This is a genomic window from Nostoc sp. CALU 546, from assembly GCF_048836525.1.
Genome location: NZ_JAWJTF010000043.1, coordinates 1 through 57,671, shown reverse-complemented (window position 1 = coordinate 57,671; position 57,671 = coordinate 1). Strand labels below are relative to the sequence as shown.

Sequence of the window (57,671 nt, the reverse complement as noted above, 5' to 3'; positions counted from 1 at the left end):
ATTAGTTGATGGTCACGACCTGCGCGAATACAAGGTGCAATCTATCCGTCAACAAATTAGTGTGGTATTACAAGAGAGCGTTTTATTTGCTGCAAGTATCAAAGATAATATTGCCTACGGTTTTTTAGGGGCTTCAGACCAAGCAATTGAACAAGCTGCGCGTCTGGCAAATGCCCACGATTTTATCATGGCGCTACCCGAAGGCTACGAGACTATTTTGGGTGAAAGAGGGGCGACACTTTCGGGAGGACAACGGCAAAGAATTTCCATTGCTCGTGCTGCTATTCGTCAAGCTGCGATTGTAATTTTGGATGAGCCGACCACTGGCTTAGACAACGAAAACGAACACGCTGTCAATGAAGCAATGGATCGTTTGACACAAAAATGCACCACTTTTGTAGTTTCTCATAATCTTAGAGCCGTTGAACAAGCCGATTTAATTCTCTACATCGAAGACGGACAGATTTTAGAGCAAGGTACACACAAAGAATTGTTGCGCTTAGGTGAACATTACAGCGCAATGTATGCATTGAAATCTGCGGTAAATTCTCAGGAGGATGATGTATATGCAGTTGAAAAATGATTGGGGACTGAGAGACAAGGAAAATCCCCAATCCAAAATCCAAAATCTAAAATCCAAAATTGACTCAACCCGCGTAATTTTAGTACGTCACGCTCAGAGTACTTACAATGCCCAAAAGCGTTATCAAGGAAGTTGCGATGATTCAGTGTTGACTGAAAAGGGACGCAGCGATGCTTACCAAACTGGTGTTGCTCTGAGAGGAACGGAATTAGATGCAATTTATACAAGTCCTCTCCGGCGAGTCCAGGAAACTACAGTTGAAATTCTCGAAGGGATGGAAGTAGAAGAGAAAAAGAGAATCTTCACATCTTCCCATCTCAAAGAAATCGATATCCCCAAATGGCAAGGGCTGACATACAAATACGTACAAGAACACTTTGCGGCAGATTATCGCTGCTGGAACGAGCGACCCCATGAGTTTCAGATGGCAGAAGCGCAGCCAGAAAGGGAGTTAAGAAGAGGTGGCGTAGCAGTTGCAACATCTGTGGGGCAATGCTTCCCGGTACTAGATTTGTACGATCGCGCCCAGCAATTCTGGCAGGAAATTTTACCGCGCCATGTTGGTAAGACTATTTTAATTGTCAGTCACAGTGGCACAATTCGGTCATTAATTAGTACTGCGATCGCGATGAAATCTGAGCAATACCATGTCCTCCAGCAATCAAACTGCGGTATTAGCATCCTGAATTTTCCTACACCTGGTGAACAGCAAGGGAAACTGGAGGCAATGAATATTACCACCCATTTAAGTGAAGTCATCCCCAAGCTGAAAAACGGTAAACAAGGTCTGCGTCTACTTCTAGTACCAGTTACAGGCACAGCGCCACATTTAATTCATCAACTAGCTGAACGCCTTCAGACAGTACCAATAGATTTTAGTCTTAGCAGTGATTTGGATAGTTCTCAACAAAACGCCGAACAACTGCTTAAATATCATCCAAAAACCGTGCAACTTCAAGTACTGCGCCAAGATTTTCCCGCCATCTGGCAGCAAAACCTGTTATCTAAACGCGCCGTAGTGCCATCAAATGAAATAGATTTAAGCCGTCCCACAACCGGATTAGTAGTTGCTTGTCCCTCCATCATCGAAAATATGCTGACTCACCTCTTGGACACTTCACTACAGTGTTTGCAACTAATCCCCGACACTCTGAGCGTTGTTTACTATCCTCTAAAAAGCCCTTTCCCTGTATTGCAAGCTATGAATATTACTTAATTTGTCATTGATCATTGGTCATTTGTCATTGGTCATTAGTTAAAAAGCTTAACGTTCAGGTTAAAAGGCTCAACTTCGAGGTTCTGAACTCAAAATTTTGAAAATTTTAAAAGAACAAGTCAAGATTTTGTTTGAAAGAAGTGGAAGCGATCGCTAATAACCAGCCAAATTGGCATATAGGACTCATATTTGATTTCTGAAAAAACTCAGTACAACTAAGAAGCCTTCTTGACTGTTGCCTGCTGCCTATTGCCTATTGCCTATTGCCTGTCTACGCAAATTCGTTCATAAATCAAAGCGGATTCCTATACCATTTACAAAATGATTTTCAGTTGCAAGTTCGACAAACTATTTGGTACTCCAAATATTTGCCAACATTTTCAGATGCACTGGCTTTAGTGCGGCGATTTTTGTGGGCTAGCACTTTTTCAATGTCCCATGAATCCTTTGAGATGGTAAAATTACCCCGCCCTTTGTTTGAACGTTTGCGGGACATTGCCGTTTATGCCGCGTAATTAGATAAAGCCGAGCTTAGTTAATTAAGTAATAATACTATAGCAGCTATGATATTTTTAGCATAGTTTTGTAATGGCTTGCGTAGTTTTTGATTACTAAGTTCTCAAATTAACTTTTCTATTTTCACTCAATAAAAAGAGGTTTCAATTACCGATTGAATTGAGGTATAGAAGCGTATGTTTAAGCATTCGCTTCCTGTTTAGTACTGTTTTCATTTATTCATAATCTTTGAGTTGCTAAATTTTACTTACTAACAAAAATCATCGTGTAAATCCAAGAAAAAACAACTTCTAAATACCAAAACAATTTTATTGAGGAATTACAAATGCCAAATCAAAATATTGTCTTTATCGATCAAGCAGTTATCAACTATGAAAGCTTGATTGCTGGCATCCAACCAGATACTAGTGTAGTAATCCTTGACTCAAATCAAGATGGAGTAGAACAAATCACTCAAGCTTTGCATGGTGGGAACTACCAATCAGTTCAAATTATTTCCCACGGCAGTAGCGGAAGTTTGCAATTAGGGGCAACTTTACTCAATGTCAACAATTTGAACTCCTACACCAATCAATTGCAGCAGTGGAGAAATTATTTAACTGATGATGCCGACATTCTGCTTTATGGTTGCAATGTGGCATCTTTTGATCAAACTTTTGTGCAACATTTGAGCGAAATCACAGGCGCAGATGTGGCTGCCTCTAATGACATCACAGGGAATTCCGAATTGGGGGGTGACTGGGATTTAGAAGTCAAGGTTGGCGAAATTGAGTCAGATTTAGCCTTGACACCAGAGACAATGAAGGCTTACCGCTCAATTTTACCCTTATCGTTTGCAACTGCCAGCAACTTTGGCGTTGGAACCAATCCCTCTTCTGTGACAGTGGGTGACTTCGACGAAGATGGTAACCTTGACTTAGCTGTGGCTAACTTTGACTCCAACAACGTTTCAGTGCTGTTAGGCAATGGCAGTGGTGGTTTTGAGGCTGCTGCCAACTTTGGCGTCGGAAACAGTCCTAATTCCGTGACAGTGGGAGATTTCAACAAAGATGGTAACCTTGATTTAGCCACAGCTAACTCTAGCTCCAACAGCGTTTCACTGCTTTTAGGCAATGGCAGTGGTAGTTTTGGGGTTGCCAGCAACTTTAACGTGGAAAGCTCTCCCCGTTATTTGGCAGTAGAAGACTTCAACAAAGACGGCAACTCTGACTTAGTGGTAGCTAACTTTGGCTCTAACAAAGTTTCAGTGTTATTGGGTAATGGTAGTGGTGGTTTTGATATTGCTATCACATTTAACGCATCAACCAGTCCCATTTCCTTGACAGTTGGAGACTTTAACAAAGATGGTAACCTTGACTTAGCCACAGCTAATTATGGCTCCAACAACATTTCAGTTGTGTTGGGTAATGGCAATGGTAGCTTTGGGGCTGCCACCAATTTTGACGTGGGAAGCACTCCCAATTCTGTGGTAGTGGGAGACTTCAACAAAGATGGTAACCTTGACTTAGCCACAGCTAATTATGGCTCCAACAACGTTTCAGTTCTGTTGGGTAATGGCAGTGGTACCTTTGGGACTGCCAGCAATTTTAGCGTGGGAGACAATCCCATTTCCTTGATAGTGGGTGACTTCGACAAAGACAGCAAATCTGATTTAGCTGTGACTAACTATTTATCCAACAACATTTCAGTGCTGTTGGGCAATGGGGCTGGTAGCTTTGGAACTGCCAGCAATTTTGGCGTGGGAAGCACTCCCAATTCCGTAGCAGCAGGGGACTTTGACAAAGACAACGACTTGGACTTAGTAGTGGCTAACTCAAGCTCCAATAACGTTTCAGTGCTAGACAATACTACTGTACCCCCAAAAGTTGACTTTGGTGCTGCTATCTACAACACTACAGAAGGTAGTACTGCTACTGAGGTAACTATTGCCGTTACTTTAGACGCTATTCCCAACATTGATGTCACAGTTCCCATTGTTATCAACAACAGTAGCACCGCTACTAGTGGCAACGATTACACATTTTCACCCGCTAGTCTTACTTTTAGTGCTGGGGCAGCAGGTTCAAATTTAACCCAACTAGTAACTTTCACCATTCAACCAGATGATTTACCTGAAAATGCCGAAACGGTTGTGCTCAATTTCGGCACACTGACGGGGGCTATTCCAGGAACAATCACTGAAACTACTCTGAATATTGCTGCTAACGATTCCATTGAATACGCAATTTCCACCACCACCCCACCTTTAACTGAAGGTAATAGCGGTACTCAATCTGCTACCTTTACCATCACCCGCAGTGGTGGTATTGGCGTGGCGAGTACGGTAGATTATGCCTTGAGTGGTACAGCAATTTTAGAGAGTGACTATAACAATATTCAAGTTACAAATGGAGGAACTGCTTCATCGGGGACTTTAAACTTTGGAGTTGGGGAAACAACAAAGACAATTACACTCGATGTTTTGGGTGACTATACAGTTGAACTTGATGAAAACATTATTGTTACTCTAAGTAATCCTAATCTCACATCTGCGCCTGCAAGTTCCACAATTACCACCAGTTCAGTTCAAGTAGACATCATTAATGATGATTTCTCTAAACCAACACTCATCAACGAAATTCTGTTTGACCCTCCAAGTACAGATAACCCGAAAGAATATATCGAACTGCGTGGCACTTTCGCTGCGACTCTAGCAGCTGGAACTTATTTAGTTGGCATTGAGGGTGATTCTGGTACTAATCCTGGTAATGTTCAAGATATTTTTGATTTGTCTGGTAAGCAGTTTGGTACTACTGGGTTGCTAGTTCTTCTGCAAAAAGGCAGTACTTATGTAGCCAAGCCTGGTGCAAATGTAATAACTAATACCGGCAGTGGAGGCGGATGGGGCAACGGAACCTCAAGTTCAATCGGTCACACTGGTGGAACAACCGACATCGAAAGTGGGTCTGTTAGCTTTTTTCTGATTCAAACTAATACTGCACCTACCTTAAGCAATGATATTGACTTGGATAACGATGGTATTGCTGATGGTGATACTTACTCAAATTGGACTGTGTTGGATTCCGTTTCCGTTTTAGATGGGGGAACCACAGACAAAGCATACGGCTCGATTGTATTTAAAAAAGGTTCTGGTGGTTCAGTTCCAACGAATGCCACAGTTGTTAACACCTCATTTACAGCAGGATATGTAGGGCGTTCAGGTGATACCACAGGTTCAACAGCCTCGGATTGGGTAGCAAGTGTAGTTACTGGCACAGCGCCGAATTTGACATTAGGTACTGTTACTAACACATCACCTGGAAGCTTTGCCAGTCAAGCGTTAAATCACATTGGGGATACTAATTTTGCTCCTACGGCTAATGTAGATTACGCCATTTCACCTGCTAGTCAAACTGTGACTGAAGGTAATAGTGGTAGCAAAACGGTGACTTTCACTGTTACTCGTAGTGGTGATACTGGTGTTGCTACTAGCGTAAATTATGTTTTGGATGGCACGGCAACTTTTAACAGTGATTACAAAAGTATTAAGGTTGCAGGTGTCACAGGTAGTTCATCTGGGATTATAAAATTCGCCGCCGGGGAAACAACAAAGGCTATCACATTAAACGTTGCAGGCGATAAGGTCACTGAGGCTGACGAAACCATTAATCTTAACCTGAGTTATCCTAACCAAACAGTTGCGATCGCACCAGCTACAATCACCATAATTAATGATGACACCCAACCCACTATCTCCATCGCAGATAAAAGCGGCAAGGAAGATAGTGGCAATCTTGTTTTTACCGTTAAACTCTCCAGTGCCAGCAGTGACGTAATTACAGTTGATTACAACACTAGTAATGATACTGCGATCGCTGGCGTTGATTACACCCCACTCACAGGAACCATCACTTTCAACCCTGGAATTACCACTCAAACAATCACGATACCGATTCTCGATGATTTCATTGACGAATCAACTGAGCAGTTTTTTGTCAATCTCACCAACCCCACCAATGCCAGTATTGGCGATAATCAAGCTCTTGGTAAGATTACTAACGACGATACGGCAGGTTTTAGCATCTCTCCTGCCATCGGACTAGTAACTACCGAAGCTGGTGGTACTGCTAACTTCAATATCCAACTCACTAGCCAACCCACTGCTGATGTCGCCTTCAATTTGAGTAGTTCCAAGGTGAATGAAGGTACTGTTTCAGTTTCTAGCGTGACATTTACCGCAGCTAACTGGAATACGCCCCAAATCATCACCGTTACAGGTATTGATGATGGTGTTGCAGATGACAATATTGCTTACCAAATCATTACTAGCGCAGCAGTTAGTGGTGATGCCAATTATAACAATCTCAACCTTATCGATATTGATGTCGTCAACATTAAAAATGGCAATCAAATTAATAGCATTATCACTGGTACATCCAAAGCTGATAACCCGTTGCAGGGAACTAGCTCAGACGATCTGATTTTTGGCTTTGCTGGTAATGATGTAATTGTTGGTGGAGAAGGAAACGATCAACTTTACGGCGGTTTGGGTGCTGATAATCTTACAGGAAGTGCAGGTAATGATATTTTTGTCCTTGCCAAAGGCGAAGGTAGAGATACTATCAAAGACTTCAACATTAGTGAAGATTTGATTGCCTTATCAGGTGGTTTGCTCTACTCAGGTTTGTCTATTACTCAAAGCGGCAACGATACCTTAATTAAGGTTACTGCCAATAACGAAAGTCTTGCTTTGTTAACTGGAATTACGGCATCAACTTTAAACACTAGCAATTTCATTACTTACTAGTACAGCCAGACACCAATACAGCAACTTTAGCCGATTGAGCTAAATCAATCGGCTTTATCAATTTTTTATATTAAGAAAATTACATAATTAGCTTTTAAAAATTTTAACTGTAGGAATTTGACTGCTAAAAAGTTTATCCTACAAGACGTTGACTAATTTAGATATGGAAATTAAAAGTATTTTAGTTTATCACTAAACTCTAAAATTTAATTTTCAAGATATTTGAGCGATCGCAGTAATAATACAGTAGAAAATATAGTATTTTTAGCGTATTTTTGTACTTACTTATCATATTGTTTTTTGATCTCAAAACAAACGTTATAACTACCGATTCAATTTAGCTATGGAAGCGGATATTCAGCGCTGTATGACTGATATCTGCTCCCTACTCCGTATTTTCAAGGCGGGTCTAATAATCAGAGTGCAACTGTCAGAAAATAAAACTTCTAAAACGCAAATTAATTTTACTGAGGAATTACAAATGTCAAATCAAAATATTATTTTTATTGATCAAGCAGTTATCGACTACGAAAGCTTGATTGCTGGCATCAAACCAGGCACTAGTATAGTAATCCTTGACTCCGCTAGGGATGGAGTAGAACAAATCACTCAAGCTTTGCAGGGTGGCAAATACCAATCAGTTCAAATTATCTCCCACGGCAGTAGCGGAAGTTTGCAATTAGGGGCAACCTTACTCAATGTCAACAATTTGAACTCCTATACAAATCAGTTGCAACAGTGGAAAAATTATTTAACTGAGGATGCCGACATTCTGCTTTACGGTTGCAACGTGGCATCTTTTGATCAAACTTTTGTGCAGCTTTTGAGCCAAATCACAGGCGCAGATGTGGCTGCCTCTGATGACATTACAGGTAATGCCGAATTGGGAGGCGACTGGGATTTAGAAGTGAACATTGGAGAAATTGAGTCAGATTTAGCCTTGGCATCAAAGGTTGTGATGGCTTACGACTCAATTTTAGCCTCCAACACAGCGCCAACACTGAACAACACCGGTAATCCCAGACTGGCTGCCATTGCTCAAGACGTAACTGACATCAATAACTCAGGCACTTTAATTTCCGCCATCCTTGCTACAGGCGCAGGTGACAACCCCATTACCGATCCTGACACAGGTGCAGTAGAAGGAATTGCCGTCATTGGTGTAGATAATACCAACGGTACTTGGCAATACTCGACAAATGACGGTGGCAACTGGATTAATTTCGTTGTATCCGATAGTTCTGCTACATTGCTCAGAGATACAGGAAAAATTCGTTTTGTCCCCAACTCTGGCTACAAGGGCACAGCAGAATTCGCTTTTCGCGCTTGGGATACTTCAGACGGCAACATAAGTGGTGCTACTAACGTAGTCCCCGGCGTTGGTGGAGGTACAACAGCTTACAGTAGTGATACGGAAATTGCTAGTATTTCAATTATACCTAACACCTTTAATGTGGGATTAAGACCCTACTCTATTGTTGTTGGCGACTTTGACAAAGACGGTAATACCGATTTGGTAACGGCAAACAAGTCCTCTCAAAGCGTTTCGGTACTTTTGGGAAATGGTAATGGCACTTTTAAGTCTGCTAGCAATTTTAGTGTGGTCGGGTTCAATGGCTTAAGTCCTTCTTCTGTTGCTGTAGCCGACTTCAACAAAGATGGGAAATTGGATTTGGTAACGGCAAACAATCTGTCAAATAACATTTCGGTGCTGCTTGGCAAGGGTGATGGCAGCTTTCAGAATGCTGTGAATTTTGCTTTGGAGTCAGCCTCAGCACCCATATCTATTGCAGTGGGCGACTTCAACAAAGATGGAAAATCTGACATAGTAACGGTAAACAACGCTTCCCAAAATATTTCAGTGCTGTTGGGAAATGGTACTGGTGGTTTTGGAACTGCCAAAAACTTTAAAGTTCCCAGTCGTCCTAGTTTCGTCACAGTAAGCGACTTCAACGGGGATGGAAAATCTGACCTAGCGGTGACGAGTTCTTACTTCAATAACGTCTCAATATTGTTGGGAAACGGTGACGGCACTTTTAACTCAGCCACTCAATTTGATGTGGGAACAAATCCTAATTCTGTAGTTGTAGGCGATTTCAATAAAGACAACAAATTGGATTTGGCGGTGGCAAATTCGGACTCTAACAATGTCTCAATACTCTTGGGTAATGGTGCTGGCGGCTTTGGAATTGCTACTAACTTTGATGTGGGGTTAAATCCTGCATCTGTTACAGTGATTGACTTCGATAATGACGGTAACTCTGACCTAGCAGTGGCAAATGCAGGCTCAGACACGGTTTCAGTGCTGCTGGGAGATGGCAATGGTGGGTTTGGAATTGCCACGAACTTTGTCGTGGGGACAAAACCCTATTCTCTCACTGTAGGCGATTTCAACAAGGATGGTAAATCTGACTTGGCAGTGGCAAACAGCGAATCTAAAAACGTTTCGCTGGTATCTGCTGAGGATGAAACTTATGAACCTGTCCCCCCCCAACCGATACTTATCAACGAAATTCTGTTTGATCCTCCAAGTACAGATACCTCGAAAGAATATATCGAACTGCGTGGTACTCCGGGTGCGATTCTAGCACCTGGAACTTATTTCGTTGCTGTTGAGGGTGATTCTGGCTCCTCTAACCCCGGCAATGTTCAAGATATTTTTGATTTGTCTGGTAAGCAGTTTGGTAGCAATGGGTTGCTAGTTCTTCTGCAAAAAGGCAATAGTTATACAGTTAACTCTGGTGCAAATGTAGTAACTAATGCTGGAACTGGAGCCGGATGGGGAAGCGGGGCCTCAAGTTCACTCGGTCATATTGGTCAGGCGAATGCAAATGACATCGAAAATACGTCTGTTAATTTCTTTTTGATTCAAACTACTACTGCACCTAACCTTAGCAATGATATTGACTCGAATGACGATGGTATTGCTGATGGTGCTACTTACTCAAATTGGACTGTGCTGGATTCAGTTTCGGTTTTAGATGGGGGAACTACAGACAAAGCATATGGCTCGATTGTATTTAGAAAAGGTTCTGTCGGTTCAGTTCCAACGAATGCCACAGTTGTTGACACGTCATTTACAGCAGGATATGTAGGGCGTTCAGGTGACACTACAGGTTCAACAGCTTCGGATTGGGTAGCAAGTCTAATCACTGGCACAGCACCAAATTTTTCATTAGGTAATGCTGCTAACACTTCACCTGGAAACTTTGCTAGTCAACCATTAAATCACATTGGAGGCACTAATTTTGTTCCTCCGACAAATCTCAATTACACCATTTCAACTACTACTCCAACTGTGACTGAAGGTAATAGTGGTAGCCAAACTGTTACTTTCACAGTGACTCGCAGTGGCGATACTGCTGTTGCCAGTACCATAAATTATGCCTTGGATGGCACGGCAACTTTTGGCAGTGATTACAACACCATTAAGGTTGCGGGTGTGACAAGCGGTGTATCTGGAACTGTAATTTTTGCTGCTGGGGAAACAACAAAGGCTATTACATTTAATGTTTTGGGTGATAAGGTCACTGAAGTTGATGAAACCATTAATCTGACACTGAGTCATCCGAATCAGTTAACTCCTGTTACCAATCCAGCTTCAGTTACCATAGTTAACGATGACAATCCACCCACTATCTCCATCGCAAATAAAAGTGGTAGCGAAAGCATTGGTAACTTCTCTTTTACTGTCCAACTCTCCAACGCAAGTACTGACATAATCACAGTCGATTACAACACTAGTAATGATACTGCGATCGCTGGCATTGATTACACTCCACTCACCGGAACCCTCACTTTCAACCCTGGAGTTACTACTCAAACAATCACGATACCGATTCTCGACGATTTCGTTGACGAACCAACTAGCAGTGAGCGCTTTTTTATCAATCTCACAAACCCCACCAACGCCACCATTAGTGATAGCCAAGCTACTGGTACTATTTCTGACAACGATACAGCGGGTGTTACTATCTCTCCTATAAATGGGCTAGTAACTACCGAAGCTGGTGGCACAGCTAACTTCAGTATTCAACTCGATAGCCAACCCACTGCTGATGTCACCTTAAGTTTTAGTAGTTCCAATGTGAATGAAGGTACTGTTTCAGTCTCTAGCGTTACCTTTACCGCAGCTAACTGGAATACGCCCCAAATAATCACGGTTACAGGTGTTGATGATGGTGTTGCAGATGACAACACTATTTACCAAATTATTACTGCCAAAGCAGTTAGTAGTGATACCAAATATAACAACATTATCAATCCTGATGATATTGATGTTGTTAACATTAAAAGTGGCAACCAAATTAATAGCATTATCACTGGTACATCTAAGGCTGATAACCCCTTGCAGGGAACTAGCTCAGACGATCTTATTTTTGGTTTTGCTAGTAATGATGTGATTGTTGGCGGGCTAGGAAACGATAAACTTTACGGCGGTTTGGGTACTGATAATCTTACAGGAGGTGCAGGTAGTGATATCTTTGTGCTTGCTAAAAATGAAGGTAGAGATATAATCAAAGACTTCAATATCAGTGAAGATTTGATTTTTTTATCAGGTGGTTTAACCTATTCAGGTTTATCTATTACTCAGAGCGGCAATGATACCTTAATTAAGGTTATTTCTGGTAACCTAAGTATTGGTTTGTTAACTGGAATTATGGCATCAAATGTAAACGCTAGTCATTTCATTACTGAGTAAAATATAGGAATATACTTTGATTTTTGAACTGATTTGCGTAGGCAGTTAATAGGCAACAGGAAATTAAACGGCATTTTGGGCATACTAAGGAAGAACTTAGGCAATCTTCTGAGCTACTTATCCCAAATCAGGGATAAGTAGCTCAGAAGAAAGTCAGTACCTTGCAGGATTAAGCAAGATGGTATTTTTCGACATTGTTCCGCAACAATCTTCTCAGGCTTTTCTGTGGAGTCTTTTTAACAGCATTACAGATCCGATATTTGTCAAAGACAGGCAACACAGTTGGATGTTTGTTAATGATGCCTTGTGCCAGTTCATGGGATATGAACGTGCAGAACTAATTGGTAAGTCCGATTATGATTTCTTCTGTAAAACAGAAGCCGATGCTTTTTGGGAGAGAGATGAACAAATATTCACCACAGGCTTGAGTGATGAACATGAGCAATTAATCACAGATTACCAAGGTGAAACTCGGATAATTTCTACGAAAAAGAGCTTATTTTCTGATGAAGTTGGTAATTCATTTTTAGTGGGTTCAATTCGGTTTATTGGTTCCAAAAATAAAATTGAAACTGCTTTACTATGTCAGACAGTGAATAAGTTGGAACAGGAAATTCATGAACGCCAAGAAACAGAGAAACGCTTTCGCAGGCATAGCAATGCTCTACAGCAACTTGTGCAAAGTGAAAAACTACAACATGATGATTTTCAAATTGCCATCCAATATGTAACGGAAGTGGCTAGTTTAGGTCTTGATGTCGAACGTGTAAGTGTTTGGTTATACACAGAAAAAGGTCTAGGGATTCAATGTATTGACTTATATGAACGTGAGAATAATTGCCACAGTCATGGTTTTGAATTATCTTTCTGCGACTTCCCCAGGTATTTTCAAGCTTTAAAGGAAGAACAAGTAATTGCAGTTTCTGATGTTCATAATGATCCTCGTACTTGGGAGTTTTCTGCAAGTTATACGACCCCACTGGGAATTACCTCGATGCTTGATGCCAGGATTTGGTCTAAAGGGCAGGTGATTGGTGTAGTTTGTTGTGAACATTTGGCAACTCAGCGTCAGTGGACACTAGAAGAAGAAAGTTTTATTGGCTCAATTACTGACTTCGTGCGACTGGTCATTGAATCAGACAATCGCAAAAGTGCCGAAGAAGCACTGCGACAATCAGAAATGCAGCTCAGACAACAAACTCAACAACTAGAGTTAGCACTCTTTGAATTACAACGCACTCAAACCCAAATGCTCCAAAGTGAAAAAATGTCTTCTTTGGGACAACTAGTAGCAGGTGTAGCTCACGAAATCAATAATCCAGTTAACTTCATATATGGCAATATTGCACCTGCTCATGATTACATTCAAAACTTACTAAATTTGATTAATTTATATCAAGAATACTATCCTTCTCCTGTTCCTGTTATTCAATCACAAATTGCGGCTATCGACCTAGATTTTTTGATGGCAGATTTACTGAAGCTTCTATCTTCAATAAAAATAGGAGCAGAGCGTATTCGAGAAATTGTCCTTTCTCTACGAAATTTTTCTCGCCTAGATGAAGCTGAATATAAAGCAGTTGATATTCATGAAGGAATTGATAGTACATTATTAATTTTAGAAAATCGCCTCAAAACAAAACCTAATTGTCTAGGGATTAAAATTGTTAAGGAGTATGGAAATTTACCTCTAATTGAGTGTTATGCAGGTCAACTTAATCAAGTGTTTATGAATATTTTAACTAATGCTATTGATGCCTTAGAAGAACGAGATGAGCAACGCACTAAACAGCAGATCCGACAACTTCCTAGCGTGATTCAGATTCGCACAGAAATAATTAATCACAATCAGATTGCAATTAAAATTTCCGACAATGGTCTGGGTATGCCAGAAAACATAAAACAACGTATTTTTGATCCCTTCTTTACTACAAAACCAATTGGTAAAGGTACAGGAATGGGAATGTCAATTAGTTATCAAATTGTGACTAAAAATCATTATGGAACCCTTGAATGTATTTCATCTCCATATCAGGGTACAACATTTGTCATTATCATACCTTTAAAACAGCAGCAGTTGGCTAATTAATCAAGACCTTCATCGCTATTAATAATGATAAAAATTCGTAATTATTCAGGGAAATGGTAGAAATAACGCCATCTCTAATCTCCTGAACTTAAAGAACGCAATGCGCCTAACCAGGCGAAACGGGCTGAAAATGGAACAATTTGGCGAGTGTTAGCGATCGCTCGACGTTCCATCTCATTCAAACTCTGTAAGCGTGGATGTCTCAAAGGCATTCCACTCAAAATTGCCCAAGGTGCGGTGACTGGCTCATCATCAAGTTCCAAATACTCCATGAGAGCAAAGCCAAGCTCTACCTGAAGCAACAATTCAGCTTGAAGAGGAAAATCCTAAAAGGGCTGAAAAAGCTTTCTTTTCCTACTCCCCACTTGCTTTTTCAAGTTAGTGATCAAAAAGTATTGCTGTCACTTTGGCTGAAAGCTAGATAACATTAGATTCGGGCGTGTTTACTGTTCGGGAGTGCCAAAATGTCTAAACATCTGGGTCAAAAAATCGCACCCACACCTATATCAAATGATATCAATGTGGTGGATTTGATTGATCAATACTTCACCGCTTACAACTCAGCGCGGTTGCGGGAAATCTGCCAACTACTGAGTCGTGATGTGCTAACGGAAGGCGTCACGGTGGGAGTTAGCCTTTCCGGTGCGATGACACCAGCAGGATTCGGGGTTTCAGCGCTTGCACCCTTAATTCGCAACGGCTTTATTGACTGGATGATTAGTACTGGTGCAAATCTTTACCACGATATGCACTACGGATTGGGTTTTGAACTCTTTGCTGGTAATCCGTTTTTGGATGATGTGAAACTGCGTCAAGAAGGCACGATCCGCATTTATGACATTATCTTTGGTTACGATGTGCTGCTAGAAACTGATGCGTTCATTCGCAAAATTCTGCAAGGAGAAGCGTTTCAGAAGCGGATGGGAACGGCTGAGTTTCACCATTTACTAGGTAAATATGTCCGAGAAGTAGAAAAGCAATTGGGTGTGCAGAATTCTTGCTTGTTAGCTACAGCTTATGAATATGGCGTACCGATTTATACGTCTTCTCCAGGAGATAGTTCCATTGGGATGAACGTAGCGGCTTTAGCATTAGAAGGTTCGCAATTGGTGATAGATCCATCAATTGATGTGAATGAGACAGCAGCGATCGCATATAATGCCCGTGAATCAGGAGGTAAAAGTGCGGCTGTAATTCTCGGTGGCGGTAGCCCTAAGAATTTTTTGCTACAAACTCAACCGCAACTTCACGAGGTCTTAGGATTAGAAGAACGAGGACACGATTACTTTATACAATTTACCGATGCGCGTCCAGATACAGGCGGTTTATCTGGAGCAACCCCATCGGAAGCTGTCAGTTGGGGTAAGATTGACCCAGATGAGTTACCTAACACAATAGTTTGTTATACCGATAGCACGATCGCTCTACCACTGGTAACAGCGTATGTGTTAAATAAATGCCAGCCTCGTCCCCTGAAGCGTGTGTACGACAGGCGAGAAGCCATTTTAGCGAAACTGCAAAAAGACTATCTAGCAGCCAAAACTCAACCATCGGATAAAGTTCCAGCAGCGGTTGCTGAAAGTGCTTCACAGCAAACAGCGACTTATCCCTGTGGCCGGCTGATTCCAAATTCTCATTAGGGGAATAGGGAATAGGGAATAGGGAATAGGGAGTAGGGAGTAGGGAGTAGGGAATTTTAAGATGCACCATTTCCCACTCCCCTTTCATCCCTTTTTTCCAATCAACAAATAAGTTGTCATCTTCTCTTTGCCTTGCTAACTTTTGCTTTAAAATAAGCCTGTCGGTAACATTTTCAACAAAGACTATTGGAATCAACTAAATATTGCCGTAGACAGGAATTGCTGCACCTCGAATATCTTTAGCTGCTTCTGAACCTAAAAAACAAATTATTTGCGCCAAAGATTCAGGTTTAACCCATTTGTCAGCATTTTCTGCACCCATTGCTTTACGGTTGTTGGGGGTATCAATGACGCTGGGAAGGACAACATTAGCGGTGATATTAGTACCTTTAGTTTCATCTGCGATCGCTTGTGTCAAAGCTACCACACCAGCTTTAGCAGCAGAATATGCTGCAAATTGCCCAGCAGGTTCCACAGCTGCTTTAGAACCTACTGTGACAATACGTCCATAGCCATGTTCCAACATTTTTTTCAGGCTATATTTGCAAGTCAAGAAAGTAGTATTTAAGTTGATATCTAATTCGTGTTTCCAACTGGAAAAACTATATTCATGAGTTTTCCCCATCGAAAAGCCACCCACTAAATGAATTAACACATCCACCCGTCCTATGTGGTTGATGAGATTTTCTACCGAAGCTTCTTCCTCCAGATTAGAGGGGACAAAGGAAAGTCTGGCAAAATCAGTAGGTGAAAGAATGCTCTTGAGGCGTTCAACATCTTTGATATTCCGATAAGGAATTGTCACCTCTGCACCTTGGGCGAGAATCACTGGTATCACACCTAAACCTAGTCCACCAGTACCACCTGTGAGTAAAACTTGCTTGCCTTTCATCAGTTTCGCATACTTGAAAGTTCATTTTTCAAGATAGCGCGTTGTCGTTCGCGCAGCGTCTCGTTGGCGCAGCTATCGCCAGCATTTGGTAAATTTAAAACCAGCGTCAGCTTGTCTAGATAATGACAATGCCCTTTAGCGCTTTTTGTGCATTCCCTCCCCGTCCTCAAAGGGCAGGTTTTCTTGGAGAATTCTAATGAAGAAGTATAAAGAAATCTTACGTGTTGTCCTTGCCATATCCATCATTGTGGTTGGAGTGACACATTTTGTGATTCCAGAACCATACGTCAAAATTATGCCACCGCAACTTCCTTATCCTTTAGGATTAGTTTATCTCAGTGGCTTTTATGAAATTTTGGGTGGTATTGGGTTATTAGTCCCGCCTGTAAGTCAAGCTGCTGCTTGGGGACTGATTGCTCTTTTTATTGCGGTTTTCCCAGCCAATATCAACATGGCGGTTAATCATATTCAGCTAGAACATATACCAAACTCACCTTGGGTACACGTAGTTAGACTTCCCTTCCAAGCTGTTTTAATTGCTTGGGCTTGGTGGTACACAAAACCTTCGTTTGGGGAAAAACAAGCTTCTATTATTCCCAAGTCACTTATTCCTAAAGAACTAGAATCGAAATAAGTGCTTTTTTATATCTGAATCATGCGCGTTGCAACTTTGTTTGGAATAACACTCTCGTTAGCAATAGGCATTGGAGCAGTTTCGGTTCCGGTGACTCAAGCTGTGCAACTCAGAGATGGCATAGTCTATTTTGTCCAACCGCCGAAACTTGTTGATGCGACAACTACTTACAAAGATGTGAACGTTTGGGGCGCAACTTACTATTTCACCATCAATGTGCCGGAGAATGCTGGAGAATCCCTCCAAAAAGTAACGATCGCACAAAAAGAGGGAGCAGAAAACATCCGCTATGACCTTAATGATACCCGCGCATTTGTCGGAACACCCAATCGCAAAGAAACCCAACTGAAACTAGGCCCAGTCACAAACGAGCGCAAGACACGCACGGTTATTGTAAACTTTGACCCGCCTGTGATTCCGGGACAGACAATTACAATCGCCCTCCGCCCTGTGAGTAATCCCAGCTTTTCTGGTGTCTACTTATTGGGTGTCACAGCATTTCCTGTAGGTGAAAAATCTCATGGTCAATTTCTTGGCTTTGGACGGTTTCAGTTCTACAACAATAGGGGAAGCTGGTGGTTTCGATAGAGGGGATAGGAATGGGGAATGGGGTATGGGAAATATTTTCTACAAGTACGGCGTTGGGAATGGGTGTGGAAATATTTGTGAGATGTGTGGAGAAGTTTTTGAATTAATTGAGTAGGTGTAAATTAGCTGTTTTTTTAACCTGTTTAATTTACACCCAACTTTCCCAATAAATTTCTCTTACTTGTCGCATTCGCTCAAAGTCGCTATCAGATGAAACAAGAGTCAATGAATGACGTAAAACTGTAGCAGCTATCCAGAGGTCATTTTCACTAATGCCTATGGTATTTAGTTTGGTTGTTTTACGTTTATTTTTTTCTTTTGGGCCGAATTGTTTGATAATTTCTGATTTAAAGTCACCGTAGATTTCTGTTGTTTCCTTGTCGATCCCGTATAGGTTAATTCGTTTGAGAAATGCATTAATTTTTATTAAATTAGCAGCTTTTTGATGTGAGTTTTGTGCCATAAAGTGCAACTCACCAGCAACAATAACACTGGTTGCTAATTGTACCTGACCAAGCGATCGCAAGTGATTTACAACGCTAGGCACACCTTCCATCAAGAAGGAACAGTGATTAGTATCCAAGAGATACATAATTAAAATTCTAGAGGTATCCGACTGTCATGAACTAGTTGCAGGCATTCTCTAATATCTGAACCTTCCCAACTGCCCACAAATTCTAATAAATCTTCAGCAGTAGAACCTGTTAAGGTATGCTCTGTTGTAAGCATCTGAGCAGATTGGCTATCTGAAGATATGCTGTTTGTTTGATATTTGGCTTGCAAAAATTGCACAAAGTCTAAAATTTCCTGTAATAAGGGTTCAGGTAATTTTTCTAGTTCTTGATTAATTTGTTCCTTAGTAGTCATTATTGGCCCTGTGTTTACAAGGTTCAAAAACTGGGTATTGATTTATATATTATCTAATGTCGATTGCGGTTTTTGTGTTTGGCAAGTATACGCCCTAGTGCATCGCCTATTTAAATGGATTAAGTAAATTGGAATCCAATGTTTTAATTACAACATTCTTGCCATCCTGATTCTCCGCAAGATAAGTAATAGCGAAGTTTTCCTGTCTTAAATCTTGTTTAATTTCATACCGATCGCGGTGTAACTTTTGTCCAGATGCCCAAGTCATTCGTTGATTATCTCAGAAAGTTATATTAATTTTTGCATATAGCCATTCTCCTGTGGATGTAATACAGGTTCTCTCAACAAATGTTCTGTAGCTTGTACAGCTGTTATGCTTGCTTCAAAAAATATAATATGACGCGATCGCAAAAGTTGTGTTATAAAAACGGGCAAAGTCTTACAAAATACGAAAATCTTTACTATGAAGCTTTTTCGGTAAATGCGTAATTTCTACACCAATGGAATCAAATGCTACTGTAAGCAATCAAGCTTTAGCGTTTAATCATCAGTAATCTTTAAAAAATTGAAAAAAATTATGTTAAGTATACCTATTAACTTAAATTTACCTCGTATACCCCATTTAATAACTTCTTTACCTGGGCCTCGCGCTCAAGCAATTGTACAACGCGATCGCGCCGTAACTTCCCCTTCTTATACCCGCGATTACCCGTTAGTTGTATCTCGCGGTCAGGGCTGTATGGTAGAAGATGTGGATGGCAATGTATTTCTGGATATGACCGCAGGTATTGCCGTTACCGCCACCGGACACGCCCACCCGGAAGTCGTCAAAGCGATTCAAGAACAGTCGGCGCGTTTGCTGCACATGTCAGGGACAGATTTTTATTATGAGCCGATGGTGGAACTAGCGGAACAATTGGCAATTCGCGCTCCCTTTCCCCAGCCACACAGTGATACTGGGTTTCCCGCAAAGATATTTTTTACCAATTCCGGGGCAGAATCCAACGAAGGAGCGATTAAACTAGCTCGATATTACACCAAGCGATCGCTAATCGTGGCATTCTTAGGTGCATTTCACGGACGCACTTATGGAGCAATGTCTCTCACTGGTTCCAAAGCAGTGCAGCGAGCTAACTTTGGGCCTTTAGTTCCTGGGGTTACTCATATTCCCTACGGAACTCACGCTAGCTTAGATTATCTGGAACAACAGCTATTTGGCACGATTTTACCACCGCAAGAAGTCGCGGCGATCGTAGTTGAGCCGATTCAAGGAGAGGGTGGATATATCGTCCCCGAAGATGGTTTTTTGCAGCGAATTCGGGAGATATGCGATCGCCACGGTATTCTGATGGTAGTGGATGAAGTGCAAGCAGGAATGGGGCGGACTGGTCGCCTATTTGCGATCGAGCATTGGGGTGTGATGCCTGATATCATTACCACTGCTAAAGGTATCGCTAGTGGTATGCCATTAGGAGCGATACTAGCTAGACCAGAGTTAATGACTTGGCCTCCCGGTTCTCACGCCACCACATTTGGTGGTAATCCCGTAGCTTGTGCTGCTGGTATTGCCACACTGCGACTGCTAGAAAGTGGTTTGATGACCAACGCTACCCAGATGGGAGAATTATTACAAGCTAGTCTTACCGAGTTGCATCAAAAATGTCCCAGAGTATCGTTGCCACGAGGTAAAGGTTTGATGGTAGCGGTAGATTTATTGGATGAACAGGGTAATCTCAATCATAAATTGCGCGATCGCATTATCCAAGAAGCTTTTTTACGAGGTTTATTATTACTAGGTTGCGGTAAAGCAGCAATTCGCTTCTGTCCACCTCTAGTTATCGACAGCGACCAAATTAAAATCGCCCTTCAGATTATCAGCGAGATTTTAAGTTCTTATACCAATTTGAAAAAAGAATGCGACAAATAGACCATTTGTAGAGACGCGATTCATCGCGTCTTTACCCAAGGATGTGTTGCAATCATTAATTTAACTGGTATTAAAAGATGAAGAGAGTGGGAAATAGGGTGCAGAAGGAGATTTCCTAACTTTTGACCCTTCCTTGACAAATGACAAATGACAAATAACTAATCTATATGAAAACCGAAATAGCCCTTCATTTATGGAAATTACTTTGGCAAGAATACAGTGCGAGGGTAAATCATGCTCGTACCTACCAGCAAATGATTACTACTGCGGGTGGGACTGTCGCCAACGACCACATCGCCTTTCGGTCTTTGCGTTTATTAGTAGATACTCCACAAGGTAAACTTAACTTGGGAATTGACTACCTTGGGCAACTTGCAGAAGCCTTGGGTTACGTGGCGGCTGGAGAATATACTTTTGCTCAAACCCATCTGTACGCCCGTCATTATCGTCATCAGCAGCAAGAGGAATTTAACTTGCCCAAACTGTTTATCAGCGAGTTGATTGTCGATGAATTACCTACTAATATTGCCCAACTCATCTCTAAAACAGTATCTTCAATCCCAAACGAACTCACCTCACCCCTTAATCTTCTCAAAAAAGATGGGAACATTGAAACCATCGCCAAACGACTCCAGCAAGTTTTCATCCGCCCTTGGCAACCTCCCCAACGTTCTGTTATCGAAGAGGTGAATCAGGTTACTCAGTATGGGGCTTGGGTGTTGCTGCACGGATATGCTGTCAACCACTTTACAGGCTATGTCAACGGACAGAATACTCCAGAATATCCAGACATAGATACTACCGCCAGTGCTTTAGCTAATCTGGGTGTACCAATGAAAGCAGAAATAGAGGGAAATGTTGGTTGTGGTTTGAGGCAAACTGCAACTCAAGCAGTAAGGTCAATGGTGACAGTGTTAGATGATGATAGTGGTGCAGAAATTCAGATTCCTTGGACTTACGCCTATTATGAAATTGCCCAACGCTATTTAGTAGAAGTGGAATCTGGAAAGCAGGTACTTTTTGATGCTTTTTTAGGAAGTAATGCCCAGCAATTGTTTGAAATGACTCGTCTATAGTCAACTAAAATACTTTTGGTTGCTGCCATAAGATGAGTTTCAATTCAGAGCAGTAGCAAGTCTCATCACTGATTTGCTGTTCGTGGTCAGCTATCCAATCATAAATTTGTGTAGCTTTTGCTAATGCCACTTTTTCTGATCGATAAAGCTGAGGAGTAGGGCAGTAGGCTTGGCCATTGATGTGTATAGCTGCAATCTGCCAATAATCGCTCTCTGGTACAATTTCTAAAAACCCGTTACTGTAAGCCTGGATTATTCCTATGTTCATCTACAACCATTAAACTTTCTAACATTGGCCACAACGAAGCCGATACCAGCCAATTCTTCTGAGTCAAAGCTGGAATCACCAGGGAATGCAGTAGCAAGCCCTACTAATGATTTTGGGTTCGTAATCAATAGAAATCTGAATTATTGGTCACTTTTTAGCTTTATTCCTTTATTGGCAGCAATAATGGCAAAAGGAATAGGCACAAGGGACTGGTGGCGCGGGTGCATTCGGATTGCCCAAACTCAGAGTGTACCGGGATGGATGATAATGTGTAGAGCGAACCCGCAACTAGCAGCGCTCACCCGAAATGACCGAACACAAGGAGTAAATTTATGATGTCTCGTCTGCTAACAGCTTTCCGGCAGCGATTCTTGCGGAGTATCGCTTTTGCAATACTCTTAACTTTGATTAGTAGTTTAATACTTCCTGGGGCTACTTGGGCTTCTTCTAGCCTGGGAGTTGATAATGGTCATCTTAGTTCTTGTCCGGCTTCAGACAACTGTGTTGTCAGTCAAAACGCAGATTCCAAACACGCCATCGACCCGATTCCCTATCATGTAGACCGAAATGCAGCCAGAGAAATCTTACTAAAAGTTATCGGCGTTGTTCCCCGTACAGAAATTGTAGAACAAACAGATAATTACATCCACGCTCTTTCTAAAAGCCGCATCTTCAAATTTGTTGATGATGTAGAGTTTTATTTACCTCCCCATGAGTCAGTAATTCATCTGCGCTCGGCATCTCGCGTGGGAGAGTCGGATCTCGGTGTCAACCGCAGACGATGCGAGCAAATTCGTCTGGCTCTACGTGATTTAAATATTTGATTTTTGTAAGCCGCACACTCGTGACTTCCAGTCATGAGTTAGGCACTCCATATTCTGTCTGAAACACTTTATTTAATTTGCATAATATTGAAAAAATAGCGTAAATGATAGTAATTTATGATAATATAAGGAGTCTTGGGCGATTAGCACAGGGGTAGCGCACATCCTTCACACGGATGGGGTCACTGGTTCAAATCCAGTATCGCCCACTCATACACAGTAAAGCTTTCAGCCAAACTAATTAACATATCCTTCAGTAAAGTATGCCATTTTATGACATCTTCTGAAAGGAGATTTTAGAATAATGCCTAGTTCATCACTCAGGGCAAAAAAAGATTGACTTACAAGCAAATATTATGCTATTTTCAATCAGGCCATTCGGTCGGTAATATTTTATTTATAGCAATTTTCAATTAAATAAATTCCCCCCTCCAAAAATTGCTCTAATGTCCAAAGGCGAAGAAACAAAAAGCAGGATTCTCCACCAAGCAGCTGAATTGTTTAACCAACAGGGTTATGCAGGCTCATCGATGTCAGACATCATGCGTGTTACTGGATTGCAAAAAGGAGGAATTTACAATCACTTCCAAAGCAAAGATGATCTGGCACTACAGGCTTTTGATTTTGCGATCGCTCGCATCAAACAGCATACTAGATTTGCATTACGAAGCAAACGCCACGCAGTAGAACGCCTGCAAGCAATCATTAGCATATTTAGTAGCTTCGCAGAAAATCCACCTATCAAGGGAGGGTGTCCACTACTGAATACTGCTGTGGAGAGTGATGATGCTCATCCGGCGCTGCGAGAACGTGCTCAACAAGCAATGAACTCTTGGCTGCATCTGATTCGTCGAATTATTGAAACGGGAATTGAAAAGGGTGAAATTTGCCCAGAAGTGAGTGCTGATGAAATCGCTACTATCATAATTGCAACATTAGAGGGAGCCATAATGATGAGCAAGCTTTATGGAGATTCTATTCATATGCACAGGGTAATTAATCACCTAAATCAGTACTTGGAAACTCACCTTTAAATTTATGGTACAAATCAAGGTATATGGTTTAGCAGATAAATTAAATCTTGTTAAAAGTGAACTATCAAATATAATCCATACCTCTGTCATTGAAGTTTTACAGCTTACCCCTGAAAAAAGATTTCACCGTTTTTTCCCACTGGATAAATCAGATTTTTACTATCCATCTGATAGATCAGATAATTATCTGATTATCGAAATTAGCATGTTTGAGGGGCGCTCAGTGGAAACAAAAAAACAGTTAATTCACCTGCTGATTAAAAATATTAATGAAAACTTGAATATTCCTGTGTACGATATTGAAATCACAATTTTTGAAACGCCAAAATATAACTGGGGAATTAGAGGTTTAACTGGTGATGAGTTAATTTTAAACTACAAAGTAGAAGTTTGAAACTATGATGCTCAATGGTTTCTTAGACAATTAATATTTACCAATGCTTAAAAGATAAAATTATTTTAAGCTTTTACAGACCGAGTGGACTTAAAAATTCTGGGAGAAAGAATGCTAGTAAATAAAAACTTACACAGACCATTAGAAGTAGTATTAGCAATTCCTGTAAAAACATACGACATTGACTTTATGGGAATAGTCAGCAATATTGTGTATATCAGATGGCTAGAGGATTTACGTTTAAAGTTTTTAGATGAACATTGGCGACTCAATCAACAAATTGAGCAAGGATATACACCGATTCTAGCTGGAACTGAAATTGAATATAAACGCCCGATAAAGATTATTGATCAAGTGATTGGGCGTTTATGGCTGAGTAATTTAGGACGCTTGAAGTGGACTGTACAAGCTGAAATTTTATCTAACAATGAGTTAGCAGCAGTGGCTAGTCAGAAGGGTGGTTTTGTCAGTTTGCAAAATAATCGTCTTGTTCCTATTCCAGAGGAATTACAGAATAAATATTTACAGTATCAACAAGGGATTCAGAAACTTTAACAATTAGAAGCGTTACTACTAACACACCAACTGAGATTTTTTCATAAATCAAATTCTTGTGCGTCAGATAGCGCTACGGAAGTGGGGTTAGTTGCACTTTATTAACATGGTAAACAGAAAGGAAAAGAGTTGGGTGAGCGTCTTACGAAAGTTGCCGAAAGCTATCTTTAAGAACATGAGGAGTAAGGAAAATTTCTCTTCGTTACTCCTCATAAGCTACTCCTTACACTTGCCTCAAGTACAACAGTTTACTGATGCACTAAACCTCTAACTAAAGATGCACATTATTGTTAAATAAAGAGGTATTTATCTAAACAGTTCTTATGGAGATACAATAGTCACACAGTATAAAAATATCAAGCTTATTGCTGGATACTAGCGATCATCAAAGCAACGTAAATCCATTTGTTAGATACATCATCTTACTTGGCATCAGCCAATATATTTTTGATGTCTGCTAGCTGCACTACTCCTGAAAAACTTGGACTATTAATTACAAAGAAAGGTGTGCCAGAAACAGCCAATTTTTCAGCTAGCTGGATATCTTGATTAATTGCGGGTGTGGCAAGAGTCAAGTCACGTTTAAATTTACCAAAATCCAAATTCAGGTTTTTAGCAATATCTAAATATAACGCTTCACCCAGTTGTTTTTGATTAGTAAATAGAGCATCATAATATTCCCAAAACTTACCCTGCTGATGTGCAGCCCAAGCCGCTGTCGCAGCTGGCAATGCTTCAGTATGAATTGAAGTCAGCGGTAAATTCTTGTAAACTAATCTTAAGTTATCTGGATACTTTGCTAACAAATTTTTCAAGGTTTTATGCGCCTCTGCACAATAGGGACATTGAAAATCTGAAAATTCTATCAGCACAGTTTTTGATTGAGTTGAACCTTTAGTGGGAGACTCACCAATGACGATTTGAGGATTCGTTTTGAAATCCTGTACAAATGCTTGCCGTAATTGTTTGATTTTCTGTTGTTGTTGCTGCTGATAGGCTTGAACAGATTCAATCATCACCTCTGGGTGTTCTCGGATAATTTGTAATACTTGCTGTTCCAACTTTGGATCAATGGTGCTGGTAGCTTGTGCAGGAAATGACCAAGTGATAAGCAAACAGAATAAACCTATTGCTGCCCAAGTACGTAGATATTGAACTAATCTACCCATACAAAAACTCATAAATACTTCTTTAAGGGGATTCTATACATTACTTGTTAAAAAAATCCAGCAATCATCCCAGCAAGTAAAATAAAACCAATCCACACATTTTGCCGGAACATCTCACCATAAACACGGTTAGGTAAATCTTGCTTTGTTAATCGTAGAGACTGCCAAACCCATCCGATAGTAGCAACTGCAAGGCTAATCCAGAAGGCTAAGTGCAGATTTATGATTATGCCTAACCAAGCCAATAACAAGATTGTGCCAGCAAAGAAAATTCCAATAGCGACAGGGGCATAATTTCCAAAAAATAGAGCGCTAGAATTAACACCAATGCGGCGATCGTCTTCCTTGTCGCTCATGGCGTAAACTGTATCAAATCCCAATGTCCACAGTACAGTCGCGCCCCAAAGTAACCAAGTTGGTTGGGAGATGGTTTGTGTGACTGCACTCCAGCTAATCAACACACCAAAACCCCAAGCAATGGAAAGTACCAGTTGCGGTACGGGAAACACCCGCTTTGCGCCTGGATAAAGCAGAATTACTGGCACTGCTGCCACACATAACCAGAAACTCAGGGGATTAAGATAAAAAGCCAAGACTGCTGCACATGTTAGCGAGACGATCGCAACTACAATCCCAACTTTCACAGACAAGGCGCGAGAAGCGAGGGGGCGATCGCGTGTTCTCTCCACTTCTGGATCAATATCCCGATCCCACAAATCATTGACTACGCAACCAGCCGCACTCGTGGCCAGAGTACCCAATATAATCACACCAACCAGAGGCAAAGGCGGTTTCCCCGAAGCTGCCAAAAATACAGCCCAAAGGGCAGGAATCATTAAAATTAACCGTCCTTCTGGTTTATGCCATCGCAAAAGCCGGATAATTGTAAGCCAAACTGGTTCCTGGGGGCGTTCTGGTGTCGTTAGCATAGAATTGGATACTGGGGATTGGGTACTGGGTACTGGGTACTGGGCATTGGGCATTGGGCATTAGTTATTTCTCACCTTGCTCCTATTTCCCATTCTCCATGCCCCATTCCCCATGCCCTATTCTTTAATTCACACATCTTTACATCTATAGAATAACGTTATTTGTTATTTGTAAAAACATAACCTCAAGTGGCAACTTTAAATATCTTTAAATAGTCACTAGGTTAGAAGCAGTAGGGTGAATATACTTAGCTCAATTACCCTCAGCCAAAAATGAAGATTGCTGAGTATTGTTAGTTTACTCAAAACTCAGTACTCAGTTTGAGCTAGTGTGTTGCAATAAATATCAGTGCCAGCTACCCCGACATACCACCGTTTGCCATCATTTCTTATAAAGAGAGAAAACTAGATGCTGAATTTAGTTTCGGCTAGCTGGGAGAGTGCTACAACTCAACCACCTAAGCAAGACCGGATTATTGCTGCCATTGACCTGGGAACAAATTCTTTACACATGGTAGTAGTGAAGATTGACCCCACACTACCAGCTTTCAGCATTATTGCCAGAGAAAAAGAAACTGTGAGACTTGGCGATCGCGATCTGACGACAGGGGAACTCAAACCGGAGATCATTAAAAAGGCGATCGCTGCTTTAGGACGTTTCCAAGAAGTTGCCAAAACTATCAACGTTGAAACAATCATCGCTGTGGCAACTAGTGCTGTGCGGGAAGCCCCCAATGGTAAGGATTTTTTGCACAAAATAGAAACGGAGTTGGGTTTAAGCGTTGACTTGATTTCTGGTCAAGAAGAAGCGCGGCGAATCTATCTTGGCGTGTTGTCGGGGATGGAATTTCACAACCAGCCCCACATGATTGTTGATATTGGCGGTGGTTCCACAGAGTTAGTTTTGGGCGATAGTCACCAAGCACGCACTCTCACCAGTACCAAAGTCGGTGCAGTGCGACTCACTAGCGAGTTAATCACTACCGATCCCATCAGCAACACTGAGTTTCAATATTTACAAGCATACGCACGCGGGATGTTAGAACGTTCTGTGGATGAGTTACTAACAAACCTAGAGTTTGGGGAATCTCCGCGTTTGGTAGGTACATCTGGCACAATTGAAACCCTGGCGATGATTCATGCGCGAGAAAAGTCAGGTGTCATTCCTTCCACACTCAACGGCTATCAGTTTAGTCTTAAAGACTTGCGAGAGTTGGTAAATCGCTTGCGGAAACTCAGTAATTCAGAAAAGGCTACCATTCCTGGGATGCCCGATAAACGATCTGAAGTTATACTTGCTGGCGCAGTAATATTACAGGAAGCGATGACCCTTTTGGGTAGTGAATCGGTCACAGTTTGTGAACGTTCTCTGAGGGAAGGCGTAATCGTAGACTGGATGCTAACCCACGGTTTAATTGAAGATAAGCTGCGCTATCAAAGTTCAGTTCGGGAACGGAATGTTCTCAAACTCGCTAATAAATACCATGTCAACTTAGAATATAGCGATCGCGTTGCAAAATTTGCCGAGAGTTTATTTGACCAAACTCAAGGTATTCTGCACCACTGGGGATCTGATGAACGACAACTGTTGTGGGCGGCTGCAATATTACACAATTGCGGTCATTATGTCAGCCATTCGTCTCACCACAAGCACTCATACTATCTAATTCGCAATGGTGAATTGCTTGGTTATACAGAAACCGAGATTGAAATCATTGCCAATTTAGCGCGTTATCATCGCAAATCGCCGCCTAAGAAAAAACATGAAAATTACCAGAGTTTGCTGACTAAACACCAGCGACAAATGATTAGTCAATTGAGTGCAATTCTCAGATTGGCGGTGGCATTAGATAGACGACAAATTGGTGCGATCGCTCAAGCCCAATGTGAGTATTATTCACAGTTTCGGCAGGTAAATTTGCTAATTTTCCCTTCTCAAACTGATGATGACTGTGCTTTAGAACTCTGGAGCTTAGATTATAAAAAAGGAGTATTTGAGGAAGAATTTGGAGTGAAATTAGTAGCGAGTTTAGAAAAGTCTAGCGTTACTAGCTTGTCTTAGAAACTAGGGTGCGTTAACGGAGTGTAACGCACCTGTACATAGTTTGTATGGAGTTTATCGCTTGAGTGAGATACAAGAACCCCAACCGAATAGCACTAAGAAAAGGTAAAATCGTTGAGGCAGCAGGGGGTGCTCTTGAGCTTCAGATCATTGGTGTCAACTTAAGCTAGAAATAGCTTCGCTGCGGGCTTCATAACCCGCCAGAGAATGAATTCTCTGGCTCATAGCTAAAGTCTACTGAAGTAGACTGAATATTTTTGGGGATATCTAGTCATCTGAAGATGACTTTCGCTATGATTCTTGGAACTGAAGTTCCTTGCGGGACTGACCTCACTTCCATTCCTATCTCCTAAAAAGTTAGGCTCAATATAAAAGCTTGGGGTAAAAATTAGATATATTTATCTAGTTACTTTTTAATTAGCAAAAAAGCGTCTATTATATCATAAGATGATTTATCTTAATATGCTTTTGAAATTTAATTAAACCTTCTATCTAATTTTGACATCCTACTTAAGTACCAATTTATAAACTGCCCTAAGAAGCATTTAAAAATAAAAATTACTAATTAGAATAGAATTAACAATCTATTTATATAGGTTATGTTGCTATTGGATATCTAAGCCGGGAAAACTTAGATATCCTTATATAAAATTTCAATAAAGCAGACTCAATTGGTCAGTTCTCTGCACTAGAGAAAACTCAGGTTTCAATGTATATATCGTACTACATTATTGTGATAATGTATCAGCTTTGGGAGTTATGCTCAATATCAAAGCTTAAGGTAAGTAAGTCGCCGAGAAAAATACAATGTATATGAAGAAATAATAAAGAAAGTAAGGTATGTTATGCCCTAGGTTAACGCACCTTGGATTGTTGACGGTGCATTGCACTGTGTGACACACACCCTACATTTAAATTCATCAACGTAGCTAGAAATAGCAGCAACGACTGACTTAAATAAATATGATGAATTTATCTGTCAAAGTTTGCAAACTCGGTTAAAAACAGCCAAGATTGTAACTTTAAAAATTGAAGTACCCAAAACCGAGTATCTTTGGATGAAATTTGCGGTTATGTTCTACTACTTCCTCTAGGCTAGGTTGTAGCTTGCTTCCCCGCAGAGTTACCTACGGTGTACACACAAGTCCTAAAAATCTGGCTTATTTCTCGTTCCTAGTCTCCGACTGGGAATGCATTCATTGAGTCTCTGACTCAATGTCTGACTAGAGTCAGAGCCTCTAATAGCCCATTCCCATGCTCTGCATGGGAACGAGATAGGGAGATAAATGAGAGAACAAAGGGAAATCGAGCTTTTTTAGACCTGTGTATACACCGTAGCCGCAGAGTTACGGAGCGAAACTTAACAAATCGCTGAAAATTTTGGGTTTCCTTCCTCAACCCAACCTGCACTTGAGTATTAATTCCTTCTCTCTCAGACGCTACACGAACACAAAACTACATAATTCGGTAAAATTGGGTAAAGCAATTTTTGCGCTTGTTAAACAAAGGCATCAGCAAACCCATGCAACTGAAACTCAGTGCATCTCGACTTCCCTTCGCCCCCCTCTTGTTAATTGCCCCCTTTTTCCTATGGGGGACGGCAATGGTAGCCATGAAAGGAGTGATACCCCACACCACACCGCTATTCATGGCGGGAGTACGTTTGATACCAGCAGGGATGTTAATTCTGATTGCAGCAGCATTTATGGGTAAACCTCAGCCTAGGGGTTGGGCTGCATGGCTGTGGATTGCCTTATTTGCCCTTGTAGATGGGACGCTATTTCAAGGCTTTTTGGCAGAGGGATTAGTCAGAACCACTGCGGGGTTAGGGTCTGTGATGATTGACTCGCAACCCTTGGCTGTTGCCTTACTATCGTTGTGGCTATTCCAAGAACACATTGGTTTTTGGGGATGGCTAGGATTAGGCTTAGGAGTCACGGGCATTAGTTTAATTGGCTTACCTGATGAGTTGATTTTACATTTTCTCGACTCAGGGGTGAATGTCACAATTGGCAACTGGCAAGATTTGTTTGCTAGTGGCGAGTGGTTGATGCTGTTAGCTGCGCTATCAATGGCAGTGGGAACAGTGTTGATTCGGTTTGTGTGCCGATATGCTGACCCAGTAAGTGCTACAGGATGGCACATGATTTTGGGTGGATTGCCACTATGGGGAGTTTCATCAGTTGTCGAATCCCAGCAGTGGGAGAATCTCGGAGGATATGATTTATTGGCTTTGGGTTATGCTACCGTATTTGGCAGTGCGATCGCTTATGGGTTATTTTTCTACTTTGCTTCTAGTGGCAGTCTCACCAGTCTTAGTTCCCTGACATTCCTCACGCCCGTTTTTGCCCTACTATTTGGCAATCTCTTCCTCTCAGAAGTCCTCAGTCCGTTGCAGTGGATAGGAGTATTTCTCACTTTAATTAGCATCTATCTCATTAATCAACGTGATACTTTAGGAGCGCAGAACGACACGGTTACTGTCGGCGAAATAGCAAATATACAGCAACCAGTTTTAGAAGCATCTACTAAAAAATTAAATCCCATAACCCTAACAGTCAGAGAATCTGAATCAGAAATTTGACCCTAACTCGTTCAAAAGGAGTGGGGAGTGCTGAGTGGGAAATCTCACTTCTTGACTCGGAAATGGCTCAATGCCCCGCTACCACTAACTGAACTGTTTTGCCCAATGACAAATGACAAATGACAAATAAAAAATGACAATTAACATTTGGTCATCTAGAAGCTATTGTGGTATCGAAGACTTCAAAAGCACGTTTAGGCTGAAACTTGCAATATGAGGCTATGCCGTTCCTCAATTCTTATATTTACCTGTTTTTCTTGTGTGGGTTTTTATCCAATTCGCCCAAGCACAGCTACACCTAACCTAGCACCTAAAATTTTAGAACTTGCACAAGCTAGTTCGAGAGTTACTGCTAGTCCAAATGTTTTGAGATATGGTAGTCGAAAATCAGATGTGCAGATATTACAAACCCAATTAAAGCAGTTGGGATACTACAGTGGCGCTGTAGATGGACAGTACAACGCCGGTACGGAAACCGCTGTAGCTAAATTCCAGAAAGCAAAGGGTTTACAAGTAGATGGTCTTGCTGGTCTGACGACCAGAGAGAGACTGCAAGCAGATTTGGTAGCTAAAAATCAGATTGTCACTTCTCCAATAATCACCTCTCCAATTGTCGCCCCTTCTGCTCCAACCTCCCCAGTAACTACAACACCCAAAGAAACTGAGAGAGGTATTGTCTGGTGGTTAATATTTGCCATTGGAGTCCTGGGATGTATGGGGGCACTTTTTTACCTGCTAAGGTGGTTTCGTCAGGTTAAACAAGTTCAAAAGTCCGAAATATTAGATGATAAAAGTCTGACTGAAGTGAATATAGAACCGATTAAACTACACTTACCAGAGATAGCAAATAATCCACAAACAGCTACACCACCACTGTCTACAAAATTGCTACTACCAGAAAAAACTTCCCGGCTTGCTAAACTCAATATCGTTGATGAGTTAATTCAAGACTTACGCAGTTCTGACCCAACGAAGCGGCGCAAGGCTATTTGGGATTTGGGTCAGCAGGGAGATTCGCGGGCAATTCAGCCGATGGTTGACCTGATGATTGATGCTGATTCTCAAGAAAGCAGTTTAATTTTGGCAGCTTTGTCAGAAATTGGCATCCGCACACTCAAACCGATGAACCGTGGTTTAGCAATTTCACTGCAAGATGAAAGTCCACAAGTGCGGCAAAATGCGATTCGTGACCTGACGCGTGTTTATGACATGATGGGTCAAATGAGTCAGATGTTGCGCCATGCCCTGGAAGACCCAGATGCCGAAGTGCAAGCAACAGCACGATATGCTTTAACTCAGATGAATCGAATGCGTGGCTTATCAGAACAACAAAGTTTAACGGAAGATTCACACAACGATTCACAACAATAGAGCAAGAGCTATTGAATTTTAGATTTTAGATTTTAGATTTTAGATTTTTCTTTCAATCCAAAATCCAAAATCTCGGTTGTGCTGGAAGTGCAACAAGTTGAAATCTGCTGTCAGCCTAAAAATATTTCAACTGGATTTGGATATTGGTATCCGGGCCTGCCACTAAAAATGCTGCTTCGCTAAATTTGGGCGCTCTTGCCAGAATTTCTGGGTTGCTGGAAAATCCAAAGCCTTCGCTTGGTATACCAAGAAGATTGCTATTGAGAGTGCGGTCATTATTTTGATCGTGGAAGACAGCAACGGCGTACCTACCTGCTTTCAAGTTATCAAAGGTAAGGGGGAAGGGAGTGTCAGTAATTTTGGTACACTGCTTTTGTAAGACGCGATCGCGATCGCCAGGAAATCCTTCACTGCTAGCAAATATACTGGCACAGATTTGTCCTTCTTTATTCTTAAAGCCATCAATTTCCACGGTAAGTTTGCCGTTAAAATTTGCCTTGGCGTCAAATGACCATACCAGATTTCCCAGAACTGCCAATAGCAGCACAGTAACTCTCAATCCTCTCACCATAAAATTTCTACAATGTAAAATAAGTTTTCACGTTGATTCAGATCACGCAGACTCATCGTGAGATTACATTATTCGGTCAATAATCGCAAGCATCCTGCTATATTTTTTCTATAGATGGCTGCCTCCTGCCCTCTGCCTCCAACATCCTCGATAAAAAATTAGAAAAGTAGGGGGTATAAAACCCCCTACTTTTTCCCGCTTGGATAGAGAATTTTGCGGAATCAGTTCAATCTACTAATAGTGTGTTGGTAGCTCACATGGGAAACCAAAAAATATTTACCCTACAATCTCCCAATTGAGCCTTGTCCTTCAGAAAATCCAGTTGGATCACCTTCTTTGAGAAATCCACTGTAGGCTTCCATACCGTGTTCACCGATATCCAAACCTTCTAATTCCTCTTCTTTAGATACTCTGATACCTAAAGTAGCTTTCAGTGCCAGCCAAAAAATACTACTGAGTAAAACAGTGAAGCCACCTACTGAGACAACGCCTAGCAACTGAACACCTAACTGTCCCAAGCCACCACCTGCAAATAAACCTTTTTCTGGGCCAAGTGCATACCAGGAATAAACACCAGGGCCGACAGACCATAGACCTACTGCTAGGGTTCCCCAAATACCACAAACTAGGTGAACTGAGGTAGCTCCTACTGGGTCATCAATGCCAAGTTTGTCAAAGAATGTTACAGAGAAAACTACCAATACTCCAGCAATGAAGCCAATTAATAAAGAGCTAGGGATATTTACGTAAGCACAAGCCGCTGTAATACCAACTAAGCCAGCCAAAATACCATTGATAATCATTGACAGGTCTGGTTTACCTAAGTACAACCAAGCTGTAATAGTAGCGGCAATTCCACCGGCAGCAGCAGCCATGTTAGTGGTTAGAGCAATGTGACTGATCGCACCAGGATCGGCAGCCATTACAGAACCGGGGTTGAAGCCAAACCAGCCCAACCACAGGATCAAACAGCCCAAGGTAGCAATACTCATGTTGTGACCGGGCAGTGCTACAACTTGCTTGTCTTGATATTTACCAAGACGGGGCCCAAGAAATGCTGCTCCCATCAAAGCTGCCCAGCCACCTACGGAGTGAACCACTGTAGAACCGGCAAAATCCCAAAAGCCTCTGTCTGCTAGCCAACCACCACCCCAAATCCAATGTCCGGTAATGGGATAGGCAATACCTACAAGTAAGAGGCTGAAAATTAGGAAGTCAGCAAACTTAATCCGTTCGGCTACTGCACCAGAAACGATTGTTGCTGCTGTTCCAGCAAATACTAGCTGGAATAAAAACTTGGCTGCTAAAGGTACACCAGCCCAATTAATAGCACCGAAGACACCTTTATAAGCGTCTCCTGTGGCGGGACTGTTATCTGTTCCTCCTAAGAAAAACCCATTCAATCCAATGAAGTCGTTACCATCACCGAACATTAAGGCAAAACCGATGGCCCAAAAGGCAACGGTGGACAGAGCAAATACAATCAAGTTTTTGGAAAGAACGTTGACAGCATTTTTCTGACGACAGAAGCCCGTCTCTAACATACAAAAACCAGCGTTCATGAAGAACACTAAAAAGGCTGCGATCGCAACCCACAGGGTATCAAGAGCAACTTTAAGTTCTGCTGTCGTCGGCCCTGCGGCTGGAGTCTGAGCGACTGCGGCATAACCCCAACCCAACACAATCAAACAAGCTATAGGTAAACAAGCTTGCCAACTGGGAGAAAGCCGCTTCATTACTCGATCAAATAGCTTGACTTTAGAGTTGGGTTGTGAGTTGATAGCGTGATTTCTCGCAGACGAATACCTATTTTTTGTTTTCGATTTTTGTTTGTACATGAATTTGAGCATCATCCTCTAAACCATCCTTAAAAAAGGGAAAAGACAGGTTAAACAGAAAAAAACTAGCGTCCGAAGTTAGATCCAGTGGTTTTTGATATTTTTCCTTTAGACCACTTGTTTAAAAAACAGAAACTCAAATAACCTTAATAGGAGTTTAAGAAACTATTGGCACATCTGTAAATATTTTTTGTAGTTCTTCGTAAGAAATTTATGATGTAGTTTCTGAAATAGTCAAGTCTTCTTCACTTAATCTTTAATCTTTTGAAGAAGGGTTTTTGGCGAGTAAATTGCCCAAAATTGTCTTGATAATCTCAATGAAAAATACAGTAGGAAGTGACAACAAATTTGTGCAATATGAATTATGACTACTGTAAAATGGCTGTTTTTCAGCTAAAAGCGTGATTGTTCGCTCTCTTCGGTGTCGAAACCGCTGACTCCAGGAGTCTGAGTGCGATTTTTGTCTTCTTCTTCAATAAATTCCTTGATCGCATAAACATCAGGCCATACTGACGCGCCATGTTCATAGAAATCAATCCCAATGCGATCGCCTTCAGGATGGACACGTAGGCGTCCCAGTGCTTTTAGACCACCGAACATCAAAAAGCTAAAGCCAACAGTAAAAACTGCGATCGCTACTAGGCCCAAAAGTTGTATACCTAATAAATCAAAGCCACCACCTAAAAATAACCCTGCTTTTTTGTTGAGGGTGAGTTCTCCTTGACCTAAAAAGCCAACGGATAGAGTACCCATCATGCCATTAATCCCATGTACAGCAAATGCCCCCACCGGATCATCAATGTGAAGTGACTCAATCAAATCCACTCCCAAAGTAACCAAAATACCACCCGTTAAACCAATCAAAACCGCAGCCCAAGGTAAAACATAGGCGCAAGAAGCTGTAATTGCCACTAATCCTGCTAGGGAACCATTGAGAGAATAAACCAAATCCCAGTTACCTGTGCGGGTATATTGAAAAATTAGCGCTGATAATGCTCCGGCTCCAGCGGACAGTGTGGTGTTAACTGTGACCAAACCAATCAATCCTGGATTCCCAGTGCTGAGGGTTGAACCAGGGTTAAACCCATACCAGCCAAACCATAGAATCATTGTTCCGAGAGTTGCTAGACCTAAATTGTGTGCTGGTGGTAATCTTCCCCAACCAGGACGATCAGGACGGGAACCAAGCAAATAAGCACCTACTAGTGCTGTCCAGCCACCAACGGTGTGAACAACAGAACTACCAGCAAAGTCGTGATAGCTCAATTTGGCTAACCAACCGCCAGAGTTCCAAACCCAGTGAACAATGATTGGGTAGCTAATCGCTCCCATAATGCCGCTGTAAATTAAGTCGCCAATAAAGTCGGTTCTTCCAGCCATTGAACCAGTGGTGATTGTACTGGCGGTAGCAGCAAAGGCAAACTGGAAGAAGAACAAGGTATAAGTATTGATGGCGGCTGTAGAACCTGGCGCACCTAATATATAGCTACCATCAGCACCAGGTAGCTGACTGAGGAAAAAGTTATCTATGCCAACTAACCCGCCAGCACTTGTACCAAAGGCAATCCCAAAGCCGATTCCCCACCACACTAAAATAGTTACAGCGGCATCAATGAAGTTTTCTAGTAAAACATTAACTACACCTCTTTGCCGGATCAAACCTGCTTCTAACATAGCAAAGCCGGTTTGCATGAAAAATACTAAAAATCCAGTGATTAGTACCCAGATAGTATCAATAGAAATTTGCAGTTTCGTTGTAGTTTCAGATAAAGACTGAACACTGGGAGGATCTACCGCCTGTACAATTGTGGGGGCAAAAACTGCGAACACCATTGAAGCGATCGCTAGCGCCAGTAGGCGATGCCAGGGTCGAATATGCTTATTCATTGCTACTTTTTCCTGCTGGAAAAGCGGTAATTGATGTTGGTAATAGACTTAGCAAAATCAATTAACTTAATTAGGTTGACTAAGTAAGATTTTAGAAACCACTTTGGTCAATCATTATCTCATTATCTGTGTCAGTTATTTTTGTGGGAACCAACTTTTTCTAATATCAAAAACTCTGATCAAAAAAACATAAACATTCCTTCACAGAAATTATGAGACTACTTCTTGTTTCACTTTGGTAAATTTATGCCTAAACGGATAAATTTGATTGATTGTCTATTTACTTACACCAAAAAACTGTATCGTAGAGTACATTTTTTCAATTCTGTTATGGAGGATAGCTGCTGATAGAACAAAACAAGTGACTATATCCTTTATGGCTAAGTATTTTCCGATATCAGCATCGGAAAATTATATATACAATTAACTTTTTATACAAAAAGTTAATTACTTGTTACTTTAAAGATGCGTTGAAAACCAATAATTTTCCTAATTCATCTCTGCGAGAAAAGGTTTGTATTAAAAGCAACGCAGATTTCCAAAACCGATCCTGAGTCGAGGTATTGATAGAAGAGTGATCACAGGCGATCGCTATTTTAATTGATCGGGTGTACCAGTTGAGTAGAGACGCGCCGCCTCCTGGCTGATTCTTAGACATCGCCTAACCGAGTAGCAATCAGTAAGGGAAGCATCTATCGAAACTCCCATACAAGCTTGTAGCCTGAGTTAAACAGAATCGTATGGGTAACAAGCCTAACAAACCTAAATTCCTTAAACAAACCGGGTTTAGAGTACCTGTAATATGGGAGACTTGGCAATATTCCCTATAAATCAGATTCAAGATGAGCAACACAATTTCAGACATTGCAGTTAAGACCATCAATGGTGAAGATAAGCAATTAAACGACTACACCGGGAAGGTACTCTTAATTGTGAATGTGGCTTCCTACTGCGGTTATACTTCTCAATATGAGGGGTTAGAAAAGTTGAACCAGAAGTATGGGGAAACAGGATTACGTATTTTAGGATTCCCTTGTAACGATTTTGGAGCGCAAGAACCAGGAAGCAATGAAGAAATTGTGCAATTCTGCACAAGTAAATATGGCGTTAGCTTTGAACTATTCGATAAAGTTCATGCCAAAGGCTCACAGCAGCATCCACTTTATGAACGACTTACCAAAGCCGTTGAGCCAACGGGAACTGTTGCTTGGAACTTTGAAAAATTTTTAGTTAATAAACAAGGTGAAGTAGTCGCTCGATTTAATAGTAGCGTCCAGCCAAATTCACCAGAGATAATTGCCGCAATTGAGAAAGAATTAGCAAAATAGTCATTAGTCATTAGTCATTAGGTAAAAATTTTTGTACTATTAACTATTGACTGTTAGTTCTGGACTGTTAAATTGATTGACGTCCAGTTCTTTAATTGAGAATATTGTCTCAATGAGTAGTTTAATTTATTTGTGTCGAATTTGTCATGAACGTTGCAATCATTGGTTGTGGTTATGTTGGTTATAAAGTTGCTCAATACTGGCATCAAAATATGAATTTTGTTGTTAGTGTAACCACAACTTCCCCTGAGCGTGTCCCTACATTACAATCAGTATCCCAAAAAGTTGTAGTTACCTATGGGAATAACTTAGATAGTCTAAAATCAGTTTTGCACAATCAAGATGTTGTCCTTTTGAGTGTTGGTGCAAAAGGTGGAGAAGTTTATGAAGAAACTTATCTACAAACTGCCCAGACTTTAGTTTCATCCTTGCAGCAAATTCAAAGTGTAAAACAATTAATATACACAGGTAGTTATGCTGTGTATGGTGACAGAAATGGTGTATGGGTAGATGAAGAAACGCCACTCGCACCGGCTAATTTAAATGCACAAATCCTCCGGAAAACAGAGGACGTTTTGCTATCAGCATCTACCGAAAATCTCCGTGTTTGTATCTTCCGCTTAGGAGGAATTTATGGGACTGGTAGGGAACTAGTGAAAATATTTAGTAGATATTCTGATACAGTCCGTCCTGGCAATGGCGAAGATACCACGAATTGGATTCATCTAGATGATATTGTTGGTGCAATAGAATTTGCCCGTCAACGTCGGTTACAAGGGATTTATAATCTAGTAGATGATGCACATCTCACTAGCCGAGAATTGTTAGATAGCTTATTTGAAAAACATAATTTACCCAAAGTAAAATGGGATACTTCTGTCAAGAGTACCCGCCCATATAATGCTTGGGTATCGAATGAAAAGCTCAAAGAGGCTGGATACCAGTTCATTCATCCACAGATAATTTTTTAGGAAGTATTAACCACTAGGAATTATGCAACCATCTGCTGTAGCGAACACAACAAATTTGACAGCATCTCCTAGCCAGTTTTACAGTTGGCAGAATTATCGTTGCGCCTACGAAATTCATCAACCAATTAATACAACATCTGAAGGCGTTCCTTTACTGTTAATTCATCCGATTGGCGTCGGATTGTCGCGGCAATTTTGGCAGCGATTTTGTCGCGAATGGTATGATAGAGGTCAGCGTAATTCAATTTACAATCCTGATTTACTAGGATGTGGTGAAAGTGATATGCCTCATATAGCTTACACTCCTAGTGATTGGGCAGAACAGTTGCAGTACTTTTTACAAACAGTAGTGCAAAGACCTGTCATTGTAGTAGTACAAGGTGCTTTATTACCAGTTGCTATCCAATTAGTCCAAAAGGAATCAAATTTAATTGCCGGACTGGTACTTTCTGGGCCACCAGCGTGGGATTTGATGACAAATAAACCACCAAAATGGCAGGAAAAATTCCTTTGGAATGTCTTAGATTCACCTTTTGGGAGTGCTTTTTATCGCTATGCACGCACCCAAACATTTTTGCGTTCTTTTTCAACTCGTCAACTCTTTGCTTCTGAGAATGCTGTAGATGCAGAGTGGTTGAATACATTGATTGCAGGTGCAGAAAATCTTGCTAGTCGCCATGCAGTGTTTTCTTTTTTAGCAGGATTTTGGCGACAGGATTATACTAGTTTTATCGCCTCTATTGAGCAACCAACATTAGCGGTTATGGGAGAAACTGCATCGAGTATTAGCCAAGACAATAAAAAAGAAACGCCAGATGAACGCTTGGCCCACTACCTCGCTTGTTTGCCTCAAGGTCGAGGTATAAAAATAAATGGGCGGAATGTTTTACCCTATGAATCAACTGCTGAATTTGTAGCTGCGATCGCGACCTTTATTAATGAAGTTTCTTAGCTAATTGATAGTTAGATCATACCAGTTCTCCCATGATAGGTTATGACTGGAATTGATTACTAAAGGCAAGCAAAATTATGTTCCCCAATCGCCGAGGACAAAGAGTTCCCAATGTCACTTTTCATACTCGTCTGGACAACCAGTGGGTAGATGTGACAACCGATGAATTGTTTGCTGATAAGACAGTGGTTGTCTTCTCTTTACCAGGTGCTTATACTCCGACTTGTTCATCAACTCATCTCCCTGGCTATAACGAGTTGGCTGGGGTTTTCAAAGAAAATGGTGTCGATGACATTATCTGTATTTCTGTCAATGATGCCTTTGTGATGAACGAGTGGGCAAAGGATCAAGAAGCAGAAAATATCACACTAATCCCTGATGGTAATGGTGAATTTACTGAAGGCATGGGTATGCTGGTAGATAAATCAGACTTGGGGTTTGGGAAGCGATCGTGGCGCTACTCGATGCTGGTGAAAGATGGTGTAATTAACCAAATGTTTATTGAGCCAGATGAGCCAGGAGATCCCTTTAAGGTGTCCGATGCTGAAACAATGCTCAGATATCTCAATCCCCAAGCAGTGAAGCCTGAAATAGTTTCCCTGTTTGCGAAAGTCGGTTGTCCTTTCTGTGCCCGTGCGAAAGCGATGCTCAAGGAACATGGCATGAACTACGAAGAAATTACCTTGGGTAAAGATATCACCACACGGTCTTTACGAGCAGTTACAGGTGCGACAACAGTTCCTCAAGTATTTATCGATGGTAAATTAATAGGTGGTTCTGAAGCACTAGAAGCTTACTTTGCTTCTAAATAGGTTTCAGTGGGCGCACACAGCTGTCACCTATATCAACTTCAGATGAAGTCATGGTATTTTGACCGCAGCCTGATTTGTAAGAATTGAAATAAAATCCCCGACTTCTTTGAAAAGTCGGGGATTTTATTTCTCAAAAGTCAGTAATTAATAAATCTTCAGATAAATAGATGTATTTTTGCCTAGCTATTCACTACCGATCATATAAAATTAATTCTGATTAAACTTCAATTTATTCAAAAAAATATGTTTGCTAGAATTCGCCGTCTTTTGAGTCAGTTTTTTAGTAAATCAAGAAAAATCAACAACGAACCACTGAATAAGGTGAGTTTGATAGTCGTTATTATAATTGATATTTTTATCTTAATTAATGTTTTTACTGGACTCGATGATATTAGCAGATGGTATATCAGCCCAACTGAGGCTTATCCATGTTATTCAGAGTGGCAAAATTACCGAGTAAAAACTACTCAAGATAAAGACTATGAAATTGTTAAACTTTCATTGCCATATAACACGAGGAATCAACTGAGTTTTCAGCAAAACTATCAACAAGCTGAAGTAGGTCATCTGGGTAAGGTTTCTATAACGTGCTTGCAATATGCAGACTACAAAGATAAAATTAACAATCCTGAAAAGCAGCAAATCATCAGAACTATTGATCAGAGACAAGCTAAAATAAATACCCTTGAACAAGCCAATAGCACTATTAAATCCCAATATGACTCAACGCTTTTAGAAAAAATTGCAGGTCAGGGTCGTGAACAATCAATTAATCAAGTCAGTGCTGAAAAAGCTAAACAGACATTAGAACAAAATAATCGCCAAATTTCTACTCTTAAACAAGAAATTTCTACTCTTAAAAATGAACTGCTTGCCAAACCGGAAAGTATTAGTTTTATAGCTTTTCTTAAAAATGACAATCAATTCCGGGAAGTTGACAAAGGCTATCAGCAAGCGTCATTTTGGTATCCAAGTATCCAGCTTGCTTTTCAGTCGCTCTTTCTTCTACCATTGATTATTATTGCCTTATCAGTTCACAAATTTGCCCAAAGAAGAGGATATGGACTCATCTCGTTAATTAGCTGGCATTTGCTAGTTATATTTTTTATTCCACTAATCGTTAAAATATTTGAATTTCTTCAAATAGGTGTAATATTTAAATTTCTATTTGAGATTATTAGTGCCCTTTTTGGTGGTTTGCTTTTCCTGATAAATTATGTTTATATCTTGCTGATTCCAATTATTGGTTTTGGAATTATCCAGTTTTTTCAAAAAGTTGTCTTTAATACTAAAGTTCAGGCAGCTAATAGAGTCCAAAAATCACGCTGTGTCAATTGTGCCAAGAAAATTCAACATCTTGATACCTACTGTCCGCACTGTGGTTATTATCAGTATATTGAATGCCAAAACTGTCACAATCTTACTTATAAACATTTGTCATACTGTAAACATTGTGGAACTTCTCAAGATTCCATTCAGGAGGCAGGAGGCAGGGGGCAGGAGGCAGGAGGAACCCACGTTTAAAAACATGGGATTGAAGTAAGGACACTTTGTGCCGCTACGCTAACGCGCTGCGCGTCTCGGTACAATTCTTTTTTTAAACTGGGCAATAACCCAGCAACTTTAGTTTTAATTGATACTCCTAACCTCCTGCCCTCTGCCTCCTAACTCCTGCCTTTTTGTAATTTGTAATCAGTGAAGTCGTTGTTCAGTCTTTTTAACTTAGATATGGAAAAAGAGAAAATAGCTAATAAAGAGAGTCAGTCGCCGCTTTATTTTCTGAAAAACTTGTTGATTGCTCATTGGCGATCGCTCTTACTCCTCTTAATCGGAGTATATTTACCTTTGCAGGTCTTTGAAATCCTGACAGCGAAGATATGGGAGAATGAAGCAGGTTTTCCGTGGGATGTGCCTATTTTGTTAGCAGTTCATTCTACAGCAAACCCACAGCTTGATTTTTTAGCCGTGACGCTAGCTATAATTGGGTTGCCTTGGACGGCGATACCGATTTTAGGTGCGATCGCAATAATACTACTACGTCAAAAACGCTGGCGATCGCTAGCTTATTTACTCACCGCCTCATTGGGAAGTGTGATCATCAACCGCACAGCAAAGGAATTAATGCATCGAGTGCGTCCACAATTGTGGCAGTCCATTACACCTGAGTCTAGTTTTTCATTTCCCAGTGCTCATGCCATGACGAGTATAACTTTGGTAGCAATTTTGCTATTCTTTACTTGGGCTAGTTCCTGGCGCTGGTTGGTGATCGTATTGGGTAGCTTATACATCATAGCTATTGCGTGGTGTCGTATCTATCTGGGGGTTCATTTTCCTAGTGACATTCTCGCAGGTTGGATGGTTGCATTAGGTTGGACAATTGGCGTCAGTCTAATTATCAAACCGTATAGAACTCAAAAATCCCTCAATAGCGATCGCCCCAAAGATGAAATTACCTTACTCCCTGAATAAAGAAAAATGTGCGGGATGAGGCAAAAACTCAAGAAAATACTCATCGCTGGGGTAGGAAGAATTTACCAGCGGGTATTGTAGATAATTTGTTGGAAGTTGTATTTATTCAGCAAAGCTTTCAAGTTGGGGCGACATTATTTCGCCGTAAAACATTGCAAGAATTAGGATATATGCAACCAAATCTCCAAAATTGTGAGGATAACGATTTATTTGTGCGTCTGGCTTTAGCTGGGAAAAATGGCTACTACTTACCAGAATTATTGATGGAATATCGCACTCATGCAGAGCAGCAAGGTATTAATCGAGCGATTCCTTATTCATTTCATAAAATCCGGTATTTAGAAAATTATAAATTTGAGTCTGAAAAAATAGAGGCAATCAGGAAAAATCGTCTAACTGAAACGCAATTATTATTAGGTTTGCGTTTAATTGAAAAGGGTGAAACGCAAAAAGGCAGAGAGCTAGTTTTAGCAGGACAGTCTTTTTCGACTGCTAAAGCTTGGACTGGTTTAACTTTATCGTTGTTATCAGTTGGGTTGCGAGGTAAGGCATTTAATGCACTGCGACAAGTGCGGGGTTAAGGTATGAGAATGCTTTGATGCAGAAGCATAAATAAAATTATGCAATGTAAAACTCTGCATAATGTACTTTACTAATTTCTTTAGTCAATTATTTTCTGACCACCGATCAACTATTTCGAGCATTTTTTCAATACTTATGGCTTTAACCATCCCTTTACCACGCGGTATTTTAACCCTTTCTACTACATCATTCAATGATTGAAATTGTTTCTTATTACGCTCATTTTCTACTATTTCTGCTATCTGAGAAGCTTTTTTTTGATTAAAACCAGCATTTTGTAATTTTGAGACAATTTTCACTTGACTAAGTGTTTTAAAAACTTCTATTGCTTCAGTCTTATCAGCCATCTGCTTTTTAAGCTCTTTAACTTCATGTTCTAACTTTGCATTAGTAGTTGCTTGCTCTAATATTTGGTTCGTTATCTTTTCAAAACGTGATTCCAAATTTATTAAAAATTGTTCTATCTCTTTTGATTGTGAAGATGTCTTTTCTGAAGAATCAGCTTTTTGTTGTCTAAATAATTGAACTTGTTTTGTTAAAGTTTCCTCATTCTCAGACTCAATAATAAATGCTCCAATCATTTCGCCCTTATGAGGCTCTATCTCTCTAGCCCTAGCAGCAGCATGATATTCAAAGTGTCCATTAACTACCTCAAAGGAATTGATACTTGAGCGACGAATAACTATAGGGTTAATAACTCCCGCCGCTTCTAAAATAAGATTTGCTGCCTGTTCTAGTTCATAATCTGCAAAACTTGAACGAGGTACAGTAGAAGTAATTTTCTTGATAGCAACAAGTGATGTAGATAATTTCATTAATTCAACCCTATTTTTTGCAAAACTTCTATTGCTAATAATTCAAATTCTTGTGCAGCAGTTGAATCTGGCTTAAAATCAAGCACAGAAATAGGATCAGCCACCTCCATATCTCCTATCATAAGAAACCTCTCAGCGCATTTTGCCAGGTCATCTCTATCATAAATTACCGTATTCATCATCTCAAAATCATACCGTTTTGGAATAGCTTCGAGTCGTTTGGGTAAAGTATGTTTAACAAACTGGTTATTAGTAGATATTTTGCAAGCTAATACGCCTAGAATTTCAATTTGAGGCTTTCTTATTTGTTTTCTAAATCCATTTATCTTTTTGAGAAATTCCCTAACGTTTATTAGTCCTTGATTAGCGAATGGTTTGAGATCAGAAGGAATAATAAGATAGTCAGCAGTAATGAGAGCAATTCTAGCATACAGATTTAATGAAGGAGGAGTATCAATCAATACTACATCATATTCTTCTGCTACTGCATCTAGTTTTTGAGCAAGCATCATTTTACTATCTTCTTGCTGAATTAACTCATTTTCATAATTCATCAAACTAATATGAGAAGGAACAACGCTAATTTCTGGATTTGTGAATTGGGATTTTCTGGCGACTTCATTTATAGGAAAAAAATCTTCTGATTGCAAAATATGACGAATATTAGAATCTTTGATATCATCAAACTCTTCATCATCAAATTTTACTAAACCAGTAGCAAATGTAGTGTTGGCTTGACTATCTAAATCAATAACTAGAACTCTTTTACCCTTCTTTCTAATAGCAGCAGCTAGATTAACTACAGTTGTTGTCTTACCAACGCCACCTTTATTATGATAAACCGCGATTGTTTTCATTGAATGCTCCCTTTGCGTTTCAAATTTGGAATTATTTTCAGTTATCGGAACTTTTGGTTTATTTACTAACTGTCCTTCTTTTAGGCTCTCTCTACCAATTAAACCTTTAAGATTTTCTAGTTTAGTTTCAACTTCCTTTCCAGGACACTGAAATACTAGTTGAATATCATATTGCAATTTCTGATAAATTCTAATCTCTTTGCCATTAGTCAACAATCCATACCTGACATTCAAGCTGGTTAAATAATGCCTGAGTCGGGGGACATGATTATTTAAGTTTTGTTTGGGATGCTTTGCCTCCATGACAACACTCAACGGTGAATTTGCATCTAAGACAAAGGGAATCACCTGTGCGGCAAATGCTAAGAAATCTAAGCGGATGCTACCAACGGCAACCTCTTGATGCCAGGTGTCAGGTGTATAACCTAGCTGCGGTAGCAAATATTGCACTATGAGTTTGCTTTCAACTTCGCTTTCGTTACGGCATAGCTCAGGATTAAAAGGCAATATTTTTCTACCTCTAAATAATTATTGGACTTAGGATAAAACCTCATATTTGCTAGATTATGGCATACACTTAATTATTCTGAGTGATATAAATAACTTATAATAATATAAATAATCATCATAAAATTAGTACTTTTGCTGATATAGTAACCACTTCTGAGAGCGATTTTCCCATTACCTTTGTAAATGGCTAGAATCAAAGTGTTTACCTATTTGCACTAAAGGTTTTGGCTACCGTATCTTGTCCCCACTGCCATCAACTCGTTGATAGTCAAGCTATTAGTTGTCCCTATTGCCGGACAACACTCAAAGCTTACGGTCATCCCGGTATTCCATTGCACCGCGCCACTAGGGACGGGTATCTGTGCGACACCTGCACCTATCACGCTGATGATACTTGCAATTTTCCCCAGCGTCCCTACGCCAAAGACTGTACCCTCTACCAAAATATTGAAGAGACAAAGTTAGAGTTTGAACAGCAGCGTTACACTAACAGTTTTGCAATAACTGTGAAAAGTTGGGTAAAACGCAATCAGGCTTTGCTGTTGCTATTAGGTTTATTATTGGTCTGTTTGTTGTTCGTTATATTAAGGTCTTGATTTGGGTTTACTAGGGAATGGGGAATAGGGAAAAGCAATGCTCCATGCCCAATCCCCAATCCCCAATCCCCAATCTTTCAAGCTGTGGTGATTTTGGATGCTTCCGCAATCGGTTCAACTTGTATCAGTGGTGCTTTTTCTTCAAATGCGGCTAAGTCGAACCAAAAAGTGGTGCCAATGCCAACTTCACTCACCAGATGGACTTTACTACGATGTCTGTCGATAATATTTCTGACAATCGATAAACCTAAACCCGTGCCTTCTAGGGTGTGAACTCGGTTTTCTACGCGGAAGAAGCGTTCAAAAATTGAGTGTTGATCTTCTGTGGCAATGCCAATTCCAGTATCAGAAATTTCAATCCGCACTGGACAAGATTGGGTGTGATTGGGTATGAAATCCAGTTGGTAGGCACGGATTACTACTTTCCCACCAGCTTTTGTGAATTTAAGGGCATTACCAATCAGGTTGCCAAACACTTGTACTAACAGATCATAATTACCCATTACCAGCGGCAAATTAGGAGCAACTTCTTGAAGGAGTTCAACACCTTTATCTTTAGCATTGAGTTGGTAAGTACGCAGTGTTTGCTCGATCGCTTGGGCTAAATCCACGCCATCGAAGCTGTAGTTACGACCAGATTCTAGTTTTGACAAATCCAAAACATCGTTAACTAGGCGGGTTAAGCGATCGGTTTCATGGTTCACAGTTTGGAGAAACTCTTGCCGTTCTTCTAAACCTAAGTCTTCGCCGTAGTCGTGCAGGGTTTCAATATAGGTTTTGATGTTGAATAGAGGCGTTCGCAGTTCGTGGGAAACGTTGCTGATAAATTGGCTTTTTGCATCGTTTAATTCTACCTCACGGGTTATATCTTGGACGGTAATTGCAATACCTTTGATGCTTTCCCTTTGCAGATTGAGTACTGTAGTCAAGAGAATGCGGATCGTCCGTGGGGTGGGTTGGTTAATAAAAATTCGGAATTCGGCGCTTTCACATTCGCCTGCTGCCATTTCGTACAAGGGACGGGTAATTTCCATTTGTACCGATGGGGGCAAGTGATGCAAAACATTGTGGCCTACCACATCAGCGGCTTCCCAGCCAAAAATTCGCTGCGCTGTGGGGTTGACTAAAATCACCTGCATGTTGTTATCAATCAACACGGCACCATCTGCGATCGTCGAAACTAGGGTTTCTAGCTTGGCTTTTTCTGCGGTTAGTTCCTCAATATTCTGTTCTTCATAGCGCTCTAATCGCTCTGCCATCTCATTAAAGCTTAAAATTAACTCCCCCAGTTCGCCCCCTAAAGGTAAATCAATACGCTGCTTGAAATTCCCGGTAGCAATTTGCTTCACCCCCACTAGCAGTTCTTTAATGGGTTTGGTGATGGTCAAGGCGTTAATCACTCCTGCCAAAATCACCATTACCCAAATCGTGATAAAAACGGCAATAGTGACATCGCGGGTAAAATTGGTGGAGATAACAGCGGTCTGATTGGGATTGATCCCGATCGCTAATACACCTAAGTATTTTTGATTGACAATCAGGGGAATAAATACATCGGTAACTGCCCCATCTGGGGTCATGTGTTGCCGCACCATCGGCTTTTCCCCATCACCAGGGTAATCTTCAGGCAGTTGTATTCGCCGTTTAATGGTGAGGGAATTTTCTACTTCGGCATCCCAAAAAGGAATGCCAAAAAAGATTTCCCCGGTTTCATCGGCGTAGAGCATATAACGCACACTAGAGGTGCTGCTATAAAAACGTTGGGAAAATTGGGCAACCTCAGTGAGATTATTGTCAGCGACTAGGGGCGCAACGTTGGCAGCAAGCAACAGCCCCAAATCACGACCGAAGCGGGTGTCATTCATCCGCGCATCCTGCTGAATTGTATTTACAGCCCAGAAGGTCAGACCACTCATCACCAATGAAACCACCAACGTGGCAACAGCCAGCAGTTTGGTCTGGAGTGTGAACTCTGACCACCAACTAGCGATCGCATGTCGAATTGTTTTTAACAGAGTTAGCATCTTAAATAAAGTTGTTAGTAATCTTTGTTATAAAGCCCAACAACTAAAAAATTAACAGTTAATTTGACAAATATGTTAGGGAAATGGGGCATTGGGAATGGGGCATGGGGCATTGGGCATTGACTATAAGGCATTAGTTATTGCCTCACATTCAGCACTCCCAACCCTTAACTCCTAACTCTATAACCGATATCTCGCCGATAAAATATCCCATCGAACTGAATATATTTGATACCAGCGTATGCTTGGGCGATCGCTTGCTCAAAATTTTCTCCAATTCCAGTCACATTTAATACTCGACCCCCATCTGTCACTACTTCTTGTTGCTGATTCAACTTCGTACCTGCATGAAATACAGTTGCTCCTGTTGCCTCTGCCTCACCAATGCCAGTAATGATCTGGCCTTTCTCATATTCTCCTGGATAACCACCTGAAGCTGCAACGACAGTGGCAGATGCTCCCCCTTTCCAAGCAATGGGCGGCAATTCACTTAATCGTTGTTGTACACAGGCTAGAATTAACTCTTCAAGGGGTGTTTCTAACAGTGGCAAAATCACCTGGGTTTCTGGATCGCCGAAGCGACAGTTAAATTCCAAAACCTTCAAGTCGCCATCGGGTGCAATCATTAATCCAGCATACAACACGCCTCGGTAATCAATGCCTTTAGCTCGTAAGGTGGCGATCGCTCTTTCTAAGACTTCTGTTTGAATGCGTGCCATCAACTCTGGGGTAGCAATGGGTGCTGGGCTGTATGCTCCCATCCCACCAGTATTTTCCCCTGTATCGCCGTCACCAATCCGCTTGTGGTCTTGAGCTGGCAGCAAGGGTCTAATTGTTAACCCATCGGTCAACGCTAAAACTGAAACCTCTTGCCCAATCAAACATTCTTCAATGACGACAAATTCACCAGCACTACCAAATTGTCCTTGAAAAATTGCATCAATGGCACTTTCTGCTTGTGCAACTGTTTCAGCCACCGTTACACCCTTACCAGCCGCCAAGCCATCAGCTTTGACAACAATTGGCGCTCCTTGAGATTTGACGTAAGATTTTGCTGCGGCAGCCTCCGTAAATACCGCTGCCCGTGCCGTCGGAATCCCTGCTTCTTGCATCAAGGCTTTTGCCCAAGCTTTACTCGCCTCAATTTGCGCTCCCGCTCTGACTGGCCCAAACACCATCAATCCTTTGTCTTGGAGGTAATCTGTAATTCCCTTAGACAGGGGGACTTCTGGCCCAACTATTACCAGAGTTATGCCATGTTCTAAAGCATATCGGCCCATGCCCTCAAAATCATCTACTGCTAAGGGCAAGTTCTGGCAACGTTCCATACTTGCCGTGCCCCCATTCCCTGGTACACAGATAACTTGCTCAATTTGCTTAGATTGCAACAGTTTCCATGCCAGAGCGTGTTCGCGCCCCCCATTACCGACAACTAAAACTTTCACAGATTTCCTCGTGCGTTCCTTGCGAAACGAGAATACCTTAGCGGTTCTCGCGGATCAATTTTTTCATTAATTCTTACACTTGTGCAAGCCCTTTATAATTAAGTATATAGGCATAAATTCATATATTTATTATCGGAGACGCTAACGCGAAGGAGAGGCAACGCCTTCGGTATGGCTTGTCTGCGACACGCTGCGCGAACGCTTAGAGCGAGTCTTTTCCCAAAGGGAGAAGGGGAGACGCACTCGCGTTCGAGTGTCTTCATTCTGACCGGAGGCGGAGCGTCTCCGGCTCCGCTCCTGAATTCTGAATTCTGAATTCTTCTCCAATTTGAAAATTATCAATTCACTAATTAATGAATTGATAATTTTTATTGTTACCTATTGCTCAACAGACTTAATAATGTATTTTGAATGCAAGTATATTAGTTTGATTATCTGTTATGTTGATAGACCGATAGTAATAGATTAAAAAATTTTCAATTAATAGCAAAATATTGATTATAATTATTAACTTGTCAATATAGAGATAAATCGGGATATAAAAAATAGGCGACATGGCTAAAATTATCGTTACTGGAGCCGCAGGCTTTATTGGTTCTCATCTTGTAGAAACATTGCTACAACAAGGAGAAGAAGTGATTGGGATTGATGAATTCAATGATTATTACGATCCTATATTAAAGCGTAACAATGTTGCACACTTACATCGTTCACCTGGCTTTACATTAATTGAAAGAGATATTCAGTTTTTAGATTGGCAGAAACTCCTAAAAGATGTTGATGTAGTTTACCATCAAGCGGCACAAGCAGGTGTCAGAGCAAGTTGGGGTAAAGCTTTTCGAGATTACACAGAACGGAATGTTAATGCTACACAAGTTTTGCTAGAAGCAGCTAAGGATGCTAAACACCTAAAAAGATTAGTGTTTGCCTCTTCGTCGAGTGTATATGGTGATGCGGAAACATTACCCACTCACGAAGGGATTTCTCCTCAACCAGTTTCTCCTTACGGTATTACTAAGCTAGCAGCAGAGTTTTTGTGTGAACTATATCACAAAAACTTTGGCGTGCCTTGTGTGACATTGCGCTATTTCACTGTTTATGGCCCCAAACAGCGTCCAGATATGGCATTTCATAAGTTCTTTAAATCCATTTTGCAAGATGAGGCGATTCCTATTTACGGCGATGGACAACAAACGCGGGAATTTACTTTTGTTAGTGATATCATCGCTGCCAATTTAGCTGCCGCTACTGCGCCCCAAGCAGTGGGAGAAATCTTTAATATTGGTGGTGGTAGCAGAGTGGTTTTAGCAGAAGTATTGGATACGATTCAAGAAATTGTTGGGAAAGCGATCAAAAGAAACTACATAGAAAAGGCAATGGGAGACGCCCGTCACACCGCTGCTGATATATCTAAAGCGGAGAAAATTCTGGGATATGAGCCGCAAGTCTCCCTGAGAGAGGGTTTGGCAGAGGAATGGGAGTGGATTAAATCTTTGTATTCACTCTAATAATTTGGATGGCTGATTGAGAAAATCTTCGTCTGAGAAAGAAGAAATTGCTTTGTAATCGGCATCATTGCAATTAATAACACCCACGTAATTAACCCCGATTTGTTGATTTGAGTAGCAAATGAGTAGCGGTATTAATACGAAACCTTAAAATGCTTGCTGTATCGTTAAAATCGTGGACTAGACTAGAATTACAGGGTAACAATCAGAGGAAAATTATGATGAGCGATCGCGACTATACCTTAATCATTGACAAAAGCGGTAGTATGTCTACACCCGACCAAGTGGGTGGTAGAAGTAGATGGGAGATAGCCCAAGAGTCTACTCTCGCTTTGGCAAGAAAGGCCGAACAGTTTGACCCCGATGGCATCACCGTTTACGTTTTTTCTGGTAGATTTAAACGCTACGATGATGTCACCTCAGCCAAAGTTGCACAGATATTTCTCGAAAATGACCCTGCTGGGACGACAAACTTAGCAGGTGTACTTCAAGATGCGCTCAATAACTACTTTCAACGCAAAGCAGCCGGTAAAACCAAGCCAAACGGAGAGACAATTTTAGTCATCACCGATGGTGAACCAGACGATCGCAAAGCTGTGTTTGAAGTCATCATTCATGCGACTCGCCAGATGGAACGTGATGAAGAATTAGGAATTTCAATCATTCAAGTAGGTTCAGATGCCCAAGCAACTAAGTTTCTGAAAGCTTTGGATGATCAATTGCAAGGTGTCGGCGCTAAATTTGATATTTGCGATACCGTCACTTTAGACGACTTAGAAGAAATGAGTCTTGTCGATGTATTGACGAATGCCATAACTGACTAATGTGTTGATCACTCATAGTCCAGTAACCTTTTAACTATTAACTGGAGAATTTAATCATGCTAGAAAATCGTGACTATACCTTGATTATCGACAAAAGCGGCAGCATGGCAACCCAAGATCAAAAGGGTGGTAGAAGTAGATGGTTTGCAGCACAGGAATCTACTTTAGCTTTAGCTAGTAAGTGTGAGCAATTTGATCCAGATGGCATAACTATTTACGTATTTTCTGGTAAATTTAAGCGGTACGAAAATGTCACATCTAGCATAGTAGGGCAAATTTTCCGAGAAAATGATCCCTCTGGTACAACTGATTTAGCAGGTGTGTTAAAACACGCAACTGATGATTACTTACAACGTAAAGCAGCCGGTCAAACAAAGCCAAATGGTGAAACAATTTTAGTGGTTACTGATGGTGAACCGGACGATCGCAAAGCAGTCATGAGGGTGATTATTGAAGCTTCTCGCCGTATAGATAGAGATGAAGAATTAGCCATTTCCTTCATTCAAGTCGGCACAGATCCACAAGCTACCCGCTTTCTCAAAGTCTTAGACGATGAACTCCAAAGTGCTGGTGCTAAGTTTGATATCTGTGACACCATTACGATGGAAGATATGGAAGATTTGAGTCTATCGGAAGTGCTACTCAATGCCATTAATGACTAGTACAGTTCGGCGTAAATAATCCACGCTTTTTAATATCTAAAACCCTACGCAGTGGTAATTACGTTAGCATAGCGGGGCGTAGCCCATTACGAATTACGAATTACGAATTACACAAAGCGGTATTAGCTATACCATTTATTAGGAATTGCAAACATGGATTCCATTGATAAGCTATTAGCTGAACTTCAAACTGAATACAAAGAAGTTCAACCACAACAGCAGCAGTCAAAATCAGCTACAGCAAAATCCTTTATTCCAGCATCGCCAAAGTCAGCATCTTTTATAGATAACCTTTTGGCAGAAGTTAAGGCAGATTTTGCCGAAGAGGATGCTGCTATTGAGTTAAAAAGACAGCAAGAATTAGAACAGGAACAAATTCGACAAGAACAACTCAAAGCCAAACAGTTAGAGGCTTTGAAAGTGGAAGCAAAAAAATGGTTAGCAAAAGTAGATCCACTCTCATCTGAAGGGCTTTGGTTTGAAAGATTTGCTGAAAGTTACTCCTCAAAATTAGAGGCCGCAATTGAGTATTTACGCAACAACGAATAAATTCAAAATTCCAGATCGCACAGATAATTTGCTTACTCGAATTGAAAATTAGCGATTATTATTTATTCTGTATTAATCAATATTAATGGTGATTTGTTTGAGCTAAATGTTGAATAGCCCATTCATGCATAGCATAGAGAATTGGTTGCAAAGTTTCTCCTAAAGGTGTCAACGAATATTCTACTTTTGGTGGAATTTGGGGATAAACTTCTCGATGAATAATGCCGTCTTCCTCCATTTCTCTGAGTTGTTGGGTTAGCATCTTTTGGGTAACTCCAGGTAAAGCCCGTTGCAACTCACCAAACCGTTTGACACCAGTCATTAATTCTCTAATAATCAAAACTTTCCAGCGTCCGCCAATCACCTTTAGGGTAGTTTCTACTTCACAAGTCAGCCTGAGATGGTTTTCTGCATCAGCTTTCATAGTTTTTTGTAGGAAATATCTTAATTGTAAGCTCCCTGTCCCCCTGCCTCTTCGTTTTTGATAAGTCAGGGTTCTGGGTGATTTTGGTCAAATTATTTTGAATTATAGGACTCATATTTGATTTGGTGAAAAAACTCAGTACAACTAAGAAGCCCTCCAATACTGCTCAGGTTTTGGATTTTTAACTCGGAATTGGGTTTTGGGAAAAGGTTAAAGGGTAAAGGTTAAAGGTTTTTTCTTTCCCCTTTTCCCCTTAATCGACAAGTATTGAAAAGCCCTGTTGCCTATTGCCTGTTGCCTGTTGCCTATTCCCTGTTACCTGTTACCTGTTACCTGTTGCCTATTGCCTATTCCCTGCCTACGCAAATCAGTTCAGAAATCAAAGCGGATTCCTATATTTTTGTCAAAGTTTCAGGGGAAGGCTAATTTGAAAGGTAGAGCCTTGACCTAGAATACTATTTACAGTAATTTGCCCTCCGTATCGTTGCACAATTTGTTGAGCGATCGCAAGTCCGAGTCCAAAGCCGCCTGTTTGCCGAGATCGGACAGTATCTACACGATAAAAACGATCAAATATATGTGGCAAATCACTGGATGGAATGCCAATGCCGTTGTCTTTGACCTGAATTACCGCAGAGTGAGACTGGGTAAAAAGATATAATTGCACCTTACCATCTGCTGGTGTGTACTTGAAGGCATTAGTCAGTAGATTAATTACAGCTTGTTTGAGCAAATTAGCATCAGCTTTTAACATGATCGGATGCTCTGGAAGGTGAGCATCGAAATTGAGATTTTGAGCAGGAGCTTGAGTAGCAAAATCCTGAGCAAGCGATCGCAATATCTCACACAAGTCAACGGGTTTTAATCCGGTTTCTGCAAGGGAGCCATTATGACGCGACAAAAAAAGCAGATCGTTGATCAGCGTACTCATGGACTTAGCAGTTTGGACGATATTTTGCAACCGCAATCTTTGCTCCACGGGGTCTTCGGGGGGCATCAGGGCAACTTGGGCATTGCTCAATACCGTAGCAACGGGTGCGCGTAATTCATGAGAAGCATCGGCTGTAAATTGCTGCAATTGCTGATAAGCACGGAGGCTTGGGCGCATTGCCAACCCGCCCAAAAACCAACCTGTAATGCCAATTACACCAAAAGTCACGGGAACCCCAAAAGTTAAAAACAAGCGGGCTTGGTTTAGTCCAACGCGTAAAGAGTTCATTGGAACTGCCGTTTGGAAATAGCCAATTAGCACCTTACCTTCCAAAATAGGAAGTGTAACTTGGCGAACCCAGGTTTTCGTAGTAGGCAACTCTGAGCTTATTGGTGCTTCTAATGTTTGAAATCCGGGTTCTGCGGTCAACTGTTTGCCACCCGATGAACCAACAAACTGCAAAAGTTGTTTATTAGAGTTATACCACCGCGCATACATTAGCCCGCCATTCAACGATGTATCACTTTCTACAGGAGTTTGGCCGCGCTGATTTCGCCATTGACTTTGATAAAGCGAGTATTGAGTTTTGGCAGCAAAGGTTTTACTTTGTGAAAAAAGTTCGTCGTCAAAAACCCGCAACTGTTCTTCTACACTCAGACAATAGCCCACCCCTGCAAAAGCAAACAAAATTCCACCCATTGACAGGGCAAACCAGTGAGCGAGATTACGACGGCTATGATCAAACATTTGTCATTGGGCATTGGGCATTGGGTATTGGGCATTGGGCATTGGGCATTGGGCATAGTTATTAATTCTTATCCCCCTGCTCCCTAATGGCTTAGAAAGGCGGATTTATTCGATATCCCATTCGATGCACTGTTTCTATCCAATCTTTTACACCAATGGTTTGTAGGCGCTGGCGCAAGCGGCGAACTAAGGTAGTAACTGCGTTACTTTCTGGTTCCTCTCCGTAGCTCCAAAGGGCTTGCTCAATCTGGTTATGAGATAATACTTGGCGGGGATGACGCATTAAATATTCCATCAATTGAAACTCCCGGCTAGAAAGTTGAGTTGTCAATGAACCAAGTTCGAGCGTCAAACTGGATAAATGAAGTTGCAAATCGCCCAAGCTAAGTATATCTCCTTGCCACATAGGCGATCGCCTTCCTAGTGCCCGGACTCGTGCCAATAACTCTAGAACATCTACAGGCTTTACTAAGTAATCATCGGCTCCAGCATCTAAACCCATTACTTTATCTAAAACCGTGTCTTTTGCCGTCAGCATCAATACAGGAGTCAGCTTACCTGCTCGTCGATATACTTGACACAATTCTACGCCACTGACTTTAGGCAACATCCAATCTAGAATCAGCAAGTCATAGTCTTTGCGAAAGGCAAACCATTGTGCTGTTTCCCCATCTGCGATCGCATCAACTGTATGCCCCACCTTTAATAATGCTGCCCGTAATGGCTCTAACTGCGATGAGTCATCTTCGACTAGTAAGATCAACATCCCATTTACTCAGGTTGCTGTAATTTTTCCTTGCTAATTTTAGATTAAGGTAAAAGGATGACGCAAAAGTGACGGGAAACACTCAACCTGATACCTTCCATGCAGCAACTTCAATTTTTTCAAGCGTTGCGATCGTTAGGCTTTGTGTTTTGGTTGTCCTTGCCGTTGATTGGATTAGTTTTTTGGCTAGGAAGCAGCTTTGTTGGAGATCGGATTTTAAGTCGCTCCAATATCACCAAAAAATATCTGCTAGCAGACACCCAATCGGCACGACAGATTATGAAAAGGATAGTAGCGATCAAAGTCGAAGTTTTCCCCGAAAAAGGAATTTCACGGGTGAACGTTAAAACTAACAACTCAGTTCTCACAAGGATAGTATTTGAATTTCCAATCACAGATATAAGCCAACTTGAAACCGCTCTTAGTCAAGAGTTAGGCTTACCCCGCGATCGCGTTAAAGAATTAATAGTTGAATCTAATGCATTATTGTAGAGACGGTGATTGATCGCAATACTGCTTGGGTAAAGCATTTTGAACTCGGAATTGGGTTTTGGGAAAAGGTTAAAGGTTAAAGGGTAAAGGTTAAAGGTTAAAGGGTAAAGGTTAAAGGGTAAAGGTTAAAGGGTAAAGGGTAAAGGTTTTTCTTTCCCCTTACCCTTTTCCCCAAAACCCGACAAGTATTGCGATTTATCGCGTCTTTGTGATTGAAAATTTTTTAGCCCTGGCAACTGGAAGTTGCGGTTATACAGACAAAACCCACCTCCGTGGGTTAAAAACCCTTGATTTTTGGCGTTGCTGAGTGGAAATATGAACTTGTATCACGCAGAGGCGCAGAGAGTAAGAGTTGAGAGGAGTTGATTTTTGCATTTCATATTCAAATTCAATAAACGACTACCC

The 57,671-nt window shown here is 41.0% G+C and carries 48 protein-coding genes, 1 tRNA gene and 2 pseudogenes (1 of these 51 running past the window's edge); 33 read left to right on the top strand and 18 right to left on the bottom strand.

Translation table 11 applies throughout. The features are described 5' to 3' along the window. From RRG12_RS21090 to RRG12_RS21065, 6 genes are all read left to right on the top strand, one after another. Positions 1-583 carry the end of an ABC transporter ATP-binding protein gene (locus RRG12_RS21090; RefSeq protein ID WP_420760611.1) on the top strand. 1,268 nt of this gene lie to the left of the window's left edge, so only the last 583 of its 1,851 coding nucleotides appear in the window; the start codon falls outside the window, past its left edge; the stop codon is at positions 581-583. Then, positions 567-1,799 (top strand): histidine phosphatase family protein, encoded by a 1,233-nt coding sequence (locus RRG12_RS21085; RefSeq protein WP_420760610.1) that lies wholly within the window; start codon positions 567-569, stop codon positions 1,797-1,799. The genes RRG12_RS21090 and RRG12_RS21085 overlap by 17 nt, the downstream gene beginning before the upstream one ends. A 368-nt stretch (positions 1,800-2,167) precedes the next feature. Next, entirely contained in the window at positions 2,168-2,314 is a 147-nt protein-coding gene (locus RRG12_RS21080) for a hypothetical protein (protein ID WP_420760609.1), read from the top strand. Between the two features lie 326 nt (positions 2,315-2,640). Beyond that, positions 2,641-7,101 carry a DUF4347 domain-containing protein gene (locus RRG12_RS21075; RefSeq protein ID WP_420760608.1) on the top strand — a complete coding sequence of 1,487 codons (4,461 nt, stop codon included), beginning with the start codon at positions 2,641-2,643 and terminating at the stop codon, positions 7,099-7,101. 481 nt (positions 7,102-7,582) lie between these two features. Next, positions 7,583-11,803: an FG-GAP-like repeat-containing protein gene (locus tag RRG12_RS21070; protein ID WP_420760607.1), complete on the top strand. Its 4,221-nt coding sequence runs from the start codon at positions 7,583-7,585 to the stop codon at positions 11,801-11,803. A 178-nt stretch (positions 11,804-11,981) separates the two neighbouring features. Continuing rightward, complete coding sequence (locus RRG12_RS21065) at positions 11,982-13,892, top strand: ATP-binding protein (RefSeq protein WP_420760606.1); 1,911 nt, start codon at positions 11,982-11,984, stop codon at positions 13,890-13,892. 74 nt (positions 13,893-13,966) lie between these two features. Here RRG12_RS21065 and RRG12_RS21060 read toward each other — a convergent pair. Then, positions 13,967-14,200 (bottom strand): annotated as a pseudogene (locus RRG12_RS21060) (hypothetical protein); the annotation flags it as partial. 156 nt (positions 14,201-14,356) lie between these two features. Here RRG12_RS21060 and RRG12_RS21055 point away from each other — a divergent pair. Then, the gene (locus tag RRG12_RS21055) at positions 14,357-15,532 is read left to right on the top strand and encodes a homospermidine biosynthesis protein (protein WP_069070170.1); all 1,176 of its coding nucleotides are present in this window, start codon (positions 14,357-14,359) and stop codon (positions 15,530-15,532) included. A gap of 196 nt (positions 15,533-15,728) precedes the next feature. On the opposite strand, the gene fabG is transcribed toward RRG12_RS21055, so the two are convergent. Further along, positions 15,729-16,424 carry a 3-oxoacyl-ACP reductase FabG gene (fabG, locus tag RRG12_RS21050; protein ID WP_420760605.1) on the bottom strand — a complete coding sequence of 232 codons (696 nt, stop codon included), beginning with the start codon at positions 16,422-16,424 and terminating at the stop codon, positions 15,729-15,731. 196 nt (positions 16,425-16,620) lie between these two features. On the opposite strand from fabG, the gene RRG12_RS21045 reads away from it, so the two are divergent. Both RRG12_RS21045 and RRG12_RS21040 read left to right on the top strand, forming a co-directional pair. Then, positions 16,621-17,058 (top strand): DoxX family protein, encoded by a 438-nt coding sequence (locus tag RRG12_RS21045; RefSeq protein WP_420760604.1) that lies wholly within the window; start codon positions 16,621-16,623, stop codon positions 17,056-17,058. 21 nt (positions 17,059-17,079) lie between these two features. Then, the gene (locus RRG12_RS21040; protein WP_420760603.1) at positions 17,080-17,646 is read left to right on the top strand and encodes a DUF2808 domain-containing protein; all 567 of its coding nucleotides are present in this window, start codon (positions 17,080-17,082) and stop codon (positions 17,644-17,646) included. 148 nt (positions 17,647-17,794) lie between these two features. On the opposite strand, the gene RRG12_RS21035 is transcribed toward RRG12_RS21040, so the two are convergent. The 3 genes from RRG12_RS21035 to RRG12_RS21025 all read right to left on the bottom strand — a co-directional run bounded on the left by RRG12_RS21035 (position 17,795) and on the right by RRG12_RS21025 (position 18,781). Next, entirely contained in the window at positions 17,795-18,238 is a 444-nt protein-coding gene (locus tag RRG12_RS21035) for a type II toxin-antitoxin system VapC family toxin (protein ID WP_420760602.1), read from the bottom strand. 2 nt (positions 18,239-18,240) lie between these two features. Continuing rightward, the gene (locus tag RRG12_RS21030; RefSeq protein ID WP_420760601.1) at positions 18,241-18,513 is read right to left on the bottom strand and encodes a DUF2281 domain-containing protein; all 273 of its coding nucleotides are present in this window, start codon (positions 18,511-18,513) and stop codon (positions 18,241-18,243) included. A gap of 106 nt (positions 18,514-18,619) precedes the next feature. After that, entirely contained in the window at positions 18,620-18,781 is a 162-nt protein-coding gene (locus tag RRG12_RS21025; protein WP_420760600.1) for a hypothetical protein, read from the bottom strand. Between the two features lie 309 nt (positions 18,782-19,090). Between RRG12_RS21025 and RRG12_RS21020 the strand changes: the two genes are divergently transcribed. Next, complete coding sequence (locus RRG12_RS21020; protein ID WP_420760599.1) at positions 19,091-20,440, top strand: acetyl ornithine aminotransferase family protein; 1,350 nt, start codon at positions 19,091-19,093, stop codon at positions 20,438-20,440. A 167-nt stretch (positions 20,441-20,607) separates the two neighbouring features. Continuing rightward, the gene (locus RRG12_RS21015; RefSeq protein WP_420760598.1) at positions 20,608-21,516 is read left to right on the top strand and encodes a DUF1338 domain-containing protein; all 909 of its coding nucleotides are present in this window, start codon (positions 20,608-20,610) and stop codon (positions 21,514-21,516) included. Between the two features lie 4 nt (positions 21,517-21,520). Here the strand turns inward: RRG12_RS21015 and RRG12_RS21010 are convergent, their stop codons facing one another. Beyond that, positions 21,521-21,784 (bottom strand): hypothetical protein, encoded by a 264-nt coding sequence (locus RRG12_RS21010; RefSeq protein ID WP_069070163.1) that lies wholly within the window; start codon positions 21,782-21,784, stop codon positions 21,521-21,523. Positions 21,785-21,967: 183 nt separating this feature from the next. Here RRG12_RS21010 and RRG12_RS21005 point away from each other — a divergent pair, with 183 nt between their 5' ends. The 6 genes from RRG12_RS21005 to RRG12_RS20980 all read left to right on the top strand — a co-directional run bounded on the left by RRG12_RS21005 (position 21,968) and on the right by RRG12_RS20980 (position 24,591). Continuing rightward, positions 21,968-22,120 (top strand): hypothetical protein, encoded by a 153-nt coding sequence (locus tag RRG12_RS21005; protein WP_420760597.1) that lies wholly within the window; start codon positions 21,968-21,970, stop codon positions 22,118-22,120. Continuing rightward, complete coding sequence (locus tag RRG12_RS21000; protein WP_069070162.1) at positions 22,120-22,608, top strand: DUF1499 domain-containing protein; 489 nt, start codon at positions 22,120-22,122, stop codon at positions 22,606-22,608. The genes RRG12_RS21005 and RRG12_RS21000 overlap by 1 nt, the downstream gene beginning before the upstream one ends. A gap of 137 nt (positions 22,609-22,745) precedes the next feature. Beyond that, positions 22,746-22,817: transfer RNA gene (locus RRG12_RS20995), tRNA-Val, on the top strand. Between the two features lie 237 nt (positions 22,818-23,054). Next, positions 23,055-23,642 carry a TetR family transcriptional regulator C-terminal domain-containing protein gene (locus tag RRG12_RS20990; RefSeq protein WP_420760596.1) on the top strand — a complete coding sequence of 196 codons (588 nt, stop codon included), beginning with the start codon at positions 23,055-23,057 and terminating at the stop codon, positions 23,640-23,642. A gap of 4 nt (positions 23,643-23,646) precedes the next feature. Next, the gene (locus tag RRG12_RS20985) at positions 23,647-24,036 is read left to right on the top strand and encodes a tautomerase family protein (protein ID WP_420760595.1); all 390 of its coding nucleotides are present in this window, start codon (positions 23,647-23,649) and stop codon (positions 24,034-24,036) included. A 111-nt stretch (positions 24,037-24,147) separates the two neighbouring features. Continuing rightward, positions 24,148-24,591, top strand: coding sequence for an acyl-CoA thioesterase (locus RRG12_RS20980; protein WP_069070159.1), 444 nt, complete (start codon positions 24,148-24,150; stop codon positions 24,589-24,591). 422 nt (positions 24,592-25,013) lie between these two features. Here RRG12_RS20980 and RRG12_RS20975 read toward each other — a convergent pair whose 3' ends face one another. Then, positions 25,014-25,760, bottom strand: coding sequence for a DsbA family protein (locus RRG12_RS20975; protein WP_420760594.1), 747 nt, complete (start codon positions 25,758-25,760; stop codon positions 25,014-25,016). Positions 25,761-25,807: 47 nt separating this feature from the next. Beyond that, on the bottom strand, positions 25,808-26,689 hold the full coding sequence (locus RRG12_RS20970; protein ID WP_420760618.1) for a 4-hydroxybenzoate solanesyltransferase: 882 nt from the start codon (positions 26,687-26,689) through the stop codon (positions 25,808-25,810). 409 nt (positions 26,690-27,098) lie between these two features. Here RRG12_RS20970 and RRG12_RS20965 point away from each other — a divergent pair, with 409 nt between their 5' ends. The 3 genes from RRG12_RS20965 (at position 27,099) to RRG12_RS20955 (ending at position 32,706) form a co-directional block, all read left to right on the top strand. Further along, positions 27,099-28,751: a Ppx/GppA phosphatase family protein gene (locus RRG12_RS20965; RefSeq protein WP_420760593.1), complete on the top strand. Its 1,653-nt coding sequence runs from the start codon at positions 27,099-27,101 to the stop codon at positions 28,749-28,751. A gap of 1,522 nt (positions 28,752-30,273) precedes the next feature. After that, on the top strand, positions 30,274-31,335 hold the full coding sequence (locus tag RRG12_RS20960; RefSeq protein WP_069071231.1) for a DMT family transporter: 1,062 nt from the start codon (positions 30,274-30,276) through the stop codon (positions 31,333-31,335). A gap of 213 nt (positions 31,336-31,548) precedes the next feature. Then, positions 31,549-32,706: a peptidoglycan-binding protein gene (locus RRG12_RS20955; RefSeq protein WP_420760592.1), complete on the top strand. Its 1,158-nt coding sequence runs from the start codon at positions 31,549-31,551 to the stop codon at positions 32,704-32,706. Between the two features lie 115 nt (positions 32,707-32,821). Here the strand turns inward: RRG12_RS20955 and RRG12_RS20950 are convergent, their stop codons facing one another. From RRG12_RS20950 to RRG12_RS20940, 3 genes are all read right to left on the bottom strand, one after another. Beyond that, entirely contained in the window at positions 32,822-33,277 is a 456-nt protein-coding gene (locus tag RRG12_RS20950) for a DUF2141 domain-containing protein (RefSeq protein ID WP_069071203.1), read from the bottom strand. 281 nt (positions 33,278-33,558) lie between these two features. Continuing rightward, the gene (locus tag RRG12_RS20945) at positions 33,559-35,115 is read right to left on the bottom strand and encodes an ammonium transporter (protein ID WP_420760617.1); all 1,557 of its coding nucleotides are present in this window, start codon (positions 35,113-35,115) and stop codon (positions 33,559-33,561) included. A 393-nt stretch (positions 35,116-35,508) separates the two neighbouring features. Further along, positions 35,509-37,002 carry an ammonium transporter gene (locus RRG12_RS20940; RefSeq protein WP_420760591.1) on the bottom strand — a complete coding sequence of 498 codons (1,494 nt, stop codon included), beginning with the start codon at positions 37,000-37,002 and terminating at the stop codon, positions 35,509-35,511. An 842-nt stretch (positions 37,003-37,844) separates the two neighbouring features. Here RRG12_RS20940 and RRG12_RS20935 point away from each other — a divergent pair. The 7 genes and pseudogenes from RRG12_RS20935 to RRG12_RS20905 form a co-directional block, all read left to right on the top strand. After that, on the top strand, positions 37,845-38,330 hold the full coding sequence (locus RRG12_RS20935; RefSeq protein ID WP_181929808.1) for a glutathione peroxidase: 486 nt from the start codon (positions 37,845-37,847) through the stop codon (positions 38,328-38,330). Between the two features lie 146 nt (positions 38,331-38,476). Next, positions 38,477-39,301, top strand: a complete 825-nt coding sequence (locus tag RRG12_RS20930) for an SDR family oxidoreductase (RefSeq protein ID WP_420760590.1) — start codon at positions 38,477-38,479, stop codon at positions 39,299-39,301. 22 nt (positions 39,302-39,323) lie between these two features. Next, positions 39,324-40,253: an alpha/beta fold hydrolase gene (locus RRG12_RS20925; protein ID WP_420760589.1), complete on the top strand. Its 930-nt coding sequence runs from the start codon at positions 39,324-39,326 to the stop codon at positions 40,251-40,253. 77 nt (positions 40,254-40,330) lie between these two features. Further along, positions 40,331-41,065, top strand: a complete 735-nt coding sequence (locus RRG12_RS20920; RefSeq protein WP_420760588.1) for a redoxin family protein — start codon at positions 40,331-40,333, stop codon at positions 41,063-41,065. Between the two features lie 243 nt (positions 41,066-41,308). Beyond that, positions 41,309-42,589 (top strand): hypothetical protein, encoded by a 1,281-nt coding sequence (locus tag RRG12_RS20915; RefSeq protein ID WP_420760587.1) that lies wholly within the window; start codon positions 41,309-41,311, stop codon positions 42,587-42,589. A gap of 204 nt (positions 42,590-42,793) precedes the next feature. Further along, positions 42,794-43,534 carry a phosphatase PAP2 family protein gene (locus tag RRG12_RS20910; RefSeq protein ID WP_420760586.1) on the top strand — a complete coding sequence of 247 codons (741 nt, stop codon included), beginning with the start codon at positions 42,794-42,796 and terminating at the stop codon, positions 43,532-43,534. 5 nt (positions 43,535-43,539) lie between these two features. Then, positions 43,540-44,115 (top strand): annotated as a pseudogene (locus tag RRG12_RS20905) (glycosyl transferase family 2); the annotation flags it as partial. Positions 44,116-44,199: 84 nt separating this feature from the next. On the opposite strand, the gene RRG12_RS20900 reads toward RRG12_RS20905, so the two are convergent. Both RRG12_RS20900 and RRG12_RS20895 read right to left on the bottom strand, forming a co-directional pair. After that, entirely contained in the window at positions 44,200-44,931 is a 732-nt protein-coding gene (locus tag RRG12_RS20900) for a hypothetical protein (protein WP_420760585.1), read from the bottom strand. Next, positions 44,931-46,295, bottom strand: coding sequence for an AAA family ATPase (locus RRG12_RS20895; protein ID WP_420760584.1), 1,365 nt, complete (start codon positions 46,293-46,295; stop codon positions 44,931-44,933). The genes RRG12_RS20900 and RRG12_RS20895 overlap by 1 nt, the downstream gene beginning before the upstream one ends. A gap of 227 nt (positions 46,296-46,522) precedes the next feature. On the opposite strand from RRG12_RS20895, the gene RRG12_RS20890 reads away from it, so the two are divergent. Further along, a complete protein-coding gene (locus RRG12_RS20890) occupies positions 46,523-46,894 on the top strand; it encodes a zinc ribbon domain-containing protein (protein ID WP_420760583.1) in 372 nt (123 codons plus the stop codon). A gap of 77 nt (positions 46,895-46,971) precedes the next feature. Here the strand turns inward: RRG12_RS20890 and nblS are convergent, their stop codons facing one another. Both nblS and purD read right to left on the bottom strand, forming a co-directional pair. Then, positions 46,972-48,918, bottom strand: coding sequence for a two-component system sensor histidine kinase NblS (gene nblS / locus RRG12_RS20885; protein ID WP_069071215.1), 1,947 nt, complete (start codon positions 48,916-48,918; stop codon positions 46,972-46,974). A 167-nt stretch (positions 48,919-49,085) separates the two neighbouring features. Next, positions 49,086-50,363: a phosphoribosylamine--glycine ligase gene (gene purD, locus RRG12_RS20880; RefSeq protein ID WP_420760582.1), complete on the bottom strand. Its 1,278-nt coding sequence runs from the start codon at positions 50,361-50,363 to the stop codon at positions 49,086-49,088. 554 nt (positions 50,364-50,917) lie between these two features. On the opposite strand from purD, the gene RRG12_RS20875 reads away from it, so the two are divergent. The 4 genes from RRG12_RS20875 (at position 50,918) to RRG12_RS20860 (ending at position 53,906) form a co-directional block, all read left to right on the top strand. Further along, the gene (locus tag RRG12_RS20875; protein ID WP_420760581.1) at positions 50,918-51,871 is read left to right on the top strand and encodes an NAD-dependent epimerase/dehydratase family protein; all 954 of its coding nucleotides are present in this window, start codon (positions 50,918-50,920) and stop codon (positions 51,869-51,871) included. Between the two features lie 218 nt (positions 51,872-52,089). After that, positions 52,090-52,695 (top strand): vWA domain-containing protein, encoded by a 606-nt coding sequence (locus RRG12_RS20870; protein ID WP_069071218.1) that lies wholly within the window; start codon positions 52,090-52,092, stop codon positions 52,693-52,695. A gap of 56 nt (positions 52,696-52,751) precedes the next feature. Continuing rightward, a complete protein-coding gene (locus tag RRG12_RS20865) occupies positions 52,752-53,357 on the top strand; it encodes a vWA domain-containing protein (protein WP_069071219.1) in 606 nt (201 codons plus the stop codon). A gap of 153 nt (positions 53,358-53,510) precedes the next feature. After that, a complete protein-coding gene (locus RRG12_RS20860) occupies positions 53,511-53,906 on the top strand; it encodes a salt stress protein, Slr1339 family (RefSeq protein WP_069071220.1) in 396 nt (131 codons plus the stop codon). 82 nt (positions 53,907-53,988) lie between these two features. On the opposite strand, the gene RRG12_RS20855 is transcribed toward RRG12_RS20860, so the two are convergent. The 3 genes from RRG12_RS20855 to RRG12_RS20845 all read right to left on the bottom strand — a co-directional run bounded on the left by RRG12_RS20855 (position 53,989) and on the right by RRG12_RS20845 (position 56,774). Further along, positions 53,989-54,330 (bottom strand): winged helix-turn-helix transcriptional regulator, encoded by a 342-nt coding sequence (locus RRG12_RS20855; RefSeq protein WP_420760580.1) that lies wholly within the window; start codon positions 54,328-54,330, stop codon positions 53,989-53,991. A gap of 403 nt (positions 54,331-54,733) precedes the next feature. Next, positions 54,734-56,008 (bottom strand): sensor histidine kinase, encoded by a 1,275-nt coding sequence (locus RRG12_RS20850; protein WP_069071222.1) that lies wholly within the window; start codon positions 56,006-56,008, stop codon positions 54,734-54,736. 91 nt (positions 56,009-56,099) lie between these two features. Then, complete coding sequence (locus tag RRG12_RS20845; protein WP_069071223.1) at positions 56,100-56,774, bottom strand: response regulator transcription factor; 675 nt, start codon at positions 56,772-56,774, stop codon at positions 56,100-56,102. A gap of 99 nt (positions 56,775-56,873) precedes the next feature. Here RRG12_RS20845 and RRG12_RS20840 point away from each other — a divergent pair, with 99 nt between their 5' ends. Continuing rightward, positions 56,874-57,266 carry a hypothetical protein gene (locus RRG12_RS20840; RefSeq protein WP_069071224.1) on the top strand — a complete coding sequence of 131 codons (393 nt, stop codon included), beginning with the start codon at positions 56,874-56,876 and terminating at the stop codon, positions 57,264-57,266. Positions 57,267-57,671 lie beyond the last annotated feature (405 nt).

Coding starts and splice junctions, on each gene's coding strand:
- RRG12_RS21085 (WP_420760610.1), top strand. CDS start 567: ATGCAGTTGAAAAATGATTGGGGACTGAGAGACAAGGAAAATCCCCAA.
- RRG12_RS21075 (WP_420760608.1), top strand. CDS start 2,641: ATGCCAAATCAAAATATTGTCTTTATCGATCAAGCAGTTATCAACTAT.
- RRG12_RS21070 (WP_420760607.1), top strand. CDS start 7,583: ATGTCAAATCAAAATATTATTTTTATTGATCAAGCAGTTATCGACTAC.
- RRG12_RS21065 (WP_420760606.1), top strand. CDS start 11,982: ATGGTATTTTTCGACATTGTTCCGCAACAATCTTCTCAGGCTTTTCTG.
- RRG12_RS21055 (WP_069070170.1), top strand. CDS start 14,357: ATGTCTAAACATCTGGGTCAAAAAATCGCACCCACACCTATATCAAAT.
- fabG (WP_420760605.1), bottom strand. CDS start 16,424: ATGAAAGGCAAGCAAGTTTTACTCACAGGTGGTACTGGTGGACTAGGT.
- RRG12_RS21045 (WP_420760604.1), top strand. CDS start 16,621: ATGAAGAAGTATAAAGAAATCTTACGTGTTGTCCTTGCCATATCCATC.
- RRG12_RS21040 (WP_420760603.1), top strand. CDS start 17,080: ATGCGCGTTGCAACTTTGTTTGGAATAACACTCTCGTTAGCAATAGGC.
- RRG12_RS21035 (WP_420760602.1), bottom strand. CDS start 18,238: ATGTATCTCTTGGATACTAATCACTGTTCCTTCTTGATGGAAGGTGTG.
- RRG12_RS21030 (WP_420760601.1), bottom strand. CDS start 18,513: ATGACTACTAAGGAACAAATTAATCAAGAACTAGAAAAATTACCTGAA.
- RRG12_RS21025 (WP_420760600.1), bottom strand. CDS start 18,781: ATGACTTGGGCATCTGGACAAAAGTTACACCGCGATCGGTATGAAATT.
- RRG12_RS21020 (WP_420760599.1), top strand. CDS start 19,091: ATGTTAAGTATACCTATTAACTTAAATTTACCTCGTATACCCCATTTA.
- RRG12_RS21015 (WP_420760598.1), top strand. CDS start 20,608: ATGAAAACCGAAATAGCCCTTCATTTATGGAAATTACTTTGGCAAGAA.
- RRG12_RS21010 (WP_069070163.1), bottom strand. CDS start 21,784: ATGAACATAGGAATAATCCAGGCTTACAGTAACGGGTTTTTAGAAATT.
- RRG12_RS21005 (WP_420760597.1), top strand. CDS start 21,968: ATGGCAAAAGGAATAGGCACAAGGGACTGGTGGCGCGGGTGCATTCGG.
- RRG12_RS21000 (WP_069070162.1), top strand. CDS start 22,120: ATGTCTCGTCTGCTAACAGCTTTCCGGCAGCGATTCTTGCGGAGTATC.
- RRG12_RS20990 (WP_420760596.1), top strand. CDS start 23,055: ATGTCCAAAGGCGAAGAAACAAAAAGCAGGATTCTCCACCAAGCAGCT.
- RRG12_RS20985 (WP_420760595.1), top strand. CDS start 23,647: ATGGTACAAATCAAGGTATATGGTTTAGCAGATAAATTAAATCTTGTT.
- RRG12_RS20980 (WP_069070159.1), top strand. CDS start 24,148: ATGCTAGTAAATAAAAACTTACACAGACCATTAGAAGTAGTATTAGCA.
- RRG12_RS20975 (WP_420760594.1), bottom strand. CDS start 25,760: ATGGGTAGATTAGTTCAATATCTACGTACTTGGGCAGCAATAGGTTTA.
- RRG12_RS20970 (WP_420760618.1), bottom strand. CDS start 26,689: ATGCTAACGACACCAGAACGCCCCCAGGAACCAGTTTGGCTTACAATT.
- RRG12_RS20965 (WP_420760593.1), top strand. CDS start 27,099: ATGCTGAATTTAGTTTCGGCTAGCTGGGAGAGTGCTACAACTCAACCA.
- RRG12_RS20960 (WP_069071231.1), top strand. CDS start 30,274: ATGCAACTGAAACTCAGTGCATCTCGACTTCCCTTCGCCCCCCTCTTG.
- RRG12_RS20955 (WP_420760592.1), top strand. CDS start 31,549: ATGAGGCTATGCCGTTCCTCAATTCTTATATTTACCTGTTTTTCTTGT.
- RRG12_RS20950 (WP_069071203.1), bottom strand. CDS start 33,277: ATGGTGAGAGGATTGAGAGTTACTGTGCTGCTATTGGCAGTTCTGGGA.
- RRG12_RS20945 (WP_420760617.1), bottom strand. CDS start 35,115: ATGTACAAACAAAAATCGAAAACAAAAAATAGGTATTCGTCTGCGAGA.
- RRG12_RS20940 (WP_420760591.1), bottom strand. CDS start 37,002: ATGAATAAGCATATTCGACCCTGGCATCGCCTACTGGCGCTAGCGATC.
- RRG12_RS20935 (WP_181929808.1), top strand. CDS start 37,845: ATGAGCAACACAATTTCAGACATTGCAGTTAAGACCATCAATGGTGAA.
- RRG12_RS20930 (WP_420760590.1), top strand. CDS start 38,477: ATGAACGTTGCAATCATTGGTTGTGGTTATGTTGGTTATAAAGTTGCT.
- RRG12_RS20925 (WP_420760589.1), top strand. CDS start 39,324: ATGCAACCATCTGCTGTAGCGAACACAACAAATTTGACAGCATCTCCT.
- RRG12_RS20920 (WP_420760588.1), top strand. CDS start 40,331: ATGTTCCCCAATCGCCGAGGACAAAGAGTTCCCAATGTCACTTTTCAT.
- RRG12_RS20915 (WP_420760587.1), top strand. CDS start 41,309: ATGTTTGCTAGAATTCGCCGTCTTTTGAGTCAGTTTTTTAGTAAATCA.
- RRG12_RS20910 (WP_420760586.1), top strand. CDS start 42,794: ATGGAAAAAGAGAAAATAGCTAATAAAGAGAGTCAGTCGCCGCTTTAT.
- RRG12_RS20900 (WP_420760585.1), bottom strand. CDS start 44,931: ATGAAATTATCTACATCACTTGTTGCTATCAAGAAAATTACTTCTACT.
- nblS (WP_069071215.1), bottom strand. CDS start 48,918: ATGCTAACTCTGTTAAAAACAATTCGACATGCGATCGCTAGTTGGTGG.
- RRG12_RS20875 (WP_420760581.1), top strand. CDS start 50,918: ATGGCTAAAATTATCGTTACTGGAGCCGCAGGCTTTATTGGTTCTCAT.
- RRG12_RS20870 (WP_069071218.1), top strand. CDS start 52,090: ATGATGAGCGATCGCGACTATACCTTAATCATTGACAAAAGCGGTAGT.
- RRG12_RS20865 (WP_069071219.1), top strand. CDS start 52,752: ATGCTAGAAAATCGTGACTATACCTTGATTATCGACAAAAGCGGCAGC.
- RRG12_RS20860 (WP_069071220.1), top strand. CDS start 53,511: ATGGATTCCATTGATAAGCTATTAGCTGAACTTCAAACTGAATACAAA.
- RRG12_RS20855 (WP_420760580.1), bottom strand. CDS start 54,330: ATGAAAGCTGATGCAGAAAACCATCTCAGGCTGACTTGTGAAGTAGAA.
- RRG12_RS20850 (WP_069071222.1), bottom strand. CDS start 56,008: ATGTTTGATCATAGCCGTCGTAATCTCGCTCACTGGTTTGCCCTGTCA.
- RRG12_RS20845 (WP_069071223.1), bottom strand. CDS start 56,774: ATGTTGATCTTACTAGTCGAAGATGACTCATCGCAGTTAGAGCCATTA.
- RRG12_RS20840 (WP_069071224.1), top strand. CDS start 56,874: ATGCAGCAACTTCAATTTTTTCAAGCGTTGCGATCGTTAGGCTTTGTG.